General features: G+C 71.6%; 41 protein-coding genes and 1 rRNA gene (1 of these 42 running past the window's edge). 23 read left to right on the forward strand and 19 right to left on the reverse strand.

The window, feature by feature from the left end:
- Window positions 1-201: 201 nt before the first annotated feature.
- Window positions 202-318 (forward strand): 5S ribosomal RNA (gene rrf / locus ACVCAG_RS07090).
- 344 nt (window positions 319-662) lie between these two features.
- Here the strand turns inward: rrf and ACVCAG_RS07095 are convergent.
- Window positions 663-1,910 (reverse strand): phosphodiester glycosidase family protein, encoded by a 1,248-nt coding sequence (locus ACVCAG_RS07095; RefSeq protein WP_440082905.1) that lies wholly within the window; start codon window positions 1,908-1,910, stop codon window positions 663-665.
- 562 nt (window positions 1,911-2,472) lie between these two features.
- Here ACVCAG_RS07095 and ACVCAG_RS07100 point away from each other — a divergent pair.
- Window positions 2,473-2,610, forward strand: coding sequence for a hypothetical protein (locus ACVCAG_RS07100; protein WP_440082906.1), 138 nt, complete (start codon window positions 2,473-2,475; stop codon window positions 2,608-2,610).
- Window positions 2,611-2,936: 326 nt separating this feature from the next.
- Here the strand turns inward: ACVCAG_RS07100 and ACVCAG_RS07105 are convergent, their stop codons facing one another.
- The gene (locus ACVCAG_RS07105; RefSeq protein ID WP_440082907.1) at window positions 2,937-3,332 is read right to left on the reverse strand and encodes a cupin domain-containing protein; all 396 of its coding nucleotides are present in this window, start codon (window positions 3,330-3,332) and stop codon (window positions 2,937-2,939) included.
- A gap of 9 nt (window positions 3,333-3,341) precedes the next feature.
- Window positions 3,342-4,967 carry a PucR family transcriptional regulator ligand-binding domain-containing protein gene (locus tag ACVCAG_RS07110; RefSeq protein WP_440082908.1) on the reverse strand — a complete coding sequence of 542 codons (1,626 nt, stop codon included), beginning with the start codon at window positions 4,965-4,967 and terminating at the stop codon, window positions 3,342-3,344.
- Window positions 4,968-5,147: 180 nt separating this feature from the next.
- Here ACVCAG_RS07110 and ACVCAG_RS07115 point away from each other — a divergent pair, with 180 nt between their 5' ends.
- Window positions 5,148-9,665: a HAMP domain-containing protein gene (locus tag ACVCAG_RS07115; protein WP_440082909.1), complete on the forward strand. Its 4,518-nt coding sequence runs from the start codon at window positions 5,148-5,150 to the stop codon at window positions 9,663-9,665.
- Between the two features lie 56 nt (window positions 9,666-9,721).
- Here the strand turns inward: ACVCAG_RS07115 and ACVCAG_RS07120 are convergent, their stop codons facing one another.
- Window positions 9,722-10,525 carry a TetR/AcrR family transcriptional regulator C-terminal domain-containing protein gene (locus ACVCAG_RS07120; RefSeq protein WP_440082910.1) on the reverse strand — a complete coding sequence of 268 codons (804 nt, stop codon included), beginning with the start codon at window positions 10,523-10,525 and terminating at the stop codon, window positions 9,722-9,724.
- Window positions 10,526-10,579: 54 nt separating this feature from the next.
- On the opposite strand from ACVCAG_RS07120, the gene ACVCAG_RS07125 reads away from it, so the two are divergent.
- The 5 genes from ACVCAG_RS07125 (at window position 10,580) to ACVCAG_RS07145 (ending at window position 18,296) form a co-directional block, all read left to right on the forward strand.
- A complete protein-coding gene (locus ACVCAG_RS07125) occupies window positions 10,580-12,097 on the forward strand; it encodes a DHA2 family efflux MFS transporter permease subunit (protein WP_440082911.1) in 1,518 nt (505 codons plus the stop codon).
- A 496-nt stretch (window positions 12,098-12,593) separates the two neighbouring features.
- A complete protein-coding gene (locus tag ACVCAG_RS07130; protein WP_440082912.1) occupies window positions 12,594-13,892 on the forward strand; it encodes an aminotransferase class III-fold pyridoxal phosphate-dependent enzyme in 1,299 nt (432 codons plus the stop codon).
- Window positions 13,889-15,394 carry a CoA-acylating methylmalonate-semialdehyde dehydrogenase gene (locus ACVCAG_RS07135; protein WP_440082913.1) on the forward strand — a complete coding sequence of 502 codons (1,506 nt, stop codon included), beginning with the start codon at window positions 13,889-13,891 and terminating at the stop codon, window positions 15,392-15,394. Before ACVCAG_RS07130 ends, ACVCAG_RS07135 begins: the two co-directional genes overlap by 4 nt.
- Before the next feature lie 182 nt (window positions 15,395-15,576).
- Entirely contained in the window at window positions 15,577-16,827 is a 1,251-nt protein-coding gene (locus ACVCAG_RS07140) for a hypothetical protein (protein ID WP_440082914.1), read from the forward strand.
- A gap of 242 nt (window positions 16,828-17,069) precedes the next feature.
- On the forward strand, window positions 17,070-18,296 hold the full coding sequence (locus ACVCAG_RS07145) for a saccharopine dehydrogenase C-terminal domain-containing protein (protein WP_440082915.1): 1,227 nt from the start codon (window positions 17,070-17,072) through the stop codon (window positions 18,294-18,296).
- Window positions 18,297-18,351: 55 nt separating this feature from the next.
- Here the strand turns inward: ACVCAG_RS07145 and ACVCAG_RS07150 are convergent, their stop codons facing one another.
- The 4 genes from ACVCAG_RS07150 to gabT form a co-directional block, all read right to left on the reverse strand.
- Entirely contained in the window at window positions 18,352-19,605 is a 1,254-nt protein-coding gene (locus ACVCAG_RS07150; protein ID WP_440082916.1) for a DUF6596 domain-containing protein, read from the reverse strand.
- Window positions 19,602-19,955: a YciI family protein gene (locus tag ACVCAG_RS07155; RefSeq protein WP_362834476.1), complete on the reverse strand. Its 354-nt coding sequence runs from the start codon at window positions 19,953-19,955 to the stop codon at window positions 19,602-19,604. The genes ACVCAG_RS07150 and ACVCAG_RS07155 overlap by 4 nt, the downstream gene beginning before the upstream one ends.
- 353 nt (window positions 19,956-20,308) lie before the next feature.
- Window positions 20,309-20,551, reverse strand: a complete 243-nt coding sequence (locus tag ACVCAG_RS07160; RefSeq protein WP_362834458.1) for a hypothetical protein — start codon at window positions 20,549-20,551, stop codon at window positions 20,309-20,311.
- A gap of 245 nt (window positions 20,552-20,796) precedes the next feature.
- The gene (gene gabT, locus ACVCAG_RS07165) at window positions 20,797-22,149 is read right to left on the reverse strand and encodes a 4-aminobutyrate--2-oxoglutarate transaminase (protein ID WP_440082917.1); all 1,353 of its coding nucleotides are present in this window, start codon (window positions 22,147-22,149) and stop codon (window positions 20,797-20,799) included.
- A 91-nt stretch (window positions 22,150-22,240) separates the two neighbouring features.
- On the opposite strand from gabT, the gene ACVCAG_RS07170 reads away from it, so the two are divergent.
- Window positions 22,241-23,716, forward strand: a complete 1,476-nt coding sequence (locus ACVCAG_RS07170; protein WP_440082918.1) for a PucR family transcriptional regulator ligand-binding domain-containing protein — start codon at window positions 22,241-22,243, stop codon at window positions 23,714-23,716.
- A 70-nt stretch (window positions 23,717-23,786) separates the two neighbouring features.
- On the opposite strand, the gene ACVCAG_RS07175 is transcribed toward ACVCAG_RS07170, so the two are convergent.
- Window positions 23,787-24,422 (reverse strand): WHG domain-containing protein, encoded by a 636-nt coding sequence (locus ACVCAG_RS07175; RefSeq protein WP_440082919.1) that lies wholly within the window; start codon window positions 24,420-24,422, stop codon window positions 23,787-23,789.
- A 210-nt stretch (window positions 24,423-24,632) separates the two neighbouring features.
- On the opposite strand from ACVCAG_RS07175, the gene ACVCAG_RS07180 reads away from it, so the two are divergent.
- Window positions 24,633-26,060, forward strand: coding sequence for an aldehyde dehydrogenase family protein (locus ACVCAG_RS07180; RefSeq protein WP_440082920.1), 1,428 nt, complete (start codon window positions 24,633-24,635; stop codon window positions 26,058-26,060).
- 36 nt (window positions 26,061-26,096) lie between these two features.
- Here the strand turns inward: ACVCAG_RS07180 and ACVCAG_RS07185 are convergent, their stop codons facing one another.
- Together ACVCAG_RS07185 and ACVCAG_RS07190 are read right to left on the reverse strand one after the other, a co-directional pair.
- The gene (locus ACVCAG_RS07185) at window positions 26,097-27,143 is read right to left on the reverse strand and encodes a trypsin-like serine peptidase (protein WP_440082921.1); all 1,047 of its coding nucleotides are present in this window, start codon (window positions 27,141-27,143) and stop codon (window positions 26,097-26,099) included.
- Between the two features lie 53 nt (window positions 27,144-27,196).
- Window positions 27,197-28,312 (reverse strand): trypsin-like serine peptidase, encoded by a 1,116-nt coding sequence (locus ACVCAG_RS07190; RefSeq protein ID WP_440082922.1) that lies wholly within the window; start codon window positions 28,310-28,312, stop codon window positions 27,197-27,199.
- A 224-nt stretch (window positions 28,313-28,536) separates the two neighbouring features.
- Between ACVCAG_RS07190 and dxr the strand changes: the two genes are divergently transcribed.
- From dxr to ACVCAG_RS07210, 4 genes are all read left to right on the forward strand, one after another.
- Entirely contained in the window at window positions 28,537-29,721 is a 1,185-nt protein-coding gene (gene dxr / locus ACVCAG_RS07195) for a 1-deoxy-D-xylulose-5-phosphate reductoisomerase (RefSeq protein ID WP_440082923.1), read from the forward strand.
- A gap of 35 nt (window positions 29,722-29,756) precedes the next feature.
- Window positions 29,757-30,923 carry a flavodoxin-dependent (E)-4-hydroxy-3-methylbut-2-enyl-diphosphate synthase gene (gene ispG / locus ACVCAG_RS07200; protein WP_440082924.1) on the forward strand — a complete coding sequence of 389 codons (1,167 nt, stop codon included), beginning with the start codon at window positions 29,757-29,759 and terminating at the stop codon, window positions 30,921-30,923.
- Window positions 30,924-31,271: 348 nt separating this feature from the next.
- On the forward strand, window positions 31,272-32,879 hold the full coding sequence (locus ACVCAG_RS07205) for an alpha/beta fold hydrolase (RefSeq protein ID WP_440082925.1): 1,608 nt from the start codon (window positions 31,272-31,274) through the stop codon (window positions 32,877-32,879).
- A 60-nt stretch (window positions 32,880-32,939) separates the two neighbouring features.
- Entirely contained in the window at window positions 32,940-33,782 is an 843-nt protein-coding gene (locus ACVCAG_RS07210) for a GNAT family N-acetyltransferase (RefSeq protein WP_440071148.1), read from the forward strand.
- A 21-nt stretch (window positions 33,783-33,803) separates the two neighbouring features.
- Here ACVCAG_RS07210 and ACVCAG_RS07215 read toward each other — a convergent pair whose 3' ends face one another.
- A complete protein-coding gene (locus ACVCAG_RS07215; RefSeq protein WP_440082926.1) occupies window positions 33,804-34,181 on the reverse strand; it encodes a DUF3037 domain-containing protein in 378 nt (125 codons plus the stop codon).
- Window positions 34,178-34,996, reverse strand: coding sequence for a HipA family kinase (locus ACVCAG_RS07220; protein WP_440082927.1), 819 nt, complete (start codon window positions 34,994-34,996; stop codon window positions 34,178-34,180). Before ACVCAG_RS07220 ends, ACVCAG_RS07215 begins: the two co-directional genes overlap by 4 nt.
- A gap of 322 nt (window positions 34,997-35,318) precedes the next feature.
- Between ACVCAG_RS07220 and ACVCAG_RS07225 the strand changes: the two genes are divergently transcribed.
- Window positions 35,319-37,388 carry a protein kinase domain-containing protein gene (locus ACVCAG_RS07225; protein ID WP_440082928.1) on the forward strand — a complete coding sequence of 690 codons (2,070 nt, stop codon included), beginning with the start codon at window positions 35,319-35,321 and terminating at the stop codon, window positions 37,386-37,388.
- A 51-nt stretch (window positions 37,389-37,439) separates the two neighbouring features.
- On the opposite strand, the gene ACVCAG_RS07230 is transcribed toward ACVCAG_RS07225, so the two are convergent.
- Entirely contained in the window at window positions 37,440-37,970 is a 531-nt protein-coding gene (locus ACVCAG_RS07230; protein WP_440082929.1) for a TetR family transcriptional regulator, read from the reverse strand.
- 126 nt (window positions 37,971-38,096) lie between these two features.
- Between ACVCAG_RS07230 and ACVCAG_RS07235 the strand changes: the two genes are divergently transcribed.
- Together ACVCAG_RS07235 and ACVCAG_RS07240 are read left to right on the forward strand one after the other, a co-directional pair.
- Window positions 38,097-40,343, forward strand: coding sequence for an MMPL family transporter (locus ACVCAG_RS07235; RefSeq protein WP_440082930.1), 2,247 nt, complete (start codon window positions 38,097-38,099; stop codon window positions 40,341-40,343).
- Between the two features lie 124 nt (window positions 40,344-40,467).
- Window positions 40,468-42,204 carry a trypsin-like peptidase domain-containing protein gene (locus tag ACVCAG_RS07240; protein ID WP_440082931.1) on the forward strand — a complete coding sequence of 579 codons (1,737 nt, stop codon included), beginning with the start codon at window positions 40,468-40,470 and terminating at the stop codon, window positions 42,202-42,204.
- Window positions 42,205-42,284: 80 nt separating this feature from the next.
- On the opposite strand, the gene ACVCAG_RS07245 is transcribed toward ACVCAG_RS07240, so the two are convergent.
- On the reverse strand, window positions 42,285-44,063 hold the full coding sequence (locus ACVCAG_RS07245) for a CHAP domain-containing protein (RefSeq protein ID WP_440082932.1): 1,779 nt from the start codon (window positions 44,061-44,063) through the stop codon (window positions 42,285-42,287).
- A 534-nt stretch (window positions 44,064-44,597) separates the two neighbouring features.
- Here ACVCAG_RS07245 and ACVCAG_RS07250 point away from each other — a divergent pair.
- Both ACVCAG_RS07250 and ACVCAG_RS07255 read left to right on the forward strand, forming a co-directional pair.
- On the forward strand, window positions 44,598-44,807 hold the full coding sequence (locus ACVCAG_RS07250) for a DUF5999 family protein (protein WP_350972900.1): 210 nt from the start codon (window positions 44,598-44,600) through the stop codon (window positions 44,805-44,807).
- Window positions 44,808-44,949: 142 nt separating this feature from the next.
- Entirely contained in the window at window positions 44,950-45,360 is a 411-nt protein-coding gene (locus tag ACVCAG_RS07255; protein ID WP_440082933.1) for an ATP-binding protein, read from the forward strand.
- A 359-nt stretch (window positions 45,361-45,719) separates the two neighbouring features.
- Here the strand turns inward: ACVCAG_RS07255 and ACVCAG_RS07260 are convergent, their stop codons facing one another.
- The 3 genes from ACVCAG_RS07260 to ACVCAG_RS07270 form a co-directional block, all read right to left on the reverse strand.
- Window positions 45,720-48,104: a LuxR C-terminal-related transcriptional regulator gene (locus ACVCAG_RS07260; RefSeq protein WP_440082934.1), complete on the reverse strand. Its 2,385-nt coding sequence runs from the start codon at window positions 48,102-48,104 to the stop codon at window positions 45,720-45,722.
- Window positions 48,105-48,344: 240 nt separating this feature from the next.
- Window positions 48,345-50,582: a protein kinase domain-containing protein gene (locus tag ACVCAG_RS07265; protein WP_447189605.1), complete on the reverse strand. Its 2,238-nt coding sequence runs from the start codon at window positions 50,580-50,582 to the stop codon at window positions 48,345-48,347.
- 170 nt (window positions 50,583-50,752) lie between these two features.
- Window positions 50,753-52,039, reverse strand: coding sequence for a serine hydrolase (locus ACVCAG_RS07270; RefSeq protein ID WP_440082936.1), 1,287 nt, complete (start codon window positions 52,037-52,039; stop codon window positions 50,753-50,755).
- Between the two features lie 280 nt (window positions 52,040-52,319).
- Here ACVCAG_RS07270 and ACVCAG_RS07275 point away from each other — a divergent pair, with 280 nt between their 5' ends.
- The 4 genes from ACVCAG_RS07275 to ACVCAG_RS07290 all read left to right on the forward strand — a co-directional run bounded on the left by ACVCAG_RS07275 (window position 52,320) and on the right by ACVCAG_RS07290 (window position 56,744).
- A complete protein-coding gene (locus ACVCAG_RS07275) occupies window positions 52,320-53,552 on the forward strand; it encodes an ROK family protein (RefSeq protein ID WP_440082937.1) in 1,233 nt (410 codons plus the stop codon).
- Window positions 53,553-53,671: 119 nt separating this feature from the next.
- Window positions 53,672-55,087: an aldehyde dehydrogenase family protein gene (locus tag ACVCAG_RS07280; protein WP_447189606.1), complete on the forward strand. Its 1,416-nt coding sequence runs from the start codon at window positions 53,672-53,674 to the stop codon at window positions 55,085-55,087.
- The gene (locus ACVCAG_RS07285) at window positions 55,057-55,716 is read left to right on the forward strand and encodes a ThuA domain-containing protein (protein ID WP_440082939.1); all 660 of its coding nucleotides are present in this window, start codon (window positions 55,057-55,059) and stop codon (window positions 55,714-55,716) included. The genes ACVCAG_RS07280 and ACVCAG_RS07285 overlap by 31 nt, the downstream gene beginning before the upstream one ends.
- Window positions 55,713-56,744, forward strand: a complete 1,032-nt coding sequence (locus ACVCAG_RS07290) for a hydroxyacid dehydrogenase (RefSeq protein WP_440082940.1) — start codon at window positions 55,713-55,715, stop codon at window positions 56,742-56,744. The genes ACVCAG_RS07285 and ACVCAG_RS07290 overlap by 4 nt, the downstream gene beginning before the upstream one ends.
- Window positions 56,745-56,945: 201 nt before the next feature.
- Here the strand turns inward: ACVCAG_RS07290 and ACVCAG_RS07295 are convergent, their stop codons facing one another.
- Window positions 56,946-57,671: the 3' portion of a GH1 family beta-glucosidase gene (locus ACVCAG_RS07295; protein WP_440082941.1), read on the reverse strand. It continues 660 nt past the right edge of the window; only the last 726 of its 1,386 coding nucleotides appear in the window; the start codon falls outside the window, past its right edge — the gene reads right to left on this strand; the stop codon is at window positions 56,946-56,948.

Consider the following 57,671-nt stretch of genomic DNA (forward strand, 5'->3'; position numbering starts at 1 on the left):
TGATAGGCTGGAAGTGGAAGCGCAGTAATGTGTGGAGCTGACCAGTACTAATAGGCCGAGGACTTGACCACAAAGCAACATGCTTGGTCTGTGCAGCGCTCTGTCCCTTCGCCGGGTCCGGAGCAGCGCCAGACCAAGGTCTTGCTCGCGTCCACTACGCAATTCTGAGACAACAAACAGTGTTTGTGTGTTTCATAGGGTTACGGCGGTTATGGCGAAGGGGAAACACCCGGTTACATTCCGAACCCGGAAGTTAAGCTCTTCAGCGCCGATGGTACTGCACCGGGGACGGTGTGGGAGAGTAGGTCACCGCCGGACAATCTTTTGAAGGCCCCCACCAACGGTGGGGGCCTTCATGCTTTCACGGGTTCTTCCCGCTCACGGCCCGCTCAGGGCCCGCTCACGGCCTTGCTCATGGCCCGCTCACGGTCCTCTCGCGATCAGGCTTCTCGCGATCTTTTTACGGGGCTCTCTGGAGTTCACCGGTCTTCCCGAGGTCGCCCCGGGTGCCGGAAAGACGACCTCGTAATCGGAAGCCCGTTAACCGGGAACCCCGATGACCGGGAGCGCTGTGAACAAGAATCCCGGACGAACGAGAGCCCTGGACAACGGAGAAGCCCCGGCCCAGAAGGGCCGGGGCTTCTCCGTTTGATCACCGCTCGTCAGGGCGTGATGAAGAGACCGTCGCCCACGGTCCGCTCCGCTCCGTCCGAAGGCCGGTTCACGGCCTTGTGACCGACGACCATCACGCTGGAGCCGCCACCGTCGAAGTTGATGGCCTGCTTGGCTCCCAGCCACCGCATCAGCTGGGCCGCCTCCACCATCGAGGCGCCCACGGCGACGCCCGGGTTGCGCCCGTCGACGGTGGCCAGGATCAGCCCGCCCGACTTGTCGATACCGACCATCGTGCGCGGGTGGCGCCGGAGCATCATGTTGATCGAGGCGTGTCCGTCGGCGGCCGCGGTGATGCGTACCCGCCCGTTCCTGACCAGCCCGACCCCGCCACCCATGACGTGTGTCTCCGGGGTGAGCGGTATGGCCCGCTGGGTACGCAGGTCGATGACCTTGTTGTCCACCTTCATCCAGGTTCCCTGCGCGTGTTCCTGGAGCCAGACGGCCATGAGGCCGGTGCCGTGGAGGAGGTAGGTGCCCCGGGCGACGATGCCGCCGGCTTGGCGAACCTTGATGACCTTGCCCTGGGCGGCGTCGACGACGACCTCGATGCCGCCGTCGGCGGCCGTCTTGCCGCCGAACTCCTCGGTGTAGAGGACGAGCTCTTCGGCCCCGGCGGCTCGGTTGATGCCGTTGACCTCGGTCTTCGTCCCGTCGGAGGAGATCGCGGTGACCGTCGTCTTCAGCTCGGTGATCCGTGCCTTGCGGCCCTGGGTGATGACGAGACCGCTACGGCCGGGCACGGCCTCGCTGAGGAGCCTGCCGCCCACGACGGACACGCCGACCGGGTCGCCCTGCAGCGCCTTGGCCGTGTGGATGTTGAAGAAGCCGCCGTTGACCCCGGCGATGGCACCGGTCAGCTTCGACATCGAGCTGGTGCTCTCACGCTTGGCCACGCTCTTGCCGACGCTGGTCTTGAAGGACCCCCTGAACACCTTCGGGTTGACCATCAGCACGCGCATGTCCCAGGGGCCGGTGGTCTCGGTGCCGTCGTCACCGAGATAGTCGGTCTTGGCCCGGACGTCGAACTCCTTGAGCTCCTTCACGACCTTGTCGGCCTTGGCCCGCTGGCCGAACGACCAGAGGCCGGTCCGGACCATGTAACGCTCCACGGCCGGCGCGTCCGAGGCGGCGGGCTGCACGACCTTCAGGATCTCGGGAGTGAATCCCGCGGCCTCCACCGCCTGGGCCACCGTCTGTGCGGTGACAAGGGAACCGGCATCATGCCCGTTGGGCATAAGAGCGGAAACTGTCCATCCTTGGGTGGATTTGCCGTGTTTCACACTGAAAAGGGTAATTCCTGGCGCCACGCTCTGCTGGTTCTTCACCGGGGCCATGCTCACGCCCAGCGGGAACGCGGAGGAGGGAAACCCCGAACTCGCCTGCTCCGCCGCGGCGGGAATCGCCACGGCGGTGAGTGTCAGGGCCGTCAATCCAGCGACAAGGTGTCGCGACATGTGCATCTCTCCCCGTTGGTCTCCGACTTCGTGCACCATCGTGCCGAGATCCACGGGTGCAGGGGAGCGAAACACGCGAAACATCCCAAGAAAGTGTCATTACTCACGCGAGACCGTGTGGCCGGAGGGGATCGGCGAAGAGGAATTCGCATACCCGTGAAGGCCTCGGCCGAGTCAATGGGCCGGGTCAATGGGCCGATAGGCCTGGTCAATAAGGATTAGTCCCCGGATGTTTCGCCACGCGGGCGGGAAAGCGGCGCTACGGTGCGGTAGGCCGCATTTCCTCAGATCAAGCGGCACATCTTTACGAGAGGCAGCCGTCATGGGGCTGAGCGTTCTCATCGTGATCACCGCAAGTGTGTTCCTCGGTGTCATCCTCGGAGCGATCCTGACGCGTCCGCGCCGCTGGGATCTCCACATCTGCGCGGACGATCCCGTCGACCACGTCCGCATGGACACCGCGTCCGACAGACACGGTTAACCGGACACCATCGATTCAGGCGGGTCCGGTCGCGGGGAAGCCCGGAAGCGTCCTGAGAGAAGAATCCCGCTGAGTCACGGAGAGTCCGCGGAGGTCACCGCACGACTTCGAGAACCGTGCACCTTCGGCAGTCCGCACGACCGCGAGGGGCCGCATCCCTTCGAGGAGCCGTATGGCTTCGCGGGGACCTCACGTGACAGGGCGGGGAACGGACCGACAGGCCGGCGAGACGCGGTCACCACGAAAACGGTGATCGCGGACGGCGGCCGGACATCCGCGGGTCGTACGGCGTCGAGGCGCCGTACGACCCGGGTCCCCGATGCGGGTCAGCCCACGCAGTGATACACCTTGCGCAGGGTCTCGTGGACGATCCAGACGGTCTTGGCGCCTTCGGCGAGCAGGCAGACCGACCCGGGGACGAGCTCCAGGGTGGCGCCGCCGTCGACCTCCAGCGTGGCGCGGCCGGACAGGACCACGAACATCTCGTCACGTTCCACATCGGTCACCGTGCCCGGCGTGATCTCCCAGATGCCCCGGCTCTGCTTACCGTCCGGCGAGGACCACAGCTCGATCGACGAGACGCGCGGGGAGCCCGCCAGGATCTGGTGGGGCTCCAGTTCGCCGGGTGACAGCCGTACGTCGTCGGTGGGGACGGAGAACGCCCCGGCGGCGGTGACCATCCGGGACAGATCGGCGGTCTCGGGGACGAAGATCTCGGTCATGGGGGCCTTTCAGGAACGGGGGCTGTCTCTTCGGAAGGACTCCAGCGCCAGGAGGGCGACATGGAGGGAGAGACAGGATTCGACATCGTCCAGATCGGTGTCGAGGACGCGCTCCAGCCTACGGAGGCGGTCGTAGAAGGCGGGCCGGGACAGGTGGGCCCGCTGGGCGGCGACGGCCTTGTTGCGGCCCGCGTCGAGATAGACCCGCAGGATCCTGGTGAGATCGCCGCCGCGCTGGGCGTCGTAGGCGAGCAGCGGGCCGAGCTCGCGCTCGGCGAAGGTCTGCAGCCGGGCGTCGTCGCGCAGAAGATGGAGCAGACCCCTCAGGCGGAGGTCGGGCAGCCGGTAGAAGGGGCGGCCGTCGGGCTGCCTGACGGCGACGTCGGCGACCTGCTCGGCCTCCAGGAAACTCCTCCGTACGTCGCGGACCGACTCGACCACGGAGCCGGCGGCGAGGACGAAGGGGGTCGTGAAGGCGACGCGAAGGTGGTCGGAGAGCGTGGTCAGCGCGGACTCGGGCAGGACGCGCGGCGGCAGGGGAAGCAGGACGCCGACCCGGTTCTGGTCCAGTGCGCCGATCAGGGCGGGAAGGCGGGCCTCGCGGCAGGCGGCGGAGGCCGCGTCCGCCAGCTCGCCCAGCCGGGCGAGCTGCTCCTGGCCGTCGGGTGGATTCTCCGCCGGCTCGGCCAGGCGGAGCACCACGCTGACGAGCTTGCGGCCGGTGAGCGGCACACCGACCGCGCGGGCGCGCGCCGCGGCCTCCTCGGGGTCGGCGTACGCGTGGGTCAGGATGCCGGTGATGATCGTGCCGTGCGCCTGGCGTTCCAGTGACTCCTGGTGGCGCTCCAGCAGGCGGCCCAGGGCGAGAGTGGTCGCGGCGCGCTCGGCGAGCACGATGTCGCGTGGCCCCGGCTCCGTGTCGCAGAGCAGGATCAGGCGGCCCCAGTCCTGGCCCCGCGCGCCGACCATGGTGACCAGCCAGCCGGAGGTCGCGTCGTAGGCGGTGCGCAGGTCGGGGGCGACCGCGCGGGAGCGGGTCTCCCAGCCCGCCAGCAGCGATCCGGTGTCGCGCCCGGCGGTCTCGCAGGCCAGCACCTGGTGCGCGAGGTTCTCCAGCAGTGCCGGGTAGCCGGACAGCCGGGTGACCTGGCCGAGGACCTCCGCGGGAGAGGCGCCCTCGACGGACAGCTCGGTGAAGACCTCGTGCAGCTGCTCGGAGGCGCGAAGCTCCTCCAGCTGGGCGTCGATGATCCGGGCGTGCACCGACTCGGTGATCTGCACGAACGGTGTCTCCCTGGCCAGGGTGACCAGGGGAAGGCCGTGATCCTCGGCGGCGCGGACCACGGCACCGGGCAACTCGCCGATGAACTTGCGGCCCAGCTCCACGATCAGCCCCGACGTGCCCACGGCGACCAGCTCGGCGATGTAGTCGGCCAGCTTGCCGGGGTCGTCGGGCAGCGCTATGCCGGTGGTGAGCACGAGTTCGCCGCCGCGCAGCAGGTGCGCGATGTCGGTGACCTCGCCCACGTGCACCCAGCGCACCCGGCTGTCCAGCCGGTCGGCTCCCGCCACGACCCGTGGGTTGCCCCGGCGGACGGTGTCCAGAGCGAGGACGTCGGCGACAGTAGGGAGCACCCGCCAAGAATATCCGATCAGCATGTAAGCGCGAGTGGCATGTACTTTACAGCCTGTTTGCCCCTCGCCCGTTTCCCTTCCGCCTTCTCGCCCGTATGCCCCCGTTCCCCCGTTTCCCGGTCGCTTTTCGCCCGCCTAGGATTACCTCACCTTTTACGGCCGAGGGGCGCGATGGTGGACATGGTTGAGACCGCCGGCACGGTGCGGAGCAGGGCCACGAAGGGCGCTTCAGGCGTGGAGGAGCTCGATCTCCGGCAGCTCCTGGCGGGCCTGACCGCGGTGCGCGACGGCGACTTCGGCACGCATCTGCCCGAGGACGGCGACGGGCTGCTGCAGGAGATCGCCACCGTCTTCAACGGGATGGTGGACCAGCTGTCGCTGTTCACCTCCGAGGTGACGAGGGTGGCCCGCGAGGTGGGCACCGAGGGGCAGCTGGGCGGGCAGGCCGAGGTGCCGGGCGTCTCGGGCACCTGGAAGGACCTCACCGACTCGGTGAACGCCATGGCGGGCAACCTCACCGACCAGGTGCGCGACATCGCCCAGGTCGCGACCGCGGTCGCCACCGGCGACCTGTCGCAGAAGATCACCGTGGACGTGCGCGGTGAGATCCTGGAGCTGAAGAACACGCTGAACACGATGGTGGACCAGCTGTCGTCGTTCGCCGACGAGGTGACGCGGGTGGCCCGCGAGGTGGGCACCGAGGGCAGGCTGGGCGGGCAGGCGGAGGTGACCGGCGTCGCCGGCACCTGGCGCGACCTCACCGACTCCGTCAACTTCATGGCGGGCAACCTCACCGACCAGGTGCGCAGCATCGCGCAGGTCACCACGGCGGTGGCGAAGGGCGACCTGTCACAGAAGATCACCGTGGACGCCCGGGGCGAGATCCTGGAGCTGAAGAACACCATCAACACGATGGTGGACCAGCTGTCGTCGTTCGCCGACGAGGTGACGCGGGTGGCCCGCGAGGTGGGCACCGACGGCAGGCTGGGCGGGCAGGCCGACGTCAAGGGCGTCTCGGGCACCTGGCGCGACCTCACCGACTCCGTCAACTACATGGCGGGCAACCTCACCGACCAGGTGCGCAACATCTCGCAGGTGGCCACCGCCGTCGCCCGCGGCGACCTGTCGCAGAAGATCACGGTCTCGGCGCGGGGCGAGATCCTGGAGCTGAAGAACACGCTGAACACGATGGTGGACCAGCTGTCGTCGTTCGCCGACGAGGTGACGCGGGTGGCCCGCGAGGTGGGCACCGACGGCAGGCTGGGCGGCCAGGCCGACGTCAAGGGTGTCTCGGGCACCTGGAAGGCGCTGACCGAGTCGGTGAACGTCATGGCCGACAACCTCACCGCCCAGGTGCGGAGCATCGCGCAGGTCACCACGGCGGTGGCCAAGGGCGACCTGTCGCAGAAGATCCGGGTCGACGCCCGCGGCGAGATCATGGAGCTGAAGGAGACCATCAACACGATGGTCGACCAGCTCTCGGCCTTCGCCGACGAGGTGACGCGGGTGGCCCGCGAGGTCGGCACCGAGGGCAACCTCGGCGGCCAGGCCACCGTGCGAGGGGTCTCCGGTACGTGGAAGGACCTCACCGACAACGTCAACTCGATGGCCAACAACCTGACCAGCCAGGTGCGGAGCATCGCGCAGGTCACCACGGCGGTCGCCCGCGGCGACCTGTCGCAGAAGATCACCGTCGAGGCGAAGGGCGAGGTCGCCGCGCTCGCCCAGACCATCAACACCATGGTCGACACGCTGAGCGCGTTCGCCGACGAGGTGACCCGGGTGGCCCGCGAGGTCGGCACCGAGGGCGAGCTGGGCGGCCAGGCGCGCGTGCCCAACGTGGCCGGCACGTGGAAGGACCTCACCGACAACGTCAACTCGATGGCCAACAACCTGACCAACCAGGTGCGCAACATCGCGCAGGTCACCACGGCGGTCGCGCAGGGCGACCTGACCAAGAAGATCGACGTGGACGCCCGGGGCGAGATCCTGGAGCTGAAGACCACCATCAACACGATGGTCGACCAGCTGTCGTCGTTCGCCGCGGAGGTCACCCGGGTGGCCCGCGAGGTCGGCAGCGAGGGGCGGCTGGGCGGGCAGGCCGAGGTCGAGGGCGTGTCCGGCACCTGGAAGCGGCTGACGGAGAACGTCAACGAGCTGGCCGGAAACCTGACCCGCCAGGTGCGCGCGATCGCCGAGGTGACCAGCGCGGTGACCTCGGGCGACCTCACCCGCTCGATCACCGTCGACGCCTCGGGCGAGGTGGCCGAGCTCAAGGACAACATCAACTCCATGGTGAAGTCGCTGCGCGAGACCACCCTGGCCAACCAGGAGCAGGACTGGCTCAAGTCGAACCTGGCCCGCATCTCCGGGCTGATGCAGGGCCACCGCGACCTCGCCGTCGTGGCCGAGCTGGTGATGAACGAGCTGGCCCCGCTGGTCTCCGCCCAGCACGGCACGTTCCTGCTCGCGGAGGAGAAGCCGGACGGCTCGGAGCTGCGGGTGGTCGGCTGCTACGGCCACCGGGAGACCGCCCGCCGCCACTTCTTCGGGGACTCCCTGGTGGGACAGGCCGCCGTGGCCAAGCGGTCCATCCTGGTCGAGGACATCGCCGCCGGATACATCACCGTCTCCTCGAGCCTGGGAGCGGCCGGCCCGGTCAACCTCATCGTGCTGCCGATCATCGTCGAGGACCAGGTCCTCGGGGTGATCGAGCTGGCCAGTCTCAACCGCTTCACCCAGGTGCACCGGGCCTTCCTGGAGCAGCTGGTGGAGACCATCGGCGTCAACGTCAACACGATCGTCGCCAACGCCCGTACCGACTCCCTGCTCACCGAGTCGCAGCGCCTCGCGACCGAGCTCCAGGTCGGGCAGGAGGAGCTGCAGCGCTCCAATGCCGAGCTGGAGGAGAAGGCGGAGCTGCTGGTCCGGCAGAACCACGACATCGAGACGAAGAACAGGGAGATCGAGCAGGCGCGGCAGGAGCTGGAGGACCGGGCCAAGCAGCTCGCGCTGGCCTCCAAGTACAAGAGCGAGTTCCTGGCCAACATGAGCCACGAGCTGCGCACCCCGCTCAACTCGCTGCTCATCCTGGCCCAGCTGCTGGCACAGAACCCGGCCCGCAACCTCACCGCCAAGCAGGTGGAGTACGCCAACGTCATCCACTCGGCGGGCACCGACCTGCTCCAGCTGATCAATGACATCCTCGACCTGTCGAAGATCGAGGCGGGCAAGATGAACATCAGCCTGGAGCCGCTGCCGCTGCGCCAGCTCCTGGACTACGTCGAGGCCACCTTCCGCCCGCTGACCACGGAGAAGGGGCTGCGGTTCGACGTCGTGGTCGCCCCCGACGTGCCCGAGGAACTGCTCATGGACGAGCAGCGGCTCAGGCAGGTGCTGCGGAACCTGCTCTCCAACGCGGTGAAGTTCACCGAGAAGGGCTCGGTGGAGCTCCGCATCGAGCGGGTGGGCACGATGAACCTGCCGGGGGCGTACGGGCAGGAGGCGCTCGCCTTCCAGGTCGTCGACACCGGCATCGGCATCGCCGAGGAGAACCTCTCCCAGATCTTCGACGCCTTCCAGCAGGCCGACGGCACGACCAGCCGCAAGTACGGCGGCACCGGGCTGGGGCTGTCCATCAGCCGCGAGATCGCCGCGCTCTTCAACGGCGAGATCCGGGCGGTCAGCGCTCTGGGCTCCGGCAGCACCTTCAGCCTCTACCTGCCGATCGCCGCCCTCACCCCGGGCGCCGCCCAGGCGCGCATCGGAGGCGACCTCGGCGCCGCGTCCGCCCCGGTCCCGCCGGTGCATCCCGCGCCGGTGGCCGTGCCTCTCGAGAGATTCCCGGGGGCGGACGGGCGGCGCCTGCTCGTCGTGGAGTCCCGCCCCAACGGGCTGCTCTCGCAGCTGGCCCAGAGCGTCGTGGCCGACCTGCCCGAGACGCACGGTCCCGTCCAGGTGTCGACCGCCAACGACCCGGTCTCCGCCCTGGAGATCCTGGCCGCGGACGACCACCACTGCATCGTGCTCGACCTGGGCATGCGCCAGGACGGGGCGGCCGACTTCCTGCGCATGCTGGACGACGACCCGGCGCTGCGCGGGCTGCCGGTGCTCGCCCACCACACCCGCACGCTCACCCGGCCGCAGGAGAACCTCCTCAAGGGGCGGTCCAACACCCAGCCGCTGGAGCGCCTGCCCAGCCTCGACGAGCTGCGCGAGCGCATCACCCTGCACCTGTCGGCGCCGGAGCCCGGCGACGTGCTGCCCCTGGTGCAGGCCAGCCCCGACGAGCGGCCGCAGCCGGTGGAGGAGGCGGACGCCGTGCTGGTGGACAGGAAGGTCCTGGTCATCGACGACGACGTCCGCAACGTCTTCGCGCTCACCAACATCCTGGAGCTGCACGGCATGCAGGTCCTCTACGCGGAGAACGGCCGCAAGGGCATCGAGATCCTGTCGCGCAACGAGGACATCGACCTGGTCCTGATGGACATCATGATGCCGGAGATGGACGGCTACGCCGCGACCGCCGCCATCCGCAAGATGGCCGACTTCGCGGATCTGCCGATCATCGCGGTGACCGCCAAGGCCATGCAGGGCGACCGGGAGAAGACCCTGTCCGCGGGGGCCAGCGACTACGTCACCAAACCCGTCGACGCCCAGGAGCTGCTCCGCCGCATCCAGCGGTGGCTGGAGATCTAGGGCGAGGGCGGGGGCCGGCCGCCGTCCGCGTACCGTCTCCGGCGTCCCCCCCGGGTTCACCCCCGGCGTCCCCCGGGGGCACTGCCGGCCTCGTCCCCGGCGGCCGGGGTGCCCGGCTCCGGGCGGCCCCGCGACGCCGGAGGTGACGCGGCGCGGTTCAGGCGGGCCTCCAGGCCGTCGAGGAGGCAGGTCAGGCCGAACTCGAAGTTGAGCGCCCTCGCGGTGTCGACGTCCATGCGCCTGAACTCGGCGTAGCGTGCGGTCAGCTCCGGATGGTCGGCCGCGGCCTTCTCCAGCGTGGGCTGGATGGACGCGTTCAGCTCGTTGGAGGTGAGGCCCGTCCGATCCAGCATGGACCGCCAGGAGAGCTCGGGCGCGGTGACCCCGAACACGTAGGCCATGAGCGTCGAGGCGGCGTAGTCCTGGTCGAGGCCGCGGAACCCGGCGTGGTCGAAGGTGGCGAGGAGACCGCTCATCATCCGCATCGCGTTGGGGCCGATGGCGGGGGTCGTCCCGATGAAACTGATGACCCAGGGGTGTCTGAAGAGCGCCTGGCGGATGCCGTACGCGAAGGAGGAGGCGGCGTTGCGCCAGGTGGTCTCCTGGACGTCCAGAATGGTGAACTCGCCGTAGACCTCGTCGAGGGCCAGTTCGAGCAACTCGTCCTTGTTGGCCACGTGCCAGTAGACGCTGGTCGTCCCCGAGCCGAGCCTGGCACCCAGGCGGCGCATGCTCAGCGCGTCCAGCCCCTCGGCGTCGAGCAGTTCCATCGCCGCGCGCACGATCTGCGCGCGGCTGAGGGTGGGGCTTTTCGCGGTGCGCCGCTCGCGGGTCCAGACGGAGCCCAGGTGCTCTTTCACCGTTCAAGCATAAATCCGATGGCACGCTGTTCGAGGTTATCGTACAGTGTGCGAGTGGAATCGAACACTGTACGAGTCGAACGCGATCCGAGGCGCTGGTGGATCCTCGGAGTGCTCTGCCTGAGCCTGCTGGTCCTCGTGGTGGACAACACCGTCCTGAACCTGGCGATCCCCGCTCTCATGGTCGACCTGGGAGCCAGCCCGTCGGACATCCAGTGGATCATCGACGCCTACGTCCTGGTCTTCGCCGGGTTGCTGCTCACCTCGGGCAGCCTGTCGGACCGCTACGGCCGCAAGCGCTTCCTGATCATCGGCCTGGTGCTGTTCGGCGGCGCCTCGCTGCTCGCCGTGCTGGTCACCGAGCCCTGGCACCTGATCGGCGCCCGCGCGCTGATGGGCGTCGGCGGCTCCATCCTGATGCCGAGCACCCTGTCGATCCTGATCACCGTCTTCGACGAGGAGGAGCGCCGTAAGGCGATCGCCGCGTGGAGCGCGGTGGCGATGGTCGGCGTGATCGCCGGTCCGACACTGGGCGGCTTCCTGCTCGAACACTACTGGTGGGGGTCGATCTTCCTGCTCAACGTGCCGGTCGCGGTCGTCGCCGTGGTCGCGGCGGCGCTGCTGATGCCCGAGTCGCGCGGTCCGGCGAGAAGGCTCGACCCGGCCGGCGTGGTGCTGTCCACGGTCGGCATGAGCGCCCTGGTCTACGTGGTCATCTCCGCGCCGACCGCGGGCTGGACCTCGGCGGAGTCGCTGGTCGCCGCCGGGGTGGCGGTGGTCGCGCTGACGGCGTTCGTGATCTGGGAGCTGAAATCGGGGCACCCGATGCTCCCGCTCGAACTGTTCCGCAACCGGAACTTCAGCGGGGCGTCGTTCTCGATCGTGCTGATGTCGTTCGGCACGGGCGCGCTGCTGCTGATGCTCACCCAGTACCTGCAGTTCGTGCTGGCCTACGGTCCCATGCAGGCCGGTCTCGCGCTGCTGCCGTACGCCGTGGCCGCCGCGCTGTTCAACGGGGTCGGCGCAGGGCTGGGGCAGAAGGTCAGCAACCGGGTGCTGGTCGCCGTCGGTCTCGCCGTGATGGCCGGCGGTTTCGGGGTACTCGCCTTCATGACCGCCGACACCGGGTACGGCCTGCTGATCACCGGTCTGATGCTCATGGGGATCGGTGGCGGTCTCGCGGGCCCCGCGGCCTACGCGACGCTGATGGGAGCGGTGCCGCCCGCGCACGCCGGTGTCGGGTCGGCGCTCAACGACACCGTCCAGCAGGTCGGCATGGCGCTGAGCATCGCCGTGCTCGGCAGCGTGCTGGCCGGGGTCTACACCTCGTCGATGCCCGCCGACGCCCCGGCCACCGCGCGCGAGTCGATCGGTGAGGCGCTGCGGCTGGGGGACGCGGGGCTGATCGGGACCGCGCGCGAGGCGTTCGTCTCGGCCATGTCGTTCGGCTCCTGGGTGGGAGTCGGCTTCACCCTCGCCGCCGCCACGCTGGCGTTCCTGGTGCTGCGCCCCGCACCCGCGCCCGTGCCCGGGGCCGGTTCGGACACGGGCCTGGTGAAAGCGGAGAGCTGAGCGGTTCTCCAGGCCGTCGATGCCGTGCGTTCGCCCGCCGGCGGCCGGCCCGCCCGGGCGGGCCGGCCGCCGGCACGTCGTTGCCGTGCCCGGGGGCCGTCGACGCCCGGGGCCGGCCGTGAAGCCCCGGCTCCGGGTGCCGGGCGACGTACGTCACGTGCGTGCCCGGCGGCGGGTGACCATGAGAACCGGCCATTATTCATGCATTTCAGGTTGTTTTGATAGGAAATATGGGTGATGCTGGACTCACCCGGCCTCATGACTGGTGAAGCTCGGACGGGGAACCTGGGGGGTGCTCCGTCCGGCCCTCCTGTGCGGCTCGCGCCATCCGTCGCGTGGCGCGAGCCGCACGGGACGCGTCGCGGGGCGTGAGCCGCACAGTCCTTTCACGGAGGGTGATCCGCGCCGGCGAGACCTGACAGTGTGATGGGTTAGGCGCGAACATCCCGACATGTTGCAGGTATGAGCGGTGGCATCGAGAGGTGATACTCGATGTATGTCGGACCTCCTTGCGCGCCATCGCGCGGTAATGCCCAACTGGCTGGCCCTTTACTACGACGAGCCCATCGAGATCGTCTCGGGCAAGGGAAACCGTGTCGTCGACGCGTCGGGCAAGAGCTACCTCGACTTCTTCGCGGGGATCCTGACCAACATGATCGGGTACGACGTGCCCGAGGTGCGGGAGGCCGTCGAGCGGCAGATCGCCACCGGCGTGGTGCACACCTCCACGGTCTACCTGCTGCGCGGCCAGGTGGAGCTGGCCGAGAAGATCGCCAGGCTCTCCGGCATCCCGGACGCGAAGGTCTTCTTCACCAACTCCGGCACCGAGGCCAACGAGACCGCGCTGTTGCTGGCGACCTATGCGCGCAAGTCCGACCAGGTGCTCGCCATGCGGCAGAGCTACCACGGCCGCTCCTTCGGGGCGGTCAGCGTCACGAGCAACCGCGCGTGGAAGAACAACTCGCTGTCACCGCTGAACGTGCACTTCCTGCACGGCGCCGACCGGCACCTCACCCAGTTCCGCGGCCTGTCCGACGAGGACTACATCGCGGCCTGCGTCGACGACCTGCGCCACGTGCTCTCCACCGCCGTCGCCGGCGACGTGGCGGCGCTGATCGCCGAGCCGATCCAGGGGGTGGGCGGCTTCACCATGGCCCCCGACGGGCTGTTCGCCGCCTACAAGGAGGTCCTCGACGCCGAGGGCATCCTGTTCGTCTCCGACGAGGTGCAGACCGGCTGGGGGCGCACCGGCTCCGCCTTCTTCGGCATCCGGAACCACGGCGTCACGCCCGACATGATGACCTTCGCCAAGGGGCTGGGCAACGGCTTCGCGGTGGGAGGCGTCGTCGCCCGCGGTGACCTGATGGACGGCCTCCACGCGGTCGGGCTGGCCACCTTCGGCGGCAACCCGATCTCCATGGCCGCCGCCAACGCCACCCTGGACTACGTCCTCGACCACGACCTGCAGGCGAACGCCGCCAGGACCGGCGCCCTGATCATCGACGGGCTGCGCGAGGCCGCGCCGCGCCTGCCGATCGTCGGCGACGTCCGCGGCAAGGGCCTGATGTTCGCCGTGGAGCTGGTCGACCCGGCGACCGGCGAGCCCTCGCCGGCCCTCGCCGCCCGGTTCATGGAGGAGACCAGGAAGTCCGGCCTGCTCGCGGGCAAGGGCGGCCTGAAGGGCAACGTGCTCCGGATGGCCCCGCCGCTCACCCTCACCCTCGACGAAGCCGCCGAGGGACTCGGGATCATCGTCAGCGCGCTCGAGACCATCAACGCCGAGGTCGCCTCGTGAAGAACGTCACCCACTGGATCGGCGGCGGCCCCGTAGAGGGCTCCGGCCGCACCTCCGAGATCTTCGACCCCGCGACGGGAGAGGTCTCCGGGCGGGTCCACCTCGCGTCCGTGGACGAGGTCGACGCGGCCGTGGCCGCCGCCGTCGCGGCCTGGCCCGCGTGGCGGGACGCCTCGCTGGTCAAGCGCTCGCAGGTGCTGTTCCGCTTCCGTGAGCTGATGTACGCCAACCGCGACGAGCTCGCCCGCCTCATCTCGGAGGAGCACGGCAAGGTCCACTCCGACGCGCTGGGCGAGGTCGCCAGGGGCCTGGAGGTCGTGGAGTTCGCCTGCGGCATCCCGCACCTGCTCAAGGGCGGTTTCTCCGAGGGCGTCTCCACCCGGGTCGACTCCTACTCGATCCGGCAGCCGCTGGGCGTCGTCGCCGGGATCACCCCGTTCAACTTCCCGGCCATGGTGCCGATGTGGATGTTCCCGATCGCGATCGCCGCGGGCAACGCCTTCGTCCTCAAGCCGTCGGAGAAGGACCCCTCGGCGTCGCTGCTGATGGCCTCGCTCTGGAAGGAGGCAGGGCTGCCCGACGGCGTCTTCGGCGTCGTCCAGGGCGACAAGGTGGCGGTGGACCGGCTGCTGGAGCACCCGGACGTGCGCGCGGTCTCGTTCGTCGGGTCCACACCCATCGCCAGGTACGTCTACGAGACCGGCACCGCCCACGGCAAGCGGGTCCAGGCGCTCGGCGGCGCCAAGAACCACATGCTGGTCCTGCCCGACGCCGACCTCGACCTCGTCGCCGACGCCGCGGTGTCGGCCGGTTTCGGTTCGGCGGGGGAGCGCTGCATGGCGATCTCCGTGGTGCTGGCCGTGGACCCGGTCGGGGATGAGCTGGTCGACAGGATCGTCTCCCGGGTCTCCGCGCTGACCGTCGGCCCCGGCGACGACCCGGCCTCCCAGATGGGCCCCCTCGTCACCGGGGCCCACCGCGACAAGGTCGTCTCCTACCTCGACCTGGGCGTCTCCGAGGGCGCGAAGCTCGTCGTGGACGGCCGTCTGACCCCCGTCCTGGGCGGCGGCGCCGCCCAGGAGACCCCCGGCTTCTGGCTGGGCCCCACGGTCCTCGACCACGTGCCCGCCGGTTCCCGGGTCCACCGGGAGGAGATCTTCGGCCCGGTCCTGGCGATCGTCCGCGTCTCCTCGTACGAGGAGGGCCTGGAGCTGATCAACGGCGGCGAGTTCGGCAACGGCACCGCGGTCTTCACCAACGACGGCGGCGCGGCCCGGCGCTTCCAGAACGAGGTGGAGGTCGGCATGATCGGCATCAACGTGCCGATCCCGGTGCCGATGGCCTTCTACAGCTTCGGCGGCTGGAAGTCCTCACTCTTCGGTGACACCCACGTCCACGGCACCGAGGGCGTGCACTTCTACACCCGGGGCAAGGTCGTCACCTCCCGATGGCTCGACCCGAGCCACGGTGGCGTCAACCTCGGCTTCCCGACCAACGGGTAACCTCCGGACCGCGAGCCCGCGCCCCTCCTGCCGGGGCGCGGGCTCGCGTATTCTCCGGTCTCTTCCGGCATCTCCGACTCCTCCGGCGCGGCGTGCGGATTCCGCGCGTTCGCGGGACCCCGGGGCGGGGGAGGGCCGGTAGGCTCCCGGGCAGATCGGTGGCGACGTCGGGAGGAGACCTCGTGGGCCTCGTGGGCAGGGACAGGCTCCGCCGGGCGCGTCTCGGAGCGCTGCTGGGAGTGGGAGGGCTGGCGCTCGCCGCCTGCGCCCAGGCGGGAGCCGTGAGCGCGGCCGGGCCGGCGCGCGGCCCTTCGCCCTCCGCCACACCCGTGACGCCCACCGCGACGCCCACCTCCGGGCCCGGCTCGACCCCCGGCTCGACACCGACACCTGCACCGACGCCGTCGGCGTCCATCGGCAAGGGCGAGGGCACGCTCCAGGTGCTGACCTTCCAGGGGTACGTCGAGTACGGCGGGACCAGCTCGCGGGCCAACTGGCTCGCCCCCTTCGAGCAGGAGACCGGCTGCGTCGTCAAGCTCGACCGGGTCCGTACGAGCGAGGAGATGGCCGCCAGATTCGCCGCGGGCTCCTACGACGCCGTCTCGCCCGCCCCCGACCTGGCCGGTGAGCTGGTGGCGCGGGGGAAGGTGGCGGCGCTGGACACGGCGCTGGTCGCGGGCTACAAGCACATTCCCAAGCGCCTGCGCGAGCTGCCCGGCCTGCGCGTGGACGGCAGGGTCTATGGGATCCCCTACCTGTGGGGGGTCAACCAGGTGGTCCACGAGGAGGGCGGGCCCAAGGAACCGTCGGCGCTCTACGGAGCGGCTCCGGCGGCGATCAGGAACAGCCCGCTGAGCATCGCCGACGCCGCGCTCGCCCTCGGCGGGACGCGTCCGGAGCTGGAAGTCGAGGATCCGTTCCAGCTCACCCCCGCCCAGCTCGACGCCGCCGTGAAGCTCCTGGCCGAGGGCGCCGGTCCCGACCGCGTCTACTGGGACAGTTCCCTGGAGCTGGTCAGGGCCCTGTCGGCGGGACCGGTGCGGATCGCCCAGGCACTCCCGTACCACCTGGACCTCTTCCGGCGCGCGGGCCGGCCGATGAAGGCGTCGACGGCGCCGGTGACCGGGTGGGCCGACGCGTGGATGCTCGCGGCCAGGCCCGCCAGCCCGAACTGCGCCTACCGGTGGCTGAACTGGATGAGTTCGGCGTCGGCGCAGCGCCCCGCCGCGGCCTGGACCGGGCTCGCCCCGGCCAACCCGGAGGCGTGCGGCGGGCACGCCCGCCGGATGTGCGAGATCTACCGCGTGCGTGACGGCCGGTGGCTGCGCGACGTCCGCTTCGCCACCCGCCCGACGCGCGATTGCGGGGGCCGGAGCGGGGAATGCACCGACTACGCCGACTGGGTGGAGCGCTGGAAGCAGCTCGTGAAGTGACCGGTCCCCCTCGGGGCCGAGCCTGACGGATCAGGGTCCGGCGGGGTCCTGACGGGGCCGGTTGGAGCCTGACGGGTCCTGGGCCCGTGCCCTTCCTCGCGGGGCCCTTCCCCTGGCATGTCCGAATGTCTTGCTTATGGCCGCGCTTTTCGTTGCCTTGATCGCTTTCAACGATGGATTCGGTGGGAAAATCATGTTTCGACTATCGACTGGTCAACCAGTCAGTGGGTAGGCTACCCGTTATGAGAATCCTTCTTGTTGGAGCGGGCGGCGTCGGGTCCGCTGTCGTGCCGATCGCCGCACGCCGAGATTTCTTCGAACACATCGTGGTCGCCGACTCTCAACAGGACCGGGCCGCCGCCGTCGTGGCCAGGATCGCGGATCCGCGCTTCAGCGCCATCGGGCTGGACGCCTCCGATCGGGCCGGGGTCGAGGCCGCCCTCGCCGAGCACCGCTGCGACGTGCTCTTCAACGCGGTGGACCCCCGCTTCACCATGTCCCTGTTCGAGGCGGCGCTCAACGCCGGCGCCCACTACCTCGACATGGCGATGTCGTTGTCGCGGCCCCACCCGCGCAGGCCGTACGAGCTGACCGGGGTGAAGCTCGGTGACGAGCAGTTCGCCCTCGGCGAGGCCTGGCGCCGGAAGGGCGGGCTGGCGCTGGTCGGCATGGGCGTGGAGCCGGGGCTGGCCGACGTGTTCGCGCGCTACGCCGCCGAGCACCTGTTCGAGACCATCGAGGAGATCGGCATCCGTGACGGCTCCAACCTGGTGGTCGACGGCTACGACTTCGCGCCGACGTTCTCCATCTGGACGACCATCGAGGAGTGCCTCAACCCGCCGGTGATCTGGGAGAACGGCGGCTGGCACACCACCGAGCCGTTCAGCGAGCCCGAGGTGTTCGACTTCCCCGAGGGGATCGGGCCCGTCGAGTGCGTCAACGTCGAGCACGAGGAGGTGCTCCTCGTGCCCCGCTACATCGACGCCAAGCGGGTGACGTTCAAGTACGGCCTGGGCGAGGAGTTCATCGGGGTGCTGAAGACCCTGCACAAGCTCGGCCTGGACAACGCGAACAAGATCAAGGTGGGCGGCGTCGAGGCCTCGCCGCGGGACGTGGTCGCGGCCAGCCTTCCCGACCCGGCCACACTCGGCGACCGGATGCGGGGCAAGACCTGCGCCGGGACCTGGGTGAAGGGCGTGGGCAAGGACGGCGCGCCGCGCGAGGTCTACCTCTACCACGTGGTCGACAACGAGTGGTCGATGCGGGAGTACGGCTGCCAGGCCGTGGTCTGGCAGACGGCCGTGCACCCGGTGGTCGCCCTGGAGCTGCTGGCCACCGGCGCCTGGTCGGGCAGCGGGGTGCTCGGCCCCGAGGCGTTCGACGCGGTGCCCTTCCTGGAGCTGCTCAACGCCTACGGCTCGCCGTGGGGCATGCGCGAGGAGACCACCAGGACGCTCCTGTCCGCCTGACGCCCTCTCCGCCGCCTCCCCGGCCCACCTCGAAGGCTTACTTCGTAAAGGCCGCCTAGGGTTCCGGCCGCGCCAGCCGGGCGGCCCTGCCCTCCAGGTAGCGCTGCTCGGGGAGGCTGGTGGTGCGGCGCGCGGCCTCCCGGTAGCCCGCGCGGGCGGCCTCGCGGTCACCGGCCGTCTCCAGCAGGTGCGCGCGCACCGCGTGCAGGCGGTGGTGCCCGGCCATCCGGTCGTCGCCCTCCAGGGTCGTGAGCAGGTCGAGCCCGGCCTCCGGGCCCCGCACCATCGCGAGCGCGACGGCGTGGTTGAGCGTGACCATCGGGTTGGGGGCGAGGCGTTCGAGCAGCCGGTACAGCGCGAGGATCTGCGGCCAGTCCGTCTCCTCCGCGCGCACCGCCTCGGCGTGCACCGCGGCGATAGCGGCCTGGAGCTGGTACGGGCCGAGCGGGGCCCGCGCCAGCGCGCCGGTGACGAGCGCCACCCCTTCGGCGATCGACGTCCCGCTCCACAGGCTCCGGTCCTGCTCGGCGAGCGGGATGAGCGCGCCACCGGGACCGGTGCGTGCCGCCCGCCGGGCGTCGGTGAGCACCATGAGGGCGAGCAGCCCGGTCACCTCGCCGTCGTCGGGCAGCAGCCCGTGAACCGCGCGGGTGAGCCTGATCGCCTCGCCGGTCAGCTCGCGGCGCTGCAGGTCCGGACCCGAGGTGGCCGTGTAGCCCTCGTTGAAGATCAGATAGAGCACGTGCAGGACCACCCGCAGCCGCTCGGCCCGTTCGGGCTCGGGCGGCGGCGCGAAGGGGATGGCCGTGCTCTTGATCCGCTGCTTGGCCCGGCTGATGCGCTGGGCCATGGTCGTCTCGGGGACGAGGAACGCGTGGGCGATCTGCGCGGTGGTCAGACCGCCGACGGCCCGCAGGGTGAGCGCGATCTGCGAGGCGGGGGTCAGGGCGGGGTGGCAGCACAGGAACAGCAGGGTCAGGGTGTCGTCCTGCCCGCCGGTCGGCTCGGCGTCGGCGGCGGGCGACAGGAACTCGTCGGCGGGCGCCCGTGCCGCGACCATGTTCTCCCTGCGGTTGCGCGCGTACTCGCTGCGCAGTTCGTCGGTCAGCCTGCGGGACGCGACCGTGATCAGCCAGCCTCGGGGGTTGTCCGGCGGCCCCTGCTCGGGCCACTGCAGGGCGGCGGCCAGCAGCGCCTCCTGCACCGCGTCCTCGCACGCGTCGAAGTGCCCGTAGCGCCGGACGAGCACGCCGAGGACCTGCGGCGCGAGCTCGCGCAGCAGGTCCTCGGCCTCGGTGGAAACGGTCATGCCTCGGTGCCGGCCCCGTCCATGATCGGCCGTACCTCCATCGCGCACAGCCGTGCGTCCGGCCAGCGCGCGGCGATCTCGGCCGCCCGCTCGGGGGTCTCGCAGTCGATCACGCAGTATCCGGCCAGGTGCTCCTTGGCCTCCAGGAACGGTCCGTCCGTGGTCGCGGGGACGCCGTCACGTACCCGCACGGTCCTGGTCTGCGACGGATCGGCCAGCGCCTCCCCGCCGACCCACTCTCCGGAGTCGGCGAGTTCCTTCATGAGGGCGTCGGCCTCGCCCATCAGGCCGTCGAGCTCCTCCTTGGAGAGGGTCTCCCAGATCGCGGTGTTGCTGTAGATCAGCAGCATGTACTTCACGGTCTCGCTCCTCGTGCTCGCGGCACCCGGTGCGGGCGCCTCTCACAGGCATGTCGGAGCGGGGGAGCCGGTCTCGACATCCGTCCGCGCGGGAGGGGTCCCGCCGGCCGGGGGCGCGCGTGCCGTTCCCGCCCGTACGGCGGCTCGATCCCGGGCGTGTGGGCGCGCTCCGCCGCTCCGATGTTTCGATGGGGAGAAACTACCGGAGTGACCGCTTCGGATGGGCTGTCGGGCGGGACGTCTCAGGCGGGCTGCCGGGGAGCCGGTCCCGGTGGCCGGCGCGGGGCCCGCGCCGGCGGTCCGGGGAGGTCCGGGATCCAGGAAGGGGCAGAAGTCCGGGAAGGTCAGAAGAAGGCCGCGCGCCGGGGGAGGGAGCGGGTGTCGTCCTGCTGCGGCAGCAGCGCGTCGGCGCACTCCGGGCAGGCGAAGAGGGCTGTGCCGTCGGGAAGGCGGCCGATCCTGATCCGCGGGCGGGGCCACTTCTTGTGGCAGGCCACGCAGGCGTCGCCCTCACGCTGGGTGCGGGTCAGCCCTTCCGGATCGAAGGTCATCGTGACGTGTGCCGTTCTGGGCGGCCCCCAGTTCATGCTAAATACCTCCAGCGTGGTGACTCCTTGTTTTCTCCCGTGGCTCGGCCGCGGGGAGGACGTCGACACGTTTCCTGTGTTGATCGCGCACTTTCTTATCGGAACCGTTATAACGCGGTCGCAGCCCGTGATCGCTGTGGCAGATGTCAAGCGGGGGTTAAATCACGGCCTACATGCGAGCCGCATAACGGCAAAAGGGACACTCGGCATCAAGCCGGGTGCCCCTTTTGGTGCGTTCTAAACGATCAGACCTCGTTCACGGCCTTCTCCAGGATCGCGAGCCCCTCCTCCAGGAGGTGGTCGGGGATGACCAGCGGCGGCAGGAAGCGCAGCACGTTGCCGTACGTGCCCGCGGTCAGCACGACCAGGCCCTCGGCGTGGCATCTTCTGGCGATCTCGCCCGCCGCCGTGGGGTGCGGCTCCTTGGTGCCGGGGACGACCAGCTCGATGGCGATCATGGCGCCCCGGCCGCGCACGTCGCCGATCACCGGGTTCCGCTCCGCCATGGCGCGCAGCCGGGGGAGCATGGTCTCGCCGATGCGGCGGGCCCTGCCGGTCAGGTCGTCGGCCTCGATGCTCTCCATCACGCCCAGCGCCGCCTCGCAGGCGAGCGGGTTGCCGCCGTAGGTGCCGCCGAGGCCGCCCACGTGGACCCTGTCGAGGATCTCGGCGCGGCCGGTGACGGCGGCCAGCGGCAGGCCGCCCGCGATGCCCTTGGCGGTGACGATGATGTCGGGCACGATGCCCTCGTCCTCGCAGGCGAACAGGTGGCCGGTACGGGAGAAGCCGGTCTGGACCTCGTCGGCGACGAAGACGATGCCGTTGGCGCGGCAGAACTCCAGGATCCTCGGCAGGAAGCCCCTGGCGGGCTCGATGAAGCCGCCCTCGCCCGCGATGGGCTCGATCACCACGGCGGCGACGTTCTCGGCGCCGATCTCCTTGGTGATCTGGTCGATCGCCTGGGCCGCGGCCTCCTCGGCGCAGTTCTCCGGGCCGGTGGGCCAGCGGAACGGGTAGGCCAGCGGCACCCGGTAGACCTCGGGAGCGAACGGGCCGAAGCGGTGCTTGTACGGCATGTTCTTGGCCGTCAGCGTCATCGTCAGCAGGGTACGGCCGTGGTAGCCGTGCTCGAAGACGACGACCGCCTGGCGGCCGGTGGCGTGGCGGGCGACCTTGACCGCGTTCTCCACGGCCTCGGCGCCGCTGTTGAGCAGGAAGGTGCGCTTCTCGTGGTCGCCGGGGGTGATCTCGTTGAGCCTCTCGGCGACCCGCACGTACGACTCGTACGGCGTGACCATGAAGCAGGTGTGGGTGAAGTCCGCCACCTGCCTGCGCACCCGTTCGACGACGCGCGGGGCGGAGTTGCCGGCGCCGGTCACCGCGATGCCGGAGCCGAAGTCGATCAGCGAGTTGCCGTCGGCGTCGACCACGACACCGCCTCCCGCGTGCGTCACGAAGACGGGCAGCGTGGTGCCGATGCCCGGGGGCACGGCGGCCTGCTTGCGCGCGAGCAGCTCGCGGGACCTCGGGCCGGGAATCTCGGTGACGAGGCGGCGCTCCTGCGGAAGCGAGGGGCCGCCCTCGGTGACGGTGCTCATGATGTGAAGCTATGTCGCGAATGCCGGTGTGCCGATGATGCACTATGGCAAAATTGCAGGGAGCAGAATAGACATAACGTATAAAACGGGGGTGGTGGTGGCGCCGACGCTGAACACCGTCGTACGACGGCTGCCGCTCGGGCTCGTCGTGCTCGCCGGGCGGGAGGCGCTCGACCGGCCGGTGCGCTGGGTGGCGGTCAGCGAGCTGGAGGACCCCACCCCGTTCCTGGAGGGCGGCGAGCTCGTCCTCACCACGGGCATGCGCCTGGACGCCGGCAACGCCGGTCCCTACGTCGAGCGCCTGGTCGCCAGGGGGGTCGCCGGGCTCGGGTTCGGCGTCGGGCTCGGACACGAGACGATCCCCGAGGCGCTGGTCGAGGCCGCCGCGCGGGCCGGGCTGCCGCTGGTCGAGGTGCCGCGCGACACCCCGTTCGTCGCCGTCGGCAAGACGGTCAGCGAGCTGATCGCCGCCGAGCAGTACGACGAGCTCAGCAACGCCTTCGCCGCCCAGGGCCGCCTCACCCGCGCCGCGCTGCGCCCGGAGGGCCCGCGCGCGGTGATCGACCGCCTGGCCCGCGAGCTGGGCGGCTGGGCGATCCTGCTCGACGAGGCGGGGACCGTACGGCACCTGGCGGGTAAGGGCGCGGCGGCCGCCGGAGACCTCGGCCCCGAGCTGGAGCGGCTGAGAAGGATCACGAGCCGGGGCGCTCCCGCGAGCGTGGCACTCTCCTCGCCCGAGGAGCACGTCATCGTGCGGCCCCTCGGGGCCCGCCGCGTCAGGGGATTCCTCGCCGTCGGCATCGGCCGGTCCTTCACCCCGGTCGCGCACACCGTGGTCAACGCCGCCGCGTCCCTGCTGACGCTCGCCGTCGAGCACGGCGGGGAGCACCTGGCCGCCGAGCGCCGGGTCCGCTCCGCGGTGCTGCGGCTGCTGCTGGCCGGGCAGGCGGACGCCGGGCGCGAGACGCTGGAACGGCTGGGGGAGCGGCTCGACGACGGGCCGCTGGTGGTGGTCGCCTGCGCCGGCGAGCCGGAGGCGCTGCTGGAGGCCGCGGGGAGCGAGTTCGCGGCGGCCGACGGTGACGCCGACGGTGACAGGGTGGTCCTGCTGGTCCCGGCCTCGCGGGCCGGTGCCGTGGCCGCGGCGCTCGGCGAGCACGGCCTCGTCGGCGTCGGCGATCCGGTGGGTCTCGGCGACCTGCGCGCGGGGCTCGACCAGGCCGACCGGGCGCTCGCCGCGGCCGGGCGCGGCACCACGCGGGTGGTGCGCTTCGCCGACCTGGCGGGTCAGGGACTGCTCTCCCTGCTCGACCCCGGCGTGGCGGAGGCGTTCTCCTCGGCGCTGCTCGCCCCCCTCAGGGCGTACGGCTCGCGCGCGGACCTGCTGGGGTCCCTGCGCGCCTACCTGGACTGCAACGGCCACTGGGACGCGGCGGCGCAGCGGCTCGGGGTGCACCGCCACACCCTGCGCTACCGCATGCGCCGGGTCGCGGAGCTGGTCGGCCGCGACCTCGAGGATCCCGCGGTCCGCGCCGAGCTCTGGGTCGCCCTGGCCGTCGCCAGGTGACGAGCGCGCCCGGGTCTCCGGCCCGAGTCCCCGGGAGGGGGTGACCGGCGGGCCCGTCCGGAGGGCGCCGTCAGGAGCGGCGGCGGTCGACGACCAGGTAGCGGGAGATGACGGCGTAGGTGACCGTGTCGTAGGTGTCGCCGTCGCGCAGGTGCCCGGCACGTTCCAAGCTGATCGCGCCCTGGGCGGCGGCCCACACGGCGTCGGCGATCTTCCTGGGCTGGGTGGGGACGATGTATCCGGCCGCGATGCAGTCGGCGATCACCCGGTCGACGATGTTCAGCGCCGCGCGGGCGAGGGTCCTGGCCCGCTCACTCGGCACGAAGCCGGGGATCGCGCGCTCGAACATCAGGGCGTAGTAGCCGGGCTCGTCCAGCGCGGCCTCCCGGTAGGCGGGGCCCAGGGCGATGAGGTGCTCCAGCGCGTCCTTGCGCGAGGGGACGGCCTCCAGGCGGCGCCGGAAGCGCTCGAAGCCCTCCAGGTACAAAGCCTCGGCCAGGCCTTCCTTGCTGCCGAACATGGTGTAGATGACGGTCGTCGAGCATCCCGCCTCGGTGGCGATGCGGCGCATCGACAGGCTCTCCGGCCCGACGGTGACCAGCAACTGGCTGGCGACGTCGAGCAGCCTGGCGCGAAGCTGGTCCTGGGACGCCCGTTCACCGATCAGATAGGCACCCTGAAGGCCGCGCGGCGCCGAGGAGGTCATGCGCCCACGCCCTTCCGCTCTCATCGTGCATCCGGTGACCTAGCCACGCTCGGGATCATTCAAACCGGTACCTGTAAGGAATATCCCCGAATACCCCTGTTTTCGTTACAGGGGTTGGGGGCGGATTTTATGCGGAACGGTGTGCCGTCCCGGGACTGTTGTGCGGAGTGGAGTAAGGCCGCTTCCGCGCCGGTGACATAGCGTCGAAACATGGACGTGCGCCCCTTCTGGCTCGCCGGACGCCCCGCCACGGGCGAGGCCGAGCTCACCGTGACCAACCCGCATGACGGCCGCGTCGTCGCCGTCTGCTCCGTGCCGACCGACGGCCAGGTCGAGGAGGCCGTCGCCGCGGCGGCGGCCGTGCGCAAACAGGCGGCCGCGCTCCCGATCCACGTGCGGGCCGAGGCTCTCGCGCACGTCTCGCGCCGCCTGGCCGAGCGGGCCGACGAGATCGCCGCCCTGATCACCGCCGAGAACGGCAAGCCGATCTTCTGGGCCCGCGGCGAGGTCGCCCGCGCGGTCTCCACCTTCAGGTTCGCGGCCGAGGAGGCCCGCCGCCTCGGCGGAGAGACCGTGCGCCTGGACACCGAGGCCGCCTCCGCCGGCCGCCTCGCCTACGTCTCGCGCGTCCCGTACGGCCCGATCCTGGGCATCAGCCCGTTCAACTTCCCGCTCAACCTGGTGGCGCACAAGGTGGCCCCCGCCATCGCCGCCGGGGCCCCGATCGTCCTCAAGCCCGCCCCCGCGACGCCGGTCTCCGCGCTGGTCCTGGGCGAGATCCTGGCCGAGACCGACCTGCCCGAGGGCATGTTCTCCGTGCTCCCGGTGTCCAACGACCGCGCCGCCGCGCTGGTCGAGGACCCGCGCCTGCCGGTCGTCTCCTTCACGGGTTCGGCCCCCGTGGGGTACGCGATCATCGATCGGGTCCCGCGCAAGCACGTGACCCTGGAACTGGGCGGCAACGCCGCCGCGGTCGTGCTCGCCGACGCCGACCTCGACTGGGCCGCCTCGCGGATCGCGCTGTTCTCCAACTACCAGGCCGGTCAGAGCTGCATCGCCGTCCAGCGCGTGATCGTCGAGGAGTCGGTCCACGACGACTTCGTGTCCCGGCTCGTCCCGGCCGTCGAGGCCCTGGTCACCGGTGACCCCGCGGACGAGAAGACGCAGGTCGGCCCGCTCGTGTCGGCCGAGGCCGCCGATCGCGTGGAGCGATGGGTCGGCGAGGCCGTCTCGGCGGGGGCCCGCCTGCTGACCGGCGGCACCCGCGACGGCGCCACCTTCGCGCCGACCGTGCTCGCCGACGCGCCGGCCGACGCCGAGGTCTCCCGCGAGGAGGTCTTCGGCCCCGTGATGGTCGTCCAGAAGGTGTCCGGGGTGGACGAGGCGTTCGCCGCGGTCAACGACTCCAGGTACGGGCTGCAGGCCGGGGTGTTCACCCGCAGCCTCGACAACGCCTTCCGGGCGAACCGGGAGCTCGAGGTCGGCGGCGTGATCATCGGTGACGTGCCGTCGTACCGTGCCGACCAGATGCCCTACGGAGGGGTGAAGGACTCGGGGGTCGGCCGCGAGGGCCTCCGCTCGGCCATCGCCGACTTCACCTACGAGAAGGTCATGGTGCTCACGGGCCTGACCCTTTAGAACCGGCCGCGCCTCAGCGCCGCCTCCGCGCCGGGGTCACGACGCGGAGGCGGTGGCGTAGAGGGTCTTGGCGGAGGCGCCGAAGTAGGGGCCGTACATGGTGTGGCGGTCGTCGCTGTACTTGAAGCTGCTGACCGAGACGATCGTGCCGCGGCCGGTGGAGGCGTCGAAACCGCTCAGCCACGGGCCTCCGCTGGATCCGGCGGTCATGTCGCAGCGCATGCCCTGGTCGCCGGTCTGCCCGTTCGGGTCGTCGCGCAGCGGGCCCGCGCAGTAGACCAGGTGCTCGCCGTCGTAGGGCGAGTCGGCGGGGAAGCCGAAACCGCTGGCGAGGCGTCCGCGGGGGGCGCCGAAGGCGATGTCCTGGCCGCCGACGGCGTCGCCGAGGTGCTTGCCGCCGCTGGTGCCGACCGCCACCATGCCGATGTCGTGGCTGTCGTCGCCCTCGCGCGACCAGGGGCCCGCGACGAACATGCGGCGCGCGGTGTACTGCCCGTACGGGCGGCGGCCCTGGCTGTAGCCGGGGACGAAGGTCCAGTTGTCGGCCCAGGCGCCGGTGCCGTCCTTGACGCAGTGGCCGGCGGTCACCACCAGGTCCTTGTTGGCGCTCTTGACCGAGCTGGCCGAGCACACGAAGTCGCTGCCCTTGATGGTGAGGAACACCCGCCCCGTGGTGCGCCCCACCGCCCCGCCGGAGGTCCAGCGGGCGCCCGCGGTGCGGGACGCGGCGCCGTGCGGGCTCCGGCGGGGGGCGACCCCCCGCCCGGCGGCGGAGAGCCGCCCGAGCATCCCGGTGACCTTGGCGAGCCGGTCGACGGGGAGCGCCGAGGCCATCCGGCGGGGGGTCCAGTAACCGAGCACGCGCTCCCGCTCCGACGCGGTGAGAGCGGTCGCGTGCCCGACGACGTCCGGCATGCCGGACGCCGCGCCTGTTGTCTGGGTGAGAGATGTGACGAGGGTCTTCACGGCCCGCTGCCCGGACGCGGTGGCCGTCTGCCAGGTGGCCGTCGCGCCGGTCGTCGGGGCGCTCAGCAACCCGGCGACGAGCGGGGCGGCCGCAAGCAGGGGGAGGCTTGAGGTCATGAAACCCGAGTTTGCACTACGAGGGGTGTTCTTGTGATTACTTCTGGTGAATATCAGGGGGCGCCGGTGGTCTGGGCGGCCTCGTAGACGGCCTGCGCCTCGGTCCCGAAGTAGGGGCCGAACATCCAGCCGGTGGCGAAGGCGTACTTGAAGCTGTTCACCGAGTTGAGGGTGCCCAGGCCGGTGCTCTCGTTGAAGTCGAGGAACCAGGGCCCGCCGCTCGACCCGCCGGTCATGTTGCAGTTCAGCCCGATGTCGCGGGACATCAGGAAGTCGTCGAACGCCCGGCCGGCGCAGTAGATCAGCCTGGAACCGTTGTACGGTGCGGCCGCCGGGTAGCCGAAGGAGTGCATCTGCCGGCGGCGCGCCTGGTTGAAGGAGACGCCCTGGCCGCCGACCACGTCGGTCAGCGACCTTCCGTTCAGCGGGGCCACCACGGCCGAGGCCACGTCGTAGTTGACGTCCTCGCTGTTGTTCCACTGGGGGGTGGTGTAGAGGGTGGTCGCCACCCAGGTGCCGTGCGGCCGGTCGCCGTTGTCGTACCCCGGCACGAACACCCAGTTGCCGTGGAAGGCGCCGCCCATCCGCACGCAGTGCCCCGCCGTGATCACGGTGCTCTTGTTCTCGCTGGTCACCGCGTTCGCCGAGCACGAGGCGTTGCGGCCCTGATAGGTGAAGAACACGCGTCCGGCGGTCTTGACGATCGCCCCGCCGCGGGTCCACGCCGCGCCGGTGGAGGCCCGGACGGCCGCCGAGCCCCTGGTGGCCGTGACGGGGTCGCCGCCGGGCTCGGTCGCGGGGACGGAGACGGGATCGGCCGCGGCCTGGGCCGCGATCGCCCCGGCGGTGAGCCGGGCGCCGTCCTTCTCGGGGACGAGGGCGGCGAGCGGCCGGGCCGCCTCCATCTTCGCCTCGGTCCAGTAGCGCTGGACGGTCTGCTGTTCCTTCCTGGTGTCGGCCGCCTCCTTCTCGACAGGCTGGGGAACGGCCCGTGCCGAGGTGACGCCGCCGCTCGCGCCCGCTGTGCCCGCCGTGCCCGCTGTGCCCGCCGTGCCCGCTGTGGCGCTCGCGCCGGCGTCCGCCGTGGCGCCGTGCGCGATCGTCGTGGAGAGCAGGGTGCTTCCCGCGATGGCGGTGAGAATAGGGACGAGCCGTGCCTTGCGCCGCATATGTACCTCCCGAGGGCCTGTTGCTGTTCCGGGAAGCTAGTGCGCCGTACGTACGCATTTCTCAGGCTTTACAACTATTGATATGACGAAATTCGGACTTAAATACTGACTTTTATCCTGTGTTCCACGCCTAACAGATTTTCGCCATGATCCAGTCCGATCACGAGTGGTACGGCCCGGTACGGCCGATTCGACAGCGCGGTCCGAGCCGGGAGAATGGGGCGGTGCAGCCAGACACCGTTCGTTCCGTCGTCCTGCTCGGCTCGACCGGGTCCATCGGGACCCAGTCCCTCGACGTCATCGCCCGCAACCCCGGCAGGTTCCGGGTGGCCGCGCTGGCCGCCTACGGCGGCCGGATCGACCTGCTCGCCAGGCAGGCGGCCGAGTTCCGGCCCGACGTGGTCGCCGTCGCCGATCCCTCCGCCGTGCCGGAGTTGCGCGAGGCCCTGACCGCGTACGGGGTGGGCGCGCGCGTGCTGGCCGGGCCCGAGGGGGTGGCGGAGGCCGCCGCCTGGCCCGCCGACGTCGTCCTCAACGGCATCACCGGAGCGCTGGGGCTGACCTCCACGCTGGCCGCGCTGGAGGCCGGCCGGGTGCTCGCACTCGCCAACAAGGAGTCGCTGATCGTCGGCGGGCCGCTGGTGAAGCGCCTGGCCAAACCCGGCCAGCTGATCCCGGTCGACTCCGAGCACGCCGCGCTGGCCCAGTGCCTGTGGGCCGCGGGGCCCACCGGCCCCGACGCCTCCGCCGTGCGCCGCCTGGTCGTCACCGCGAGCGGCGGGCCCTTTCGCGGCAGGTCGCGCGCGGACCTCGCGGACGTCACCCCCGAGCAGGCCCTCGCCCATCCCACCTGGTCGATGGGGCCGGTCATCACGGTGAATTCCGCCACACTCGTCAACAAGGGACTCGAGGTCATCGAGGCCCATCTGCTCTTCGACATCGGCTTCGACCGCATCGAGGTCGTCGTCCACCCGCAGTCGGTCATCCACTCGATGGTGGAGTTCGTCGACGGCTCGACCATCGCCCAGGCGAGCCCGCCGGACATGCGCCTGCCCATCGCGCTCGCCCTCGGCTGGCCCGAGCGGGTCGCCGACGCCTCCCCCGCGGTCGACTGGACCACCGCCCACACCTGGACGTTCGAGCCGCTCGACGACGAGGCCTTCCCCGCCGTCGCGCTGGCCCGGCGGGTCGGCGAGGCCGGCGGCACGGCCCCGGCCGTCTACAACGCCGCCAACGAGGTCTGTGTCGAGGCCTTCATGGCCGGGCGCCTGCCGTTCCCCGGCATCGTCGACACCGTGGCGGCGGTGGTCTCCGAGCACACCGTGACCGAGGCCGGTTCGGTGGCCGAGGTCCTCGACGCCGACTCCTGGGCGCGGATACGGGCACGCGAGCTCACTGGGACTGCCTAGACTGATGAGTGTCGTCGACTCTTCAAGGGCTGAAAATGACTTCTGTTGCTCTCGGAATCCCGTCCGTAAGGACCAGGCCGATCGCCGAGCGACGCATATCCCGTCAAATCATGGTCGGCTCCGTCCCCGTGGGCGGGGACGCACCGGTCTCCGTCCAGTCGATGACCACCACGGTCACCGCCGACGTCAACGCGACGCTCCAGCAGATCGCCGAGCTGACCGCCTCGGGCTGCCAGATCGTCAGGGTCGCCGTCCCCTCCCAGGACGACGCCGACGCGCTGCCGATCATCGCCAGGAAGTCGCAGATCCCGGTGATCGCCGACATCCACTTCCAGCCGAAGTACGTCTTCGCCGCGATCGAGGCGGGCTGCGCGGCGGTCCGGGTCAATCCCGGCAACATCAAGAAATTCGACGACAAGGTCGGTGAGATCGCGCGGGCGGCCGGCGAGCGCGGCGTGCCGATCCGGATCGGCGTCAACGCCGGCTCGCTCGACCCCCGGCTGCTGCAGAAGTACGGCAAGGCCACCCCCGAGGCGCTGGTGGAGTCGGCGCTGTGGGAGTGCTCGCTGTTCGAGGAGCACGGCTTTCGCGACATCAAGATCTCCGTCAAGCACAACGACCCGGTCGTGATGGTCCAGGCCTACCGCCTGCTCGCCGCCCGGTGCGACTACCCGCTGCACCTCGGCGTCACCGAGGCGGGCCCGGCCTTCCAGGGCACGATCAAGTCCGCGGTCGCGTTCGGCGCCCTGCTCGCCGAGGGCATCGGCGACACCATCCGCGTGTCGCTGTCGGCTCCTCCGGTCGAGGAGGTCAAGGTCGGCAACCAGATCCTGGAGTCGCTCAACCTGCGCGAGCGCGGCCTGGAGATCGTCTCCTGCCCCTCCTGCGGGCGCGCCCAGGTCGACGTCTACACCCTGGCCGAGCAGGTCCAGGCGGGGCTCGAGGGGCTGAAGGTCCCGCTGCGCGTCGCGGTGATGGGGTGCGTCGTCAACGGCCCCGGCGAGGCCCGCGAGGCCGACCTCGGCGTCGCGAGCGGCAACGGCAAGGGCCAGATCTTCGTCAAGGGCGAGGTCATCAAGACCGTCCCCGAGTCGCAGATCGTGGAGACCCTGATCGAGGAGGCCCTGCGCCTCGCCGAGGAGATGGGCGTGGAGGTCGACCTCGACGACGACGCCCCGGGTCCCCAGGTCGTCGTCGGCTGACCGCTCGCCCGGCCGCTCGATCCTCTGGTCCCTCCGGCCGCCCGGCCGGAGGGATTTCCGCCCGCCCCCGGGATCGCGCCGGGGCGCGGGCGGCTCCGTGTGGCGGCTTCTCCTCCACGGATCCGTACCGGGGTGGAACGGGCCTTTCGTGAGACCCCCGCGCGTGACCCGTACCGGGGTGGACCGGTCTTTCCGGGACGCCCCCGCGCGGGACCTCCGCCCGGACCTCGTGTCATTACACTTAGCAATCATCTGACTACACTTTGCCAGGCATCCGGCTGTGTTCCGGATGATCGCGCCGCCCCCGGGAGACCATCGCCTCTGCCGTACGAGTAGGGGGATCACACAGTGAAGAAGAGGGTCGTCGGGATCGCCGCGAGCATCGCGATGCTGGCCGCGGCGGTGGGGGTGCCGCAGGGGGCGGTGGCCCAGGAGAGACAGGGGCTGGTCTGGGGGCCCTGCGAGGGAGCGGCCCCGGTGACCGGGGCGGTGCCCGCTCCCGCCGGACGGGTGGACAACCCGATGGAGTGCGCCACCGTGAGGGTGCCGCTTGATTACGCCAACCCGCAGCAGACCATCGGCATCGCCCTGAACCGGATCAGGGGGAAGGCCACCCACGACCGTCTCGGCGCGCTGCTGGTCAACCCGGGTGGTCCCGGGGCGTCGGGCCGGGACCTGGTCAGGGGCGTCGCGGCGGGGCTTCCCGAAGGCCTGGCCGACCGGTTCGACGTGATCGGCTTCGACCCGCGCGGAGTGGGGGCGAGCGAGCCCGCGCTGAGGTGCGTCGACCCCAAGAAGTATTACGAGGCGCCCCGTCCCGACCAGGTGCCGGTCACCAGGCGCGACGAGAGCGTGCTGATCGCCCGGGCCCGCAAGTACGCCCAGGCGTGCGGCGAGCGGTGGAGCTGGATGCTGCCGCACATGACCACCGAGAACTCCGCCAGGGACATGGACGTGATCAGGGCCGCGCTCGGCGAGTCGAAGATCAGCTTTCTGGGTTACTCGTACGGGACCTACCTGGGCGCGGTCTACGCGACGCTCTTCCCCGACCGGCTCAAGCGGCTCGTCCTGGACAGCGTGGTCGACCCGCGCGGCATCTGGTACCGCTCGAACCTCGACCAGAGCATCGCCTTCCAGGACAGGCACGAGGACTTCCTGAAGTGGATCGCCCGCCACAACCCGGTCTACCGGCTCGGCGCCACCGAGAGGGCGGTCTCCTTCGCCTGGAACGCCATGCGGGACCGGCTGGGCGACCGCCCGGCCGGAGGGGTGGTCGGCCCGAGCGAGCTCGACGACGTCTACACCCTGGGCGGTTACTCCGACGCCGTCTGGCCGCAGCTGGCCAAGGCCTTCTCCGCCTACGTCAAGAAGGGCGAGGCGACCCCCCTGGTCAACACCTACCGCAAGCACGCGGTGAACGACGCCAAGGACGAGAACAGCTACGCGGTCTACCTCGCGGTGCAGTGCCGCGACGCCGCCTGGCCGCGCGACTGGGCGCGCTGGCGGGCCGACATGACCAAGGCCAACGCCAAGGCGCCCTTCCTCACCTGGCCCAACGCCTGGTACAACGCGCCGTGCGCGTTCTGGCCGCAGCCGGCGGGCAGTCCCGTGCAGATCCGTGACAACGCCGGGCTGCCGCCGATCCTGCTGATCCAGGGCGAGCGCGACGCCGCCACCCCGTACGCCGGGGCGGTGCGGATGCGCGCCATGTTCCACCGCTCCCGGCTGCTGGCCGTGCCGGGCGGCAACCACGGGGTCGCGCTCAACGGGAACGCCTGCGTCGACCGTCGCCTGGCCGCCTACCTCAGGGAGGGCACCCTTCCCGGCGGCCGACAGGGCTCCGGCGCACCTGACGCCCGGTGCCCCGGAATCCCCGCGCCCGTACCGGTGGTCGCCCCCGCGACCGTCCGCGTGCCCACCGGGCACACGGCAGGACGAGGTGACCAAAGCAGGTAGATGAGAGGCTCTGTGTTGGTTCCTGCCAAATTCGAGGGGGTCGCGTAGGCTGAGCACGTGATGCTGCGCACAACGGCGTCGCGCGTGCTCGACGACAACGATCGAGACGAGGTCCTGGCGCTTCTCGACACCGACCCCGTCGGCAATGTCTTCGTCGCCTCCAGGGTCCGTTCGGTCGGGCTCAATCCGGCCAGGCTCGGTGGCCAGATGTGGGGGTTCGGGCCGCGCGGCGGCCTGACCTCCATCTGTTACGCCGGGGCGAACCTGGTTCCGGTCAACGCCGGTACGGACGCCGTCTACGCCTTCGCCGATCGCGCGCGCAAGCAGGGCCGCCGCTGCTCCTCGATCGTCGGCCCGGCGGACGCCGTGGAGGTGCTCTGGGAGCGGCTGGAGCCGTACTGGGGGGCCGCCCGCGCGATCCGCTGGGCACAGCCGGTCATGGTGATCGGCGAGCCGTCGCCCGTCCCCGCCGACCCGCTGGTGCGCCGCGTCCGGCCCGACGAGTTCGACATCCTGCTTCCGGCCTGCGTGGCGATGTTCACCGAGGAGGTGGGCGTCTCCCCGGAACTCGGGGACGGCGGCGCCCTCTACCGGTCCAGGGTCGCCGAGCTGATCAGGATCGGCAGGTCCTACGCCCGCATCGAGGGCGGCAAGGTCGTCTTCAAGGCCGAGATCGGCGCGGTGACGCCGCACGCCTGCCAGATCCAGGGCGTCTGGGTCCACCCCGACATGCGCGGCCGCGGCCACGCGGTGGCGGGGATGGCCGCGGTGATCAAGCACGCGCTCGACTACTTCGCCCCGGTGGTCTCGCTGTACGTCAACGACTACAACGCCCCCGCCAGGGCCGCCTACCGCAGGGCCGGTTTCGTCGAGGTCGGCACCTTCATGTCGGTGCTCTTCTGAGATCTCTCGCGAGGCCGGGACTCAGGGGCTGCGGACCAGCCGGGTCACGAGGTGCTCCAGCTCGGCCTCCGGGTCCGCGGTGAGGCCGGCGTGGACCGGGCCGGTCTGCACGATCGTGCTGCGCGGAGCGGTCAGCCAGCGGAAGCGGCTGCCCAGCGGTTCCTCGGTCAGGGGCCCCGAGTCACTGCCGCAGGAGCGCTGGTAGGCGCCGAGCGCGTGCCGTACCCCGTCGAGGTCCACCTCGGTGTCGAGGGCGCGCAGGCGCGCCTCGTCCAGCTCCACCCGGGCGCACAGGTAGCCGCGGGACTGGCAGTACAGCAGCACGCCGGCGTTGATCAGCTCGCCGCGCTCCACGCGGGGGATGACCCGGATGACCGCGTACTCGTAGACGTCCTTCACCGGTTGTCCTTCCAGAACGCGCCCACCGAGCCGGTCTTCCTCTCCTGGTCCTGACGGGGCTCCTGGCCCGAGGGCCGCGGCAGCCAGGTGCGCGGTCCCTGGGCGCGGGCCAGCAGGTGCTCGACGTACGCCTGCCGCACGGCCTGCGCCCCGTCGAACCCCGGCTCGTCCTCCAGCCACTCGTCGGGGACCTCGTCCACCACCCCGTCGAGCAGGTCCCTGGTGATCAGCTCGCTGAACTCGGCGTCGGCCTCGGGCATCCGGGTGGCGAAGGGCGCCATCACGTGGTCGCTCGCGTCGAAGTCGCGCAACGGGTTGGCCGAGGGCCAGTTGTGGTGGAACCAGAGCGCCGCGCCGTGGTCGATCAGCCAGGTGTCGCCGTGCCACAGGAGCAGGTTCGGGTTGCGCCAGCTCCGGTCGACGTTGTGGATCAGCGCGTCGAACCAGAGCAGGCGGGAGGCGAACCCGGCCTCGGGGGGCCAGGCCAGTGGCTCGAAGCCCAGCGCGCCCGGCAGGAAGTCGACCGCCAGGTTGTTGCCCTCGCTGGCCTTGAGCAGGTCCTGGATCTCCTCGTCGGGCTCGCGGGCGCCGAGCTGCGGATCGACGTCGATCACCTTCAGCTCGGGCGTACGGAATCCCAGGCGCCGGGCCAGCCCGGCGGACACGATCTCCGCGACCAGGACCCGGCGGCCCTGCCCGGCACCGCGGAACTTCACGACGTGGGTGCCGAGGTCGTCCGCCTCCATGATCCCGGGCAGTGAGCCGCCCTCGCGCAGCGGCGTCACGTAACGGGTGGCTTTGATCGCTTCAAGCACCTCGCCAGGCTACCGGGTCGGCTCGCGGTTCCCGTCCAGGCGGGGGGACGGTCCGCGCGGGGCGGGGGCGGAGGGAAGGGGCCGGGAGAAGGGGGCGGTCCGTGCGGGAGATGGGAAAAGGGTGGGGGAGGGAGGGCGAAGAGAAAAACGGCACGGTGGGCCGGAAGAAAAGGCGGCCGCGTATTCGCGGGGGTGTGTTGTGTCTTGCCCTGACCTGAGCATCACATGAGTGTCACGGTGAGGAAGACAAGACCTTCATTCCCGTTGACTGTCGGCGATGCTTCTTCTTGAGTGAGAAGGGTGGCGGCGAGGGGAGGCTCGCGTGCCGTATGCGCAGCCGCTCAAAACGGGGGATCCGGCGGCGCTCGGTGAGTACGAGATCATCGGGCGTCTCGGAGAGGGTGGGCAGGGGGTGGTCTACGTCGGGGTGCGCCCCGACACCGGCTCCGAGCCCTACGCGGTCAAGCTTCTGCACGGTTCGGTGGGGGAGGATCCCGAGGTCTTCCTGCGCGAGGTGGAGCTGGCGAAGCAGGTGGCCCGGTTCTGCACGGCCCAGGTGATCGGCGCCGGGCTGGACGGCGACCGCCCGTACATCGTCAGCGAGTACGTCGACGGCCCGTCGCTCCACCGCGAGGTCGCGGTCAGCGGACCCCGCGAGGGAGGCAGGCTGGAGCGCCTGGCCATCGGCACGGCCACCGCGCTGGCGGCCATCCACCGGGCCGGGATCGTGCACCGCGACTTCAAGCCGCAGAACGTGCTGCTCGGTCCCGACGGGCCGAGGGTCATCGACTTCGGGCTGGCCAGGGCGCTGGACGCCGCGGCCACCCAGAGCGGGCGCGGCGCGGGCACCCCCGCCTACATGGCGCCCGAGCAGGTGGAGGGCGCCGAGATCAACCCGGCGGCAGACGTCTTCGCCTGGGGCGCCACGATGTGCTTCGCCGCCAACGCCCACGCGCCCTTCGGGCAGGACTCGATCGCGGCCGTCCTGAACCGGATCCTCACCGCGGCCCCTCAACTGGGCCGTCTCGACGGGCTGCTCGGCGCGCTGGTGGTCGACTGCCTGGACAAGAATCCCCGCAACCGCCCCACCAGCAGGGAACTGCTGCTCGCGCTGCTCGGTGACGACGGGGGCCGGTCGGTGATCGAGTCCCGATTCTCGCCGGTGCCGGGATTCCCGCCCGCGCCCGGCGGGCCTGACGCCTCCGGCCCTCCGGTCTCCTCCGGCCCTTCGGCTTTCTCCGCCCAGTCCGGTGCCACGGGCCTTTCCGGCCGGCGAGGCGCGACGGGGACCGGTTGGCGGGCCGGGCTCGGCGGGACCGGTGAATCGGGCGGTGCGTCCTCGGCGGGCGCGCCGCCCGGCGGGCGCGCGTTCCCCGCCGGAGGCGAGGACTTCGACGAGCCCAGGACCCACCCCGGGCAGGCGGCCACCAGGGCCTCGGTCGCGGTCTCCGGCGCGCTGCTGATCAGCGCGGCCGTGCTGGTGGGAGTCCTGGTCCCGGCGCTGAGCGGCGTCGCGCCGGGCGGCGCGCCCGTCCCGCCGGTCGTCCCGGCGGTGGAGTCCACCTCCCAGGGCGACACCACGTCGCACGAGGGCAGGGCGAGCGCTCCGATCAAACCGCTCCCGGCCCCGCCGACGGTCCCGGCCAAGCCCCCGCGCGCGGAGGGCGTCAAATCCTCTCCCCTGCCGCCCCCCGCCGCCACGGTGGTCGTGCCCGCGCTCGTCGGGCTGGATCGTTCCGAGGCGGCGCGTCTGATCAAACAGGCCGGGCTGGTCACCGGGGCCGTCAGGGCGGTCGACTCCGACCGGCCGCTCGGCGAGGTGCTCGCGAGCAGCCCGGCGCCGGGGACCGCGCTGCCGAAGAGGGGAAGGGTCGACCTGCGGGTCTCCGGTGGTACCCAGGTGCCCACGCTGGTCGGCCTCGCCAGGAGAGCCGCCCAGGCGGCGCTGGCCCAGGCAGGGCTGGTCGCCGGCGGGGTCAGCACGCGTTGCTCCGACCGGCCGGCCGGGCGGGTGCTCGCCAGCACCCCCGGCGCGGGCAGGCGCGTCTCCCCGGGGAGCGCGGTGGAGCTCGTCGTCTCCAGGCACGGTGTCCCGGTGCCACCGGTCGCCGGTCAGAGCGCGACCGACGCCTCCAACACCCTCGGCGGGGCGGGCTTCGCCGTACGGACGCGGGCGCGGCTGGTCACCGGCGCGGGCCAGGACGGGGTGGTGCTGGCGCAGAGCATGGCGCCCGGCACCTGTGCCAGGCCCGGTGCGACGATCGTGATCACGGTCGGTGTCGGGGGCCAGAGCGGACCCGGACCCGGGCCGGGGCCGGGGGAGAGCACCGAGCCTCCCGATCCCACGGTCCCGCCGGTACCCGTTCCCGGGGAGGCCGCCCCTTCCGGATGAGACGTCCGGGGTGACGGGACGCGAGGAGCCCCGGGAAGGGGTGCTTCGGAATCAGAAGGAGGCCAGGACGAAGGCCAGGAGGGTCTTCCTGACCTCTTCCTCGGGAAGCTCGATCGTCTTGACCACCGACTGGAGCGAGCCGAGTACGGCCCAGGCCCAGATCCGGCGGGCGGGGTCCGGGTCGGGTCCGGCCAGGCGGCGGTAGATCGCGTCGCGGAAGGCGCGGATGGCCTCGCCGGGGGAGCCGGGGGGCGCGTCGTCGGCGCCGCTGATGTCCTCCATGATCAGCCGGATGATCGCCCGATGCCTGACCGTGAAGGTCACCAGGGCCTCGACGAAGGCGCGGTCGTCGTCGAAGTCGTCTTCGATCAGGGCCACGATGTCCTGGCCGGCGGGTGCGATCAGCTCCGTGGCCAGGCGGTCCTTGGGATGGAAGTGGTAGGCGACGGCCGTCTTCGTCAGGCCGACGGCGGAGGCGATGTCGGCGAGCGAGGTCGCCGCGTAGCCGCGTTCGGCGAACAGCTGGCGGGCGGCGTCGAGGATCCGCTCCCGCGTGTCGTGCCCGTGCTCGAGTGTGGTCATCGTCTCAGTCCCACGCCGCCTAGAGCATTTCCGGATTTGTCCCCCTACTCTTATACCGTAGGTTCTGTACGAGCGTACAGTACGGCTTTTCAGGGCGTTTGACACTCTAAAGCGGGGCGGTCACCGATGTCTGGTTTGCTGGGGCGGCTGGGAAGCTGGTGCGCGCGGCACGGCAAGGCCGTGCTGGCCCTGTGGGTGGTCGCGGCGGCGCTGCTGACAGCGGGATCGGTGTTCTTCCCCGGCCCGGTCAGCAACGACGTCAGCATTCCCGGCACCGACGCCCAGCGGGCCGTCGACCTGATGAAGGACGGCTTCGGTCCCGGCTACGGGGCGGGGAGCTCGGCCCAGATCGTCCTCTACTCGCCCGACGGCCCCCTCATCTCCGAGGACAGGAAGCGCGCGGTGGAGCGCGCCGTGGACCGGATCCGCGAGGTGCCGCACGTGGTGGAGGTGAAATCCCCCTACCAGGTGGGTGGCCTCGCCCCCAGCCTGGAGATCGGCATCATCGCGGTCAAGCTGGAGGGGAACGACACCGCCAAGCCGGCCGAGACCACCAGGCTCCTCTCCGAGGCGGCCGAACCCGCACGGGCGGCGGGCATCGAGGCGGTGCCCGCCGCCTCGGGCAGCCCGGCGGACAAGGAGATCAAGACCGGGACCAGCGAGATCATCGGCGTGCTCTGCGCGCTGCTGGTGCTGCTGCTCGCGTTCGGCACCCTGGTCGCCGCGATGATCCCGATCTTCACCGCGTTGATCAGCATCGCGACCGGGCTCGGCGTGGTGAGCCTGCTCGGCCACGTCGTGGACGTGCCCAAGCAGGCGTCGATCATGGCGACGATGATCGGCCTCGGCGTCGGCATCGACTACGCGCTCTTCCTGCTCAGCAGGCACCGCAAGCTGCTGGCCGACGGCCTGCCGGTCCGCGAGGCGGTCCGCCGGGTGGTCGCCAGCTCCGGCGGCGCGGTGGTGTTCGCCGGGGGCACCGTGATCATCGCGCTCAGCGCGCTCATGCTCGCGGGCTTCCCCCTGCTGCAGACGCTCGGCTGGATCACCGGCATCTCGGTCGTCTGCGCGGTGTTCACCTCGGTCACGCTGGTCCCCGCGCTGCTCGGTCTGCTCGGGCACCGGGTCAACGCGTTGCGCCTGCCGTTCACGGGGCGGCGGGGCAGTCACGGCTCCTCCGGCTGGGCCTCGCTGGGCAACTGGGTGGCCCGGCGGCCGTGGAGCGTGCTCGCGCTCAGCGTCGCCCTCCTGGGCGCGCTGGCCGCACCCGCGCTCGCCCTCAAGCTGGGCCCTCTCGACAACGGCTACGCCGATCGCGGCACCGACACGCGGCGCTCCTACGAGCTCCTGCAGGCCGGGTTCGGGCCCGGCATGAACGGCCCGCTCGTCGTGGTGGCGGACCTGGACACCAGGGTCGTCGACCGGGAGCCGAGCCCGGCCGTGCTGCGGAACCTGAAGGATCGCGTCGCGGACGTCGAGGGAGTGGTCCACGTCGGCGACCCGGTCCTCAACAGAAGCGGTACGGCGGCGCTGGTGCAGGCGATCCCCGCCTACGCCCCCGGTGACCCCCGGGCGCTCGAGGTGGTCAGGGCGGTGCGCGCTCTCGACGTCGAGGGAGCCCAGGTGCACGTGGGCGGGCAGGTCGCCGGCATGGCCGACGCCGGTGACAGGATCGCCGGGCGTACGCCCCTGGTCGTCGGCGTCGTGGTCCTGCTGAGCGCGCTGCTGCTGCTCCTGGCGTTCCGCTCGCCGGTCGTCGCGATCAAGGCCGCGTTGATGAACCTGGTCTCCCTCGGTGCCGCGTTCGGCGCGCTCTCGCTGGTCTTCTCCCTGGGACTGGGCAGCCGCCTGGTCGGCATGGACCCGCCGGTCAGCGCGGACGGCTCCTACCTGAGCACGGTGTTCTTCACGGTGCCGATCGACAGCTACATCCCGCTGATGCTGTTCGCGATCCTGTTCGGCCTGTCGATGGACTACGAGGTCTTCCTGCTCACCGCCGTGCGGCAGGCGTACCTGAAGCACGGCGACAACCGCAGGGCGGTGGCCGAGGGGCTGGGGTCGACCGGCAGGGTCATCACCTCCGCCGCCCTGATCATGGTCGCGGTCTTCGTCGCGTTCGTCGCCTACCCCGATCCCATGGTCAAGATCTTCGGTGTCGGCCTGGCGGTGGCCATCGCGGTGGACGCCACGATCATCCGGGGCCTGCTGGTCCCGGCGACCATGGCCCTGCTCGGCAGGGCCAACTGGTGGTGCCCCGCCTGGCTGGACCGCATCCTGCCCGACCTCTCCGTCGAGGGCCACGAGGAGGACGAGGAGAGGCCGGAGAGGCCGGAGGAGCCGCGCAGGGAACTCGTCGGCGCCGGCCGCGGCTGACGGGAGCGGGCGTCCGCCCCGTGCCGCCGGGAACGCCGGCCGGTGTCCCAGTCGCTTCCAAGTCCTCCCCAAGCGGCCTCCGCCATGCTCTCGCCCGGGAAGCGAGTTTGGGGAGAGTACGAAGATGTGGGGAAGAATCAGCGCCGTCGCCGGCCTGGTGCTGGCGAGCACGCTGGCCCTGCCGGGCGCCGCGGTGGCGAAGCCGAAGGAGGTCGACGTCCCCGTCGGGACGTGGCTGGCGGCCAGGACGCATCCGGCCGTCCAGCTGACCTCGGTGTCCTACACGGCCGACGTGGCCGTGCCGACGCCCGAGGCGAACCTGGAGGCGATCAGGACCCTGACCCAGCAGGGGGTCAACGCCGTGCAGAGCGGCAAGATCTCCTCCGACGAGAACAGCATCTACCGCTGGGTCGTCCAGCAGATGGCCAAGGACCCGGGCCGCTACTTCTCGCCCGGCGGGCGGGAGCGGGTCGTCGAGGCGACGGCGGGCGGGCTGTGCACCGGCTGGTGGGTCACGCCGGACGGCTACATGGTCACCGCGGCGCACTGCGTCGGCCAGGAGGAGACCGAGCTGGCGCGGACCTTCGCGGCCCAGGCCCTCACGAAGATCAACGAGAAGGACGCCGCCGACCTGGTGGCCGACCTCGGTGAGATCGCCTCCGACGAGGAGATCCTCAGGACGGCGACGAAGATCTTCCAGGTCTGGAACGCGGACAACATCAAGATCCGCAACGTCAAGAGCTCGCTCTCGCTGCTGCAGAGCCTGCCGGGCGGTGGTGTCGACAAGACCACCAAGACGGTGCCGATCGAGCTGGTCGCCAAGGGCACCGTCTACCCGGGCAAGGACGTCGCGATCCTCAAGGCCAACGGGCAGAGCAACCTGCCGACCGTGCCGCTGGGCGAGGACTCCGACGTGCGTGTCGGCGACACCCTCTACATCAGCGGATTCCCCGGTACGGTGACGCAGACCTCGATCTTCAACCTGGAGTCCAAGCTCGATCCGGCGTTCACCGAGGGCCCCTACAACGCCGCCCGCCAGACCCCCGAGGGGGTGCCGTACATCCAGACCCAGGCGCCCTCGTACCCGGGCAACTCGGGCGGTCCGGTGTTCAGCAGGGACGGCAGGGTCATCGGCATCCTCGTCGGCGGCCTGATCCAGCAGGACGGCGGCTCCACCGAGGGCGAGAGCTTCGTGCTGCCGGTCAGCATCGTCAAGGAGAAGCTGAACGAGAAGAACATCAAGCCGGCCGAGTCGACGACGACGAAGGCCTACAACGAGGCACTCGACCTGTTCTTCCAGAACCGGTACTCCGACGCGCTGCCCAGGTTCCGCGAGACGCAGGCGCTGCAGCCGAACCACCCGTACGTCGCCAAGTACATCAGTGACTCCCAGCAGGCCATCACCGCCGGCAAGGACGAGAGCGGCACGCCGATCCTGCCGTGGCTGCTGTGGGGTGGCGGCGGCCTGATCGCCCTGTTCGTGATCGGTACGATCGCCTCGGTCGCCAGGGGCAGGCGCCGTGCCAGGGGGCCGGCCTCGTTCCCGCCCGTTCCGTACGGCGCGCAGCCCGGCCACCCGGCGCACGGCGGCCAGTACGGCCCGCCGCACCACGGGCAGCAGGGACAGCCGTACGGTGCGCCGCAGCAGTACCAGCAGCGGGCGCCCTACCCGCTCCCGGCCGCGCCCGAGGACACCCGGGTGGTCCACCCGCACTCGCCCTACGGCCCGCCGCAGCCCCAGCGGGGCCCGGGGGGTCCCGGAAGGCCGGGGGGTCCGGGGGCCAACACCCGGATCGCCGGGCTGGAGGCGGAGCTGGAGCAGCTGCGCCGCACCATGGGACACCCGCCCGAGCAGCGCTGAGCGCGCTCGCCCCGACGAGGCCGGGACGGCTCCCCCGCAAGGGGCCGGCCGGCTGTACCGACCACGGAGGCCGAGTACGGCTAGACCAGCGCCTCCGCCCGGCGGCGTCCCCGGTAGCCGCTGTGGACCAGGATGTCGCCCGGTTCGGCGAGTGGCGCGGCGGGGCGGGCCGTGATGGCCGGGCCGGCCGGATCGCCCTGACCTGTCCGGGCCGCCGGGACGGGAGCGGCCGCTCCCGGGTCGGTGACCGGGCGGACGGGCGAGGCGAAGCGGGCGGGCGCGGCAGGGCGGGTGGGACGGGCGGGACGCACGGGGAGGACCGGGATGGCGGTGGTGGCCACGGGGTCGGCCCGGCGGTGGCGGCGACCGCGCGGCGGGGAGTCCTGGACCAAGGTCGACGACTCCACCACGGCATGCTCGTGCAGGCGACGCCTGCCCCGGTAGGGGGCGCGGGGGCGGTCGTCGCGACGGTCGGGCACGTCGGGCTCCTCGACGTGGGCGACGGAGGTGGTGACCGAGGGGAACCCGGTGCTCGCGGCCGGGGCGAACGTGCTCTCGGGGGCGAACTCCCGGGGGGTGACGGACCCCCGGACCGGGGCGGGGGCGTTCCCGGCGGCGCGGGGGCCGGGCCTGTGGGGTGCGGCGAACAGGTTCTCGCTCGCGGGGGAGAGAGGGCTCTCCACGAGGTCGGGGGGGAAGGGCACGTTCGCGGCGGCGCGGGCCGGGGCCGGCGCGTGCGAGAGGTCGCGGGCGGGGGCGTTCCTGGGCATGCGGCGGCGGCCGGGGGCGCGGCGGCGGCCCGGGGTCCTGCGGGCCGAGGGGGAGAGGGAGAGGGCCGAGGCGGGTGCGAGGAGCCGTACCCGCGACTGCCGGGCCTTGCCGTGCGCGAGGATCGCGACCGCGGCGAGCAGCACCGGCGCGAGTACGGCGGGGGTGTCGAACCCAGGGGCGGGTGTGGCGAGGTCGCGGACGGTGGCGGTGGGCGTGACGGCGAGCGCGCCGGTGTCGGCGGTGGAGGCCTTGGCGTGCTTGCCCGGCGAGGTGCGGCCGGCGGAGGCCGGCGCCTGGGTTTTGACCGGCGCCTTCGCTGCCGTCCGGTCGCTCTGCGGGGCGCTCGCGGCGGGGTTCTTCCCGGACGCGGTCCTGCCGTCGTTCCCCGAGGCGGCCCTGACGTGCTCGCCGTCCTTCCCGGCTTTGCCGGTCGTCGTCCCGGCGGCGTGCCCGGGGGCGGCCTTGGGCCTGCCCGGACCCGTGCCCGGCCCGGTGGGCGTGCGGGTCTCCCGCGCGGGTACGGGGGCGGGGAGCATGGCGAGCAGGCCGGGCCCTGGACCGATCACCACCATGTTGTCCCCGGCCGCGTCGGCGGGCTTGACGAGCGTCTGCTTCTCGGTCGCCTCCCGGTCCAGCCGGGCCTTGATCTTCTCCGGATACCCGTAGCCGACGACCTTGCCGGTGTCGCGCTCCTTGCGCTTGGCGATCCCACCGTCGATGTTGCCCTCGATCGTGTGGATCCTGCCCCCCTCGACCCCGGTGACGATCCCGACGTGGTCGATGTGGTCGATCCTGTTCGAGCCGCTCCAGTCGAAGAAGACGATGGCCCCGGGCTTGGGGACGGTGCCCCAGGCGTCCTGCTGCCGGAACCACTGGGCGTGGTGGACGGTGTAGGCGAACTGGCCGACCCACTCCTGGTAGCCGAGCTTCTCCGCCGCCCACGACAGGTACATGTCACACCAGGGGGCGGCGGTGTAGTCGGCGTCGAACTCGACGTTCTTGCCGTACCACTCACCGAACTTGGTGTGGCCGCCGTTCTTCTCGGAGTATCCGAGCTGGCTCTCCAGCAGCTCGATGAACTTGCGCATCTCAGGTGTCATTGAGGGTTTCGGGGGACCCCCGGCGGCCGTGCGGGCATGGTCGCTCCGCCTCGCGACCTGGCCACCGGGAGACGAGGTTGAGCGACGGCGCGTTCACGCGAGCCCACCGGGGGTGTGGAGGGACGCGTGCGGCGGCACCACTGGCCAGTTGTCTTCCGTGACGAGGGAGGTTACCCGGCCCCAAGGACAGGTCACGACATACTAAAGGGCGCGTCAAGTCGCTCGACGTCACACATGCGGGCAAAAGACGACGTCAGGGGGCCTCCGGATGATCTCCGATGGTAAACCGTCCGGGAAAAAGATCTACCGGATCGCCGCGACCGGGGCCGGGACCGCCGTATCCGCCCCGTTCGATCTTGCCGATCGTTCTTTGCGCCAGCGCCCGGTTTCTTTACCTATCGGGGCAAATGGGTAGACATATGGGTATTTATCCCGCTATGTGCGTATGGCCGTTGGGAGATGCTGGTCACATCAGGAAAGGCTCAATCAACAACCACCAGCAAAGATTAAAAGGTACGAGCCATGTGTCAGCACCAGCCGCGCTGCCCACTCGCAAGCGCACCCGATCACGAAGCCGCGGCTCTCGTGGCCTTCCACCCCGAGCAGGGGTGGGGCCTGCTCTGCAACGGCGTGGTGGTCTTCGACGACACCGGAGCGCTCCTGCCTGACGGTCGCAGCACTCCCGTCCACGGCATGCCTCTGCACCGCGTCTCCTTGGGGCAGGCGGCATGATCTCGCCGCGTGTGCCCGCCGGATCGGGACCGAACACGCCACGCGGGCGAACCGCTCCGCGGCGGCCCGAGGTCTCCGGCGGCGGACGCGCGTGCGCACCGCACCCGATCGAGGTAACCGCCGACCACGTAGGTGAACGCTCATGAACGCTCTCCTCGGATCGCCGTACGGCCAGGTGACGTCGTGCTCCTTCGCACCCGAGTCGGCGTCTGTGCCCCAGGCACGCCATCTGACCCGCGCCTGCCTGGCGGACTGGGGACTGCACGAGCACAGTACGGTCGCCGAGCTGCTCGTCAGCGAGCTGGTCACCAACGCGCTGCGCCACTCGCGGGGAACCATCGGGTTCGCCCTCTCCTTCCAGGACGGCCTGCTGCGCTGCGAGGTCGAGGACGCGGACCCCTCCCTGCCCCGCGTGCACCGGGCACGCGACGACGAGGAGCGGGGACGAGGGCTGCACCTGCTCGAACTCCTGTCCTGCTGCTGGGGCAGTGCCCGTACGACCGACGGCAAGGCCGTCTGGTTCGAACTCATCGCGAACGACGCCGAGGCCTGACCGCGAGGTCGATCGACGCGCCGCCTCCGCACCGGCCGGCCCCGCGCCCGCCGTACACGCCGAGAGCCGACCGCGCGAGATCGGCCGCACGCGCCGCCCCGGAGATCTGCCCGGAGGCCCCGGCCGTGAAGCCCGGCCGCGCCGTCCCGGGCGTACAGAGACGCATACCCCGGCCACGGGCCGCAGGACCACCGCCCCGGGCCCCCGCCGCCCGGTTCCACGAGGGCCGGGCGCACAGACCACCTCCGAAGGCCGGAGCCGAGTCCCCCGACCCGGTTCCAGCCGGACGCCGGAGCCGACGGGATCATCGCACTCGTCGGCTCCGGCGTCCCAGCCTGTCCGTCAGGCGTCCTTGCCCGTCAGCCGTCGGGCGTGCGGTTCCCGCTCGCGTTCCGGATGCGCTCGCCGGTCCAGACGGCGATCTGGGCCCGCGAGTGGAAGCCGAGCTTGGTCATGATGTGCTCGATGTGACCTTCCGCGGTGCGCTGGGCGATCGTCAGCGAGGCCGCGATCTCCTTGTTGCTCAGCCCCTGGGCGACGAGCTTGGCGATCTCCGTCTCCCTGCGGGTCAGCGGCGACGGCTCCTCGGCCTCGCCGGAGGGCTCGCCGCCGGGCGCCTCCTCCTCGAGAGCGAAGGCGAAGGCCTCGTCGCACCGCATCTTCGAGCCCTGCCTGACCAAGGTGTCGAAGGCCTGCTTTCCGAGAGCCTCGCGCGTGCGCTCCTCGCACTCGTCGTGGTAGCGCGTCAGGTGCCCGTAACCGGACAGCGGCGCCCCGATCACCTGCCAGACCGTCTCCAGCACCCCCAGCAGCCTGGCAGCCCGCCGGTGGTCGCCGTCCGCGGCGGCGATCCAGGCCAGCACCTCCACGTTGACGCCGACGCCCAGAAGATCGTCGAGTGAGCGGTTGAACCTCAGGCTCTCCCTCTCCAGCTCCGTGGCGCGCGGGGCGTCGCCCTGGCACCAGACCCCGACGCCGAGCGCCATCATCGCGTACGCCCGGTGCCAGCGCTCCCCGTGGGCGTCGCACAGCGCGATGCACTCCTCGCCGGCGGAGACGGCGCTCGGCCAGTCGCCCCGGAAGGAGTGGGCGAGGCAGAGCCGGACGAGCGCCAGCGCCTGGCCCGCCGGGTCGTCGTCGGCGCGGTGGCGCGTCGCCGCCTCCTCGTACAGGCTGATCGCGAGATCGACGTCCCTCCGGAACATGGCGATCATCCCCGAGTAGAGCGCGACGTAGGCCAGGACCGGCTCGTGCCCGGGACGCCGGCCGAGTTCCCTGGCCTCCTCCAGCATCGTCGCGGCGGAGACGATGTCGGCCTGGATGACGGCCAGCCAGCTGTTGGACCACAGCGCGCGGCCCCGGATCTCGTCGGAGCCGGTGCCGGAGAGGAGGCTCTGGTCCAGCCAGTGGCGCCCCTCCCTGATGTAGTGGCTCGTGATCCAGTGGTAGAGCAGGTCGGTGGCCATGCCCAGGGCCGCGGAGGTCTCCCCGGGCTCGCCGAAGCAGTACTCCAGCGCGGTGCGCAGGTTGGCGTGGTCGAGGTTCAGCCTGCCCAGCCAGGACACCTGGCGCGGGCCGAACCGCTCCGCGTACGCCTCCGCCGCCAGCCGGCGATAGTGGTCGCGGTGCAGCCGCTGCAGGGCGCTCTCCTGCCCCGAGGCCACGAGCCTCTCCCGGCCGTACTGCCTGATCGTCTCCAGCAACCGGTAGCGGGTCGCGGTGGACGTCGCGGGAAGGTCCTCCCGGACCAGGATCGACTTGCCCACCAGCTCGATCACCAGGTCGACCACCTCCTCGTGCTCGATGCCGTTCCCCGAGCAGACCTCCTCGGCCGCGTCGAGGTCCAGGCCGTCGGTGAACACCGAGACGCGCTCCCACAGCAGCCGCTCCTTCTCGGTGCACAGGGCGTAGCTCCAGTCGATCAGCGCGCGCAGCGTCTGCTGGCGGGGCATCGTCGCGGGTGAACCGCCGGTCAGCAGCCGGAACCGGTTGTCCAGCCGGGCCAGCAGTTCCTCGGGGGAGAGCGCGCGCAGCCGCACGACCGCCAGCTCGATCGCGAGCGGGATGCCGTCCAGCCGGCGGCAGATCTCCTCCACCGCGGACCTGTTGGCCTCGGTGAGCGTGAAGTCCGGCAGGACGGCGGTGGCCCGTTCGGTGAACAGGCGTACCGCCTCCGACTGTGCCGGCGGCTCCGCGGACGGCCTGGGGCCGCCGGGGCCCGGCGGCGGTGGCAGCGGCAGGGTGGGCACGACCAGTGTCTGCTCGCCGGAGATGCCCAGTGCCTGCCGGCTGGTGGTGAGGACCCGCAGGGAGGGGGCCGCCCGGACGAGGGTTTCCGCCAGTACGGCGCAGGCTCGCAGGAGATGCTCGCAGTTGTCGAGGATCAGCAGTGCCCGCTTCTCCCGCAGGTGGTCGATGAGCACCTCCACGGGGGGCTGGTGGGAGACGTCCCTGATCGCCAGGGCCTCGTTCACCGACGCGGCGAGCAGCTCCGGGTTCTCCAGCCCGGCGAGCTCGACCAGCCACACCCCGTCGGGAAACGCCCGCTGGACGTCGGCGGCGACGCGCAGGGCCAGCCGGGTCTTGCCGACCCCGCCGGGGCCGGTGAGGGTCACCACGTGTGCTCCGGACAGCAGGCGCTTGACCTCGGCCATCTCGTGCCGACGCCCCACGAAACTGGTCACCTCGGGGGGCAGATCCGTCGCCTGCCACCGCTTCGGGGTGACCGATGCCACCTCATTCATCAGTGCCTCACGCCGGCTTCGGCGAGCGGATCGCCGTATGTCCGGATCCAACCGGCACAATCCACACTATGTGCAGGCCGTTTCCCCGCGCGTGTCCCGTGACCCGGGCGGGCACCGGCGGGGGCGCGGGCCGGTGAACCCGCCGCCCCGGACCGGGGGTCCCGGCGACCGGGTGTGCCGCCGGCCGGCGGGTCCGGTTCGGTGGCCGCCGCTCATCACGTCGGCGCGGACCCGATCACCTCACAGGAGGCCGTCCAGGAGGCCGCCCAGGTCGATGTCCACCAGGGCGGGCCCGTTCCCGGGAGGACTCTCCGAGTCCCGGGGTTCGCGCGGGCCCGGGTCCGTGCTCGTGTCCGGGGCCGGTTCCGTGTCCGGGCCCGTCTCCGGAGTCGTTTCCGGGTCCGGGTCCGGGTCCGGGTCCGGGTTCGTGCCCGGGTCGGGGGCGCAGGGGGGCAGGTTGATCCGGACGGTCCGGGAGGGCGTGTCGCCCATGGGATCGGTGTTGACCACCACCACCCGCGTGACGTGCCCCCCGCACCGGGGCGGGGCGGCGAAATCCCCGGTCACCTCCCGCTCGTACTCGGTGTCGCCGGACAGCTCCAGCTCCCGCGTGCTGCTGGTCAGCGTCTCTCGCGTGTCCCCGATCGTCTGGGCGAACCCGAGCCGCACGGTCACCGGCGAGGTGCTGGGGGCCTTCACCCGGAAGCCGACCGTGGTGCCGTCGAAGGAGGTGATCGAGACCGTGGACGGCGCGCACGGCTCGCCGCGGACCCTCTCCGTGCGGCCGGCCGCCCCGCCCGGAGAACGGGGCACGGTGGAGACCGTGACCCGGCGGTAGAGGGTCTGCTCGCAGGCGGGGACGGTGAAGTCGTGCGGGACGGTGTGGGAGTAGGTCTTCAGCCCGCCGATCACGGAGGTGCGCGGGGCCGCCCGGACGAGCCGGCCGGGATCGGGCCCCTCGGCGAAGGTGACGGTCACCGCGACCTTCCCCGTGGTGGAGGCGCGGAAGCCGACCGTGGTCCCGAGCGCGTCGATTCCCACGATCCTCAGGCCGCTGACCGCGTGCACGGGCCCCGTCGCCCCCGTCCCGGTGGGTTCCGGTACCGGCGGCCGGGTGGACGTGGGTACGGGCGTGGGCGGGCGGGTGGGGGCCGCGGTTCGCGAGCGCGTGGGCGACGGGGGCGGCGGCTGCGAGCCGGTCGGCGAGGGGGGCGAGGGAGGAGCGGGGGGCGGGGAGACCGGTGTCCGGGTGGGGGCCGGTGACGGGGGCGAGGTGACCTGGCCGGGGTTCGCGCCGTTCGAGGAGGAGCCGGGCTTCCTGGCGGCGGCACTTCCCGAGGGGCGGCCCGGCCCGGTGGAGGGGTCGGGAGGCGCCGACGCCTGGCTCCGCCGCCGCTGCGCGGGGGTCTCCTCGATCATCGCGGAACCGGGCGGCGGGGTGAAGATCGTGTCGGCGGAGAGCCGGTCCTGCGGCCGGTTGGCCGCGATCACACCGGCGGTCATCGCGACGGTGATCACTCCCAGCCCGGCCAGGGTCCTGGGGCCCAGCCGGGGACGGCGCACCCGCCCCACCCGGCCGAGTACCGTCTGGGCCACCGAGGAGGCGGCCTTCGGCGCGGGCTTGGCCAGCGGGAACGCCAGTGCCAGCAGCGTGGCGAGCTCGGCCAGGTGCCGCCGCCCGCGCTGCTCCCACTCCGGCCCGTACGCCGCCAGTGCCGCCGCCTCCAGCTCCTCCAGGAACGCCCGCGCGCTCTGCGGCCGGTCCGCCGGGTTCTTGGCCATGCCCCGCGTGACCAGCCCGCGTACCGAGCCGGGCACCTCCTCCACCGGGATCGCCTCGTGCCGGTGGCGGTGCATCAGCACGAGGCGGTGGTCGGCCAGGTAGGGCCTGCGCCCGGTGAGGCACTCGAAGAACACGCACGTGGCCGCGTAGACGTCGGTCGCCGCGCTCGCCGGCGCCCCCTCCCACTGCTCGGGCGCCATGTAGGCCGGGGTGCCGGCGGTCATCCCGGCCTCCCCGACGTGGGCGGCGATGCCGAAGTCGGCCAGCTTGCTGCCGCCGTCGGCCTGGATCAGCACGTTCTCCGGCTTGTAGTCGCGGTGCACGACACCGGCGGCGTGCGCGAAGGCCAGGCCGAGCAGCGAGCCCTTGAGCACGGCCAGCGCCGCCTCCGGGCTCGTGCTGCCGTGCTCGGACAGGATCCGCCTGAGCGCGACCCCGTCGACCAGCTCCATCACGATCGCGGCTTCGAGCACGTCCTCGTAGTACTCGTAGAGCTGGACCACGTTCGGGTCCTGCAGTTCCACCATGACGCGCGCCTCCGCGCGGAAGCGCGCCAGGAAGCGGTGATCGTCCTTGAGGGTCGCGTTGAGGTATTTGATGGCCACGTAGGCGCCGGTGGGGGCGTACGTGGCCAGCACCACGCGCCCGCCCCCGCCGGCGCCGAGTTCCCGAACCTCGCGGTATCCCGGAACCATCCCGTCCCCTTCCGAGTGCCGTCGACTTGTTCGACGGTCTCACCCCTGCGGTTGGTTGTCACGATTGGTCAACTTTTGCGAATGGGTGACGTTGGAATCGTGCGCGGTGGCCGACCGTGCCGGGGCAGCGGGCAGCGGGCAGCGGGCAGCGGGCCGGGTGGGTGCGGGGGTCAGCGGGCAGAGTGGGCGCGGGGGAGCGACTCGTAGACGGCCTCGGCCAGGCGGTGGGCGCGGAGGTTCCCCGAGGCGGCGCCCGCCATCCTGTTCATCGTGTACGCCATGCCCAGGCCGTGCTCGACGTCTCCGAGACCCAGCGACCCGCCCATGCCGGTGTGGCCGAACGCGGTCTCCGCGCCTCTCGCGGGGGTGAGGAAGGTCAGCGCCGGGCGCATGTAGCCCAGGCCGAAGGAGCTGTCGAGGAACAGCACCCTGTCCGGGCCGTTCACCCTCCTGCGCGTCGCGCCGCGCAGGGTCTCCGGGCGCAGGATCCGCCCGGCCACCAGGTCGCGGTAGAAACCCGCCAGGCCCCGAGCGGTGGTGACGGCGCCCATCGCGGGCCAGCCCGCGCGCAGCACGACCGGGTGGTTGGCGCCGCCCCGCAGCCGGTGGATCGGAGGGTTGCCCAGGGCCCGGTTCAGCAGGCTGTCCTTGTCGAGCGAGGCCCTGGCCATCTCGTAGACCGGGTCTCCCGGCCCCTGTCCAGGCAGCTCCGGCGCCGCGGGTTCCGCGGGCGGGGTGGACGGCGAGGCGACGGGCGGATCGGCGGGCGGGGCGGCGGGGGGCGCGGGACGATCCCCGGCGGACAGCCGGGCCGCCCGCGCCGCCACGTCGTCCGGGGCGCCGACCCAGAGCTCCAGGCCGAGGGGACCGGAGATCTCGGCGGCCACGATCTCGCTCACGGACTTGCCCGACACCCTGCGGACCACCTCGCCGACCAGGAACCCGTACGTCAGCGCGTGGTAGCCGTGCGCGGTGCCCGGCTCCCAGATCGGCTCCTGCCCGGCCAGCCGGTCCGCGATGGCGGCCTGGTCCTCGAACTCCTCGACGGGAACCTCCTCCTCGATCACGGGCAGCCCCACCTGGTGGGTGAGGAGATGCTCGACGGTGACGCGCTCCTTGCCGCGCCGCGCGAACTCCGGCCAGACGTCCGCGACCGGGGCGGCGACGTCGAGCAGGCCGCGTTCGGCCAGCAGCTGCGCGACCGTCGCGGTCACCGCCTTGGTGCACGAGTACGCCAGCACGGGGGTGTCGCGCTCCCAGGTCCGCCCGCTGCGGCGGTCGGCGACCCCGCCCCACAGTTCCACGACCGGCTCGCCGTCCAGGAAGACCGCGAACGCCGCGCCCAGCTCCTCGCCGCCGGCGAAGTGCGCGTCGAACACCTCCCGTACCCGCGAGAAGCGTGGGTCGCAGTGCCCGTACGTCTCCACACGACCCTCGGTCCCGCCGTCTGCCGCCATCGCCCGTCCTCGCCCGTCCCGGTGCCCTGGAGTGAGCACTTGCTTGGTGGCCGAGCCTAACAACCGGAGCCGTCCGCGCCCAGGAGACCAGGGGTTCTCCGCCCGCCGGTCCCACGGTGTGGCCGGGCATGGCGACGCGCGGCGCGACCTGGGAAACTCTCCTCACGCGCGATACGGGCGGGCCGTGCCCCGCCAGGTGGGAGCGTGGCAGAAAAGCCAGGTCCGGCAGTGACTAGAGTAGTTGTACTAACATCTGAAATTACTTCCCCGGGGGAGAAGCATGAGCCGTCCACAGCGGGGGACCCTTCGTGACGTGCGCAAGGGCAACCGGTCCGTGGTCCTGTGGACGCTGTACTTCGCCGGCGAGCTGAGCAGGCACGATCTGGCCCAGCTGACCGGCCTCAGCGCCGCCACGGTCAGCAACGTGATCGGCGACCTCATCACGGACGGCATCGTGGTGGAGACCGGTTCCGTCGACTCCGACGGCGGGCGACCGCGGATCATGCTCAAGGTCGACCCCTCGTACGGATACGTGGTCGGGGTGGGCGTCGGGGAGACGCGCGTCCGCGTGGAGCTGTACGACCTGGCGATGGAGGAGCGGGCGAGGAAGGAGTTCGCCCTCGACCCCAGCCACCACGAACCGGCCGTGGTGGCCCGGCACATCCTCGACGGTCTCCAGGCGGTCCTGTCCGACGCCGGAGCCACGGAGTCCGAGGTGCTCGGCATGGGCCTCGGCGTTCCCGGCGTCGCCGAGCAGGGCTCCGACCTGCTCATCCACGCCCGCGCGTTCGGCTGGGACGGCGTACCCCTGGGCGCGCTCCTCCGCGAGGGCACCTCGCTCCCGATCTTCGCCGACAACGGCGTCAAGACGACGGGCCAGGCCGAGCTCTGGTTCGGTGCGGGCAAGGGCGCCCAGCACCTGGTCATGACCTTCATCGGCACGGGGGCCGGGGCGAGCATCATCAACGGCGGCGTCACCTACCGGGGAACGGCGAGCGGCGCGGGCGAGTGGGGCCACACGAAGATCGTCCTCGACGGGCGCCCCTGCCGCTGTGGCGGCCAGGGCTGCCTGGAGGCCTACATCGGCGCCGAGGCGATCCTGGCCGGCGCGGGAAGGGACCTGGGGGGTGACGACGAGGAGAGCGTCTTCGCCGAACTCCTCGCCGACCCGCTGGCGCGGCCCGCGCTCGACGAGGCCGTCCGCTGCCTGGGGGCCGGGCTGGCCAACCTGATCAACCTCTTCAACCCCGAGCGCATCATCCTCGGCGGCTGGGCCGGATCCCTCCTCGGGCGGAGGTTCCTTCCCGAGATCCGCGCCGCCGCCGCCCGGTACGCCCTGCCCCTGCCCTTCTCGCAGGCGTCGATCGAGCTGGGCAGGCTCGGGGCCGAGGCGGTCGCCCTGGGCGCGGCCACCCTGGTCGTCGAGGACTTCCTGCTGCGCAGCCACGCGGTGCGCCCCGCGGGCCGCGTCACGCCCCCGACCCCGGAGCCGGCCGGGCACGCGCCCGTCTGACCTCGGGAGGCGAGGACCGCGACCGCCCTCACGGTGTCCCCTGGGACTGTTGACGCCGCCTCCGTTCAGGACTTATTTTGCATTCTGTACTAAGCGTGATGATGAAGTAGGGGATGGCTGTGGGCAGGTTGTACATCGACGGGACGTTCCAGGATGCCGCCTCAGGAGGCGCCGCCCCCGTGCACGAGAAGGCGACCGGTGCGCGGATCGGCACGTACGCGCTGGGAGGTCCCGCCGACGTCGATCGGGCCGTCGCCGCCGCCCGTGCCGCGCAGCCCGCCTGGGCCGCCCTGTCGGCACCCGAGCGGGCAGGATACCTGCGGGGCCTCGCCGAGCACCTCCAGGGCCGCTACGAAGAGCTGGTCGAGCTGAGCATCCGTGAGACGGGCGGCGTGCGGGCCAAGGCCGAGGACGAGGTGAGCACGAGCATCCGCCAGCTCCTCATCTCGTCGGTCCAGGCGACCGAGAACGCCGGGGACATCCTGCCCCCGTACAAGGCGGGCAAGCTCTCGCTGTTGCGCGCGGTGCCGCTGGGAGTGATCGGCGTCATCACGCCGTGGAACTACCCGATGAACCTCGCCATGCGGATGGTCGCGCCCGGCCTGGCGTTCGGCAACACCCTCGTGCTCAAGCCCGCCGAGCTGACCCCGCTGGTCGGCGGCCACGTGCTGGCCGAGGCCGCCGAGGCCGTCGGGCTGCCCGCCGGGGTGTTCAACGTGGTCACCGGGGACGGACCCGAGGCCGGCTGGGCACTGGCCGAGCACCGGGGGCTGGACCTGCTGGACTTCACCGGCTCCCGCGAGGTCGGCCTGCTCATCGCGGCCTCCGCGGCCACCGACCTGCGCGCGATCCGCCTGGAGCTGGGCGGCGACAACGCCTTCATCGTCCTGGAGGACGCCGACGTCGAACTGGCCGCCTCTCACGCCATGATCGCCTCGCTGGAGTTCCAGGGGCAGACGTGCATCAGCACCAGCCGGCACATCGTCGTCCGAGAGGTCGCCGACCGCTACCTGGAGGCCGTGACCAGGCGGGTCGAGGCACTGCGCCTGGGCGACCCGATGTCGCCGGACACCGATCTGGGTCCGCTGATCAGCGAGGGCCAGCGGACCCGGCTGCACGAGCGGATCGTCGCGCCCTCGATCGCCAAGGGCGCCCGGCTGGTCGCCGGCGGCACCTACGACGGGCTGTTCTACCGCCCCACCGTGCTGGCCGACGTGACCCCGGACATGCCCGCGTTCACCGAGGAGATATTCGGGCCGGTCATCCCGGTGACGGTGGTCGACTCCGAGGACGAGGCCGTCGAGCTGGCCAACCGGCACCCGATGATGATGGACTCGGTGTTCACCGCCGACCTGATGCGCGGCATGGACGTGGCCGAGCGGCTGCGGGCGGGCGAGGTCCACGTCAACGACGCGCACGCCCGTCACGGGGCGGAGAACCAGATGCCGGGCTTCACCAGGCGCCAGTGGATCGGGGTCCAGCGCACCCCGCTCACCCTGCCCGAGTGGGCGAGCGACCCGGCCGGCCGCCGATGAGGAGGGCGCTGGTCGTCCGCGGCGGCTGGGAGGGGCACGTCCCCGTCGAGGCGACCGAGCTGTTCGTCCCCGAGCTGGCCGCCGCGGGCTTCGAGGTGACCGTCGCCGACGACCTGGAGGTCTACGCCGACGGGCCGCTGCTGGCCGGGACCGACCTGATCGTGCAGTGCTGGACGGGCGGCGTCCTGACGCCGGAGCAGGAGGCGGGACTGGTGTCCGCGGTCCGCGCGGGCACCGGCTTCGCCGGCTGGCACGGCGGCCTGGTGGCGACCTTCGACGGCAGCCACGACTACCTGCGGATGGTCGGCGGGCTCTTCCTGCACCACCCCGCGGACTTCCTCACCTACGACGTCGTCATCGACCCCGCGCACGCCGGGCACCCGATCGTCGCCGGGCTGGACGACTTCACCGTCGAGACCGAGCAGTACTGGATGCTCACCGACGCCCACAACGAGGTCCTCGCCACCACGCGGTTCGTCTCCCCGCAGACCCCGATGCCCGTCGTCTGGACCCGCCGGTGGGGGAGGGGGAAGGTCTTCTTCTCCGCCGTCGGCCACCGGATGGAGGACCTGCGGCACCCCACCGTGTACGAGCTCACCCGGCGTGGCCTGATCTGGGCCGGCCGGTGACCGCCGGTCCGCCGTCGGTGGTGCTGGCGATGTATCCGGGGCTGCCCGCCCGCCTGTTCCCCCCCGGCGTCGGTGACCGCCTCCGCGCGGTCGCCGAGGCCGATCTGGCGGTGCCGCTCACCGAGTTCGGGTCCGACGAGGCGCGGGTGCGCCTGGAGCGGGCGGAGGTCCTGGTCACCGGCTGGGGCTGCCCGCTCATCGACGAGCCCGTGCTGCGGCGCGCGCCGCGCCTGCGGGCCGTCGTGCACGCGGCGGGGAGCGTCAAGGGCCACGTCGGCCAGGCCGTGTTCGCCCGGGGGATCCCGGTGAGCTCGGCCGCCTCGGCCAACGCGCTGCCGGTCGCCGAGTACACCGTGGCGATGATCCTGCTCACCGGCAAGTCCGTCCTCGCGCTCGCCCGCGAGTACCGGGCCAGGAGGGAGGACCTGCGCCTGTACCAGGGGCGAGACGGCCACGGCGACTACGGGGACTACGGCAACTACGGCAGGACGGTCGGCCTGGTCGGGGCCTCCAGGATCGGCAGGAGGGTCGCGGAGCTGCTCGCCCCCTTCGACCTGGACGTGCTGATCGCCGATCCGTACCTGGACGTCCGGGGCGCGCGGGCGCTCGGCGCCCGCCTGGTCGGGGTCGACGAGCTGTTCGCCGCCGCCGACATCGTCTCCCTGCACGCCCCGGCCACCGACGCCACGACGGGGATGGTCACCGCGGCCCGCCTGGCCGCGATGCGCGACGGCGCGACGCTCATCAACACCGCCAGGGGCTCCCTGGTGGACCACGGGGCGCTCGTCGCCGAACTGGTCACCGGCAGGCTGTCGGCGGTGCTCGACGTGACCGAGCCCGAGGTCGTCCCCGCCGACTCGGTGCTGTGGGACCTGCCCAACGTCATCCTCACCCCGCACGTCGCCGGGGCGCTGGGCAACGAGCTGGCCAGGCTGGGGGCGTACGCGGTGGACGAGGTGCTCCTGGCGCTGGCGGGCCGGCCGCTGCGCCACCCGGTGGACCCGGAACTGCTGGCGATCACCGCGTGACGCGCGGAGGGGCCGCCTGTCGGCGGTGGCCGCCGTGTCCGGCCGTACGAGGTGACGGAAACGGGCCTGCCTCGAAGACGTGAGGTTCGTACGGCATCACGGACACGGATCGGCTTTGCGAGGCGGCGAAAACGGATGCTCCCCCGTCCCTTTCCAAGGGCGGGGGAGCATCCGTGTCAGGTGATGTCCGGGACTCCCGGGTCAGATCCCGTTCCTGCCGATGACCCCGCTGTACCACAGGGCGCTGTCCTTGGGGATGCGCGTCTGGGTGTCGTAGTCGACGTGGACCAGCCCGAACCGCTTGTCGTAGCCGTAGGCCCACTCGAAGTTGTCCATCAGCGACCAGGCCAGGTAGCCGCGCAGGTCGGCTCCCTCCTGGATCGCCTGGTGGGCGGCGAGCAGGTGGGTGCGCAGGTAGTCGACGCGCTCGGCGTCGGCCACCCTGCCGTCCTCGGCGGAGTCGGGGTAGGCGGCGCCGTTCTCGGTGATCATCAGCGGGGTGGACGGGTAGTCCCGCGCCAGCCGTACCAGGAGCCTGCGCAGGCCGTCCGCCTCGACGGGCCAGCCCATGGCGGTCACCGGCAGGCCGGGGTCGGGGTGCTCGACGCCCTCGGTGCCGGGGAAGCGGTCGGAGGAGGGCGTGCCGACCTTCGCCGCGACGTGGGTCGGCGCGTAGTAGTTGACCCCCAGGAAGTCGATCGGGGCGCCGATGAGCTCCTCGTCGCCGTCGAGGATGTGGTCCAGGCCGGTGAAGCGGGCCGTGTGCTCCAGCATGTCGGCCGGGTAGCGGCCGTACACGATCGGGTCGAGGAAGATCCGGTTGTGCAGGCCGTCGACGAGCCTGGCCGCCGCGACGTCGTGCCGGTCCTGCGGGTCGCGGGGGGACACCGGGGTGAGGTTGACCGTGACCGAGACCTCCCCGGCGCC

The sequence above is a fragment of the Streptosporangium sp. G12 genome (assembly GCF_052983175.1).

Excerpts from the sequence above, each read along its gene's own strand:
- ACVCAG_RS07175 (WP_440082919.1), bottom strand. The coding sequence starts at position 24,422 with ATGACCTCCTCGGCGCCGCGCGGCCTTCAGGGTGCCTATCTGATCGGT.
- ACVCAG_RS07275 (WP_440082937.1), top strand. The coding sequence starts at position 52,320 with ATGAGCCGTCCACAGCGGGGGACCCTTCGTGACGTGCGCAAGGGCAAC.
- ACVCAG_RS07095 (WP_440082905.1), bottom strand. The coding sequence starts at position 1,910 with ATGCCCAACGGGCATGATGCCGGTTCCCTTGTCACCGCACAGACGGTG.
- gabT (WP_440082917.1), bottom strand. The coding sequence starts at position 22,149 with ATGAGCACCGTCACCGAGGGCGGCCCCTCGCTTCCGCAGGAGCGCCGC.
- ACVCAG_RS07235 (WP_440082930.1), top strand. The coding sequence starts at position 38,097 with ATGTCTGGTTTGCTGGGGCGGCTGGGAAGCTGGTGCGCGCGGCACGGC.
- ACVCAG_RS07105 (WP_440082907.1), bottom strand. The coding sequence starts at position 3,332 with ATGACCGAGATCTTCGTCCCCGAGACCGCCGATCTGTCCCGGATGGTC.
- ACVCAG_RS07250 (WP_350972900.1), top strand. The coding sequence starts at position 44,598 with ATGTGTCAGCACCAGCCGCGCTGCCCACTCGCAAGCGCACCCGATCAC.
- ACVCAG_RS07155 (WP_362834476.1), bottom strand. The coding sequence starts at position 19,955 with ATGCTGCTGATCTACAGCAACACCGCGATCTGGGAGACCCTCTCCAAG.
- ACVCAG_RS07150 (WP_440082916.1), bottom strand. The coding sequence starts at position 19,605 with ATGACCGTTTCCACCGAGGCCGAGGACCTGCTGCGCGAGCTCGCGCCG.
- ACVCAG_RS07240 (WP_440082931.1), top strand. The coding sequence starts at position 40,468 with ATGTGGGGAAGAATCAGCGCCGTCGCCGGCCTGGTGCTGGCGAGCACG.
- ACVCAG_RS07115 (WP_440082909.1), top strand. The coding sequence starts at position 5,148 with ATGGTTGAGACCGCCGGCACGGTGCGGAGCAGGGCCACGAAGGGCGCT.
- ispG (WP_440082924.1), top strand. The coding sequence starts at position 29,757 with ATGACTTCTGTTGCTCTCGGAATCCCGTCCGTAAGGACCAGGCCGATC.
- ACVCAG_RS07230 (WP_440082929.1), bottom strand. The coding sequence starts at position 37,970 with ATGACCACACTCGAGCACGGGCACGACACGCGGGAGCGGATCCTCGAC.
- ACVCAG_RS07210 (WP_440071148.1), top strand. The coding sequence starts at position 32,940 with ATGCTGCGCACAACGGCGTCGCGCGTGCTCGACGACAACGATCGAGAC.
- ACVCAG_RS07160 (WP_362834458.1), bottom strand. The coding sequence starts at position 20,551 with ATGAACTGGGGGCCGCCCAGAACGGCACACGTCACGATGACCTTCGAT.
- ACVCAG_RS07130 (WP_440082912.1), top strand. The coding sequence starts at position 12,594 with ATGTCGGACCTCCTTGCGCGCCATCGCGCGGTAATGCCCAACTGGCTG.
- ACVCAG_RS07145 (WP_440082915.1), top strand. The coding sequence starts at position 17,070 with ATGAGAATCCTTCTTGTTGGAGCGGGCGGCGTCGGGTCCGCTGTCGTG.
- ACVCAG_RS07245 (WP_440082932.1), bottom strand. The coding sequence starts at position 44,063 with ATGCGCAAGTTCATCGAGCTGCTGGAGAGCCAGCTCGGATACTCCGAG.
- ACVCAG_RS07265 (WP_447189605.1), bottom strand. The coding sequence starts at position 50,582 with ATGGTTCCGGGATACCGCGAGGTTCGGGAACTCGGCGCCGGCGGGGGC.
- ACVCAG_RS07260 (WP_440082934.1), bottom strand. The coding sequence starts at position 48,104 with ATGAATGAGGTGGCATCGGTCACCCCGAAGCGGTGGCAGGCGACGGAT.
- ACVCAG_RS07190 (WP_440082922.1), bottom strand. The coding sequence starts at position 28,312 with ATGCGGCGCAAGGCACGGCTCGTCCCTATTCTCACCGCCATCGCGGGA.
- ACVCAG_RS07270 (WP_440082936.1), bottom strand. The coding sequence starts at position 52,039 with ATGGCGGCAGACGGCGGGACCGAGGGTCGTGTGGAGACGTACGGGCAC.
- ACVCAG_RS07180 (WP_440082920.1), top strand. The coding sequence starts at position 24,633 with ATGGACGTGCGCCCCTTCTGGCTCGCCGGACGCCCCGCCACGGGCGAG.
- ACVCAG_RS07255 (WP_440082933.1), top strand. The coding sequence starts at position 44,950 with ATGAACGCTCTCCTCGGATCGCCGTACGGCCAGGTGACGTCGTGCTCC.
- ACVCAG_RS07185 (WP_440082921.1), bottom strand. The coding sequence starts at position 27,143 with ATGACCTCAAGCCTCCCCCTGCTTGCGGCCGCCCCGCTCGTCGCCGGG.